This is a genomic window from Bradyrhizobium sp. S3.3.6 (assembly GCF_040546905.1).
Lineage (GTDB): Bacteria > Pseudomonadota > Alphaproteobacteria > Rhizobiales > Xanthobacteraceae > Bradyrhizobium > Bradyrhizobium cytisi.
In genome coordinates this window covers 226792-282226 of sequence record NZ_JBEPOT010000004.1, presented here as the reverse complement: position 1 = coordinate 282226, position 55435 = coordinate 226792, and the positions used below count along the sequence as shown (strand labels likewise).

Sequence of the window (55435 nt, the reverse complement as noted above, 5' to 3'; positions counted from 1 at the left end):
GTCGAACAGCTCAATGGGGTCTTCAAGGCCACGAGCGTCGCGGTCGTTGCCCAATATTCCGGCCTGACCGTTGCCCAGATGCAGAAGCTGCGGACGCAGATGAAGCAGGCTGGCGCCTCGGTGAAGGTCTCGAAGAACCGTCTCGCCAAAATTGCTCTTGAAGGCACTGATGTCGTTGCCATCGGCCCCATGCTGAAGGGACCGACCGTGATCGCCACTTCGGACGATCCGGTAGCGGCGCCAAAGGTCGCTATCGAATTCGCCAAGACGAACGAAAAGTTCGTCATCATCGGCGGCTCGATGGGAAAGACCGTCCTGAATGTCGACGGCGTGAAGGCGCTTGCCTCGCTGCCGTCGCTTGACGAACTGCGTGCAAAGATCGTCGGCCTGCTTGTGGCCCCGGCGACCAAGATCGCACAGCTCGCCAACGCGCCCGCGGGCAAGCTCGCGCGCGTCATCCAGGCTCATGCCTCAAAGAGCGAAGCGGCCTGACGCCCTTCGCAAAACTCAAACCCGAACCAGACTTACATTCAAGGAAACTGAACAATGGCTGACTTGCAGAAGATCGTTGACGACCTCTCGAGCCTCACCGTGCTCGAAGCTGCCGAACTCGCGAAGCTCCTCGAAGAAAAGTGGGGCGTGTCCGCCGCTGCGGCAGTGGCCGTTGCCGGTCCCGCCGCCGCTGCCGCCGCTCCGGCGGAAGAGAAGACCGAGTTCACGGTCGTTCTGGCCGCCGCCGGCGAGAAGAAGATCGAGGTCATCAAGGAAGTCCGCGCCATCACCGGCCTGGGCCTGAAGGAAGCAAAGGACCTCGTCGAGGGCGCGCCGAAGCCTGTCAAGGAAGGCGTGAACAAGGACGAGGCCGAGAAGCTCAAGGTCCAGCTCGAGAAGGCTGGCGCGAAGGTCGAGCTCAAGTAAGCGACGCTTACTGGCGGGGTCCCGGGCCAAGGCTCGGGACCTTGGCCCGTCCCTCAAAAGGGTGGGCCTGATGCAAAAGGCGTGCGACGGATCGTCCCGACGCAGGCCGAACACGAAAATGTGTGGGGATTTGAGGGTATACCCCTCGAATCTCCACTATTGTCGCCCCATATCGGGTCGGCAGCACGAAAGCGCGGTGGGCAGGGTGCCGGATTTCCCTGTAAGCCGTTGGGAGAGCACGCTATTTCGGGCTTTTGCAGTCCGTGAAGACGATCGTTGAGACGGGCGGGCGTGCCTATGCGCCCCGCGCGTCGTTTTGCGTTTTGAAGGTCTGAAGAACAGATTCAGGACATGACGGCCTGAAACTGGATTTTCGGTCCCCAAAGCGGGTTCGAAAAATTCAACCCGGGGAGCGGCGGCAGCCGAGTCCTGGACGGCGCGCCCAGAGCGGGCGACGAAATGAGAGGCCACGATGGCGCAGCAGACATTCACCGGTCGCAAACGCGTTCGCAAGTTCTTCGGACACATCAAGGAAGTCGCCGAGATGCCGAACCTCATCGAGGTTCAGAAGGCGTCCTATGACCAGTTCCTGATGGTCGATGAACCCGCGGGCGGTCGCCTTGACGAGGGCCTGCAGGCCGTATTCCGCTCGGTGTTCCCGATCTCGGACTTCTCGGGCACCTCGATGCTGGAGTTCGTCCGCTACGAGTTCGAGCAGCCCAAGTACGACGTCGACGAGTGCCGCCAGCGCGGCATGACCTTCGCGGCTCCCCTCAAGGTGACGCTGCGCCTCATCGTGTTCGATATCGACGAGGAAACCGGTGCGAAGTCGGTCAAGGACATCAAGGAGCAGGACGTCTACATGGGCGACATTCCGCTCATGACGATGAACGGCACCTTTATCGTGAACGGCACCGAGCGCGTCATCGTCTCGCAGATGCACCGTTCGCCGGGCGTGTTCTTCGACCACGACAAGGGCAAGACCCATTCTTCGGGCAAGCTGCTGTTCGCCGCCCGCGTGATCCCGTATCGCGGCTCCTGGCTCGACATCGAGTTCGACGCCAAGGACATCGTCTATGCGCGTATCGACCGTCGCCGCAAGATTCCGGTGACGTCGCTGATGTTCGCCCTCGGCCTCGACGGCGAGGCGATCCTGTCCACGTTCTACAAGAAGATCCTCTACAAGCGGACCAAGGAAGGCTGGCGCGTTCCGTTCGACGCCAACCGTTTCCGCGGTTACTCGACCATCAACGACCTGATCGACGCCGACACCGGCAAGGTCGTGCTCGAGGCCGGCAAGAAGCTCACCGTCCGCGGTGCGCGTCAGATGCAGGAGAAGGGACTGAAGGCGTTGCGCCTGTCGGATGAGGAGCTCGTCGGCAACTACCTCGCCGAGGACCTCGTCAACCCGAAGACGGGTGAGATCCACGCCGAAGCCGGCGAGGAAATCACCGACAAGTCGATGAAGGCCCTCAACGAGCACGGCTACAAGGAACTGCCGCTGCTCGACATCGACCACGTCAATGTCGGCGCCTACATCCGCAACACGCTCTCGGCCGACAAGAACATGACGCGTGAAGACGCGCTGTTCGACATCTACCGCGTGATGCGTCCGGGCGAGCCGCCGACGCTGGATTCGGCGCAGGCGATGTTCCAGTCGCTGTTCTTCGACTCAGAGCGTTACGACCTCTCCGCGGTCGGCCGCGTCAAGATGAACATGCGCCTCGATCTCGATGCGCCCGACACCCAGCGCACGCTGCGCAAGGAAGACATCCTTTCCGTCATCAAGACTCTGGTGGATCTGCGCGACGGCAAGGGCGAGATCGACGACATTGACCATCTCGGCAACCGCCGTGTGCGTTCGGTCGGCGAGCTCATGGAGAACCAGTACCGCATCGGCCTCCTGCGCATGGAGCGCGCGATCAAGGAGCGCATGTCCTCGGTCGACATCGACACGGTCATGCCGCAGGACCTGATCAACGCGAAGCCGGCGGCTGCCGCCGTGCGCGAGTTCTTCGGCTCCTCGCAGCTCTCGCAGTTCATGGACCAGACCAACCCGCTGTCGGAGATCACCCACAAGCGCCGCCTGTCGGCACTTGGACCGGGCGGTCTGACCCGCGAGCGCGCCGGCTTCGAGGTGCGCGACGTGCATCCGACGCATTACGGCCGCATCTGCCCGATCGAGACGCCGGAAGGTCCGAACATCGGTCTGATCAACTCGCTCGCCACCTTCGCGCGCGTGAACAAGTACGGCTTCGTCGAGACGCCTTATCGCAAGGTGAAGGACGGCCGCGTCACCGACGAGGTCGTGTACCTCTCCGCGATGGAAGAGGGCCGCTACACCGTCGCGCAGGCCAACGTGCCGCTCGACCCGAAGGGCCGCTTCACCGAAGACCTCGTGGTCTGCCGTCACGCCGGCGAAGTCTTGCCGGTGACGCCGGACAAGGTCGACTACATGGACGTGTCGCCGAAGCAACTCGTTTCGGTCGCCGCAGCCCTGATCCCGTTCCTCGAGAACGACGACGCCAACCGCGCGCTGATGGGCTCGAACATGCAGCGCCAGGCGGTGCCGCTGGTTCGCGCCGAGGCGCCGTTCGTCGGCACCGGCATGGAAGGCGTGGTTGCGCGTGACTCGGGTGCTGCGATCGCGGCGCGCCGTTCGGGCGTGATCGACCAGATCGACGCGACCCGCGTCGTTATCCGCGCCACCGAAGATCTCGATCCGACCAAGTCGGGCGTCGATATCTACCGGCTGATGAAGTACCAGCGCTCCAACCAGTCGACCTGCATCAACCAGCGTCCGCTGGTGAAGGTGGGCGACATCGTCAAGAAGGGCGACATCATCGCTGACGGTCCGTCGACCGATCTCGGCGAGCTCGCGCTCGGCCGTAACGTGCTCGTCGCGTTCATGCCGTGGAACGGCTACAACTTCGAAGACTCGATCCTGCTCTCCGAGCGGATCGTGAAGGAAGACGTGTTTACCTCAATTCATATCGAAGAATTCGAGGTGATGGCCCGCGACACCAAGCTCGGGCCTGAGGAAATCACCCGCGACATTCCGAACGTTTCGGAAGAAGCGCTGAAGAACCTCGACGAAGCCGGTATCGTCTACATCGGTGCGGAAGTGCGCGCCGGCGACATCCTGGTCGGCAAGATCACCCCGAAGGGCGAGAGCCCGATGACGCCGGAAGAAAAGCTTCTGCGCGCCATCTTCGGTGAAAAGGCCTCCGACGTTCGCGACACCTCGCTGCGCGTTCCTCCGGGCGTGCAGGGCACGATCGTGGAAGTCCGCGTGTTCAACCGTCACGGCGTCGACAAGGACGAGCGTGCGCTGGCGATCGAGCGGGAAGAGATCGAGCGTCTGGCCAAGGACCGCGACGACGAGCAGGCGATCCTGGACCGCAACGTCTACAACCGTCTTGCCGAGCTCCTCGAGGGACGGCAGGGCATTGCGGGCCCGAAGGGCTTCAAGAAGGACACCAAGATCACCCGCGCGGTGCTCGAGGAGTACCCGAAGTCGCAGTGGTGGCTGTTCGCTTCGCCGAACGACAAGCTGATGGCCGAGATCGAGGCCATGCGGAAGCAGTACGACGAGTCGAAGAAGGGGCTTGAACAGCGCTTCCTCGACAAGGTCGAGAAGCTCCAGCGCGGTGACGAATTGCCGCCCGGCGTGATGAAGATGGTCAAGGTCTTCGTCGCGGTGAAGCGCAAGATCCAGCCCGGCGACAAGATGGCCGGCCGCCACGGCAACAAGGGCGTGGTGTCGAAGATCGTGCCGATCGAGGACATGCCGTTCCTCGAGGACGGTACGCATGCCGACATCGTGCTCAATCCGCTCGGCGTGCCTTCGCGCATGAACGTCGGACAGATCCTCGAGACGCATCTCGGCTGGGCCTGCGCCGGCCTCGGCAAGCGTATCGGCCAGACGGTCGATGCCTACCTGTCGAAGCAGGACATCAAGCCGCTGAAGGATACCTTGAAGAAGGTCTACGGCGAGGACGAGACGATCAAGACGCTCAACGACAACGAGCTGCTTGAACTCGGCCATAACCTCAGCCGCGGCGTGCCGATCGCGACGCCGGTGTTCGACGGTGCCAAGGAAGCCGACATCGAGGAGATGCTGAAGCTTGCCGGTCTCGACGCTTCGGGTCAGTCGACCGTCTATGACGGCCGCACCGGCGATGCCTTCGATCGCAAGGTGACGGTGGGCTACATCTACATGCTCAAGCTGCACCATCTCGTCGACGACAAGATCCATGCGCGTTCGATCGGTCCGTACTCGCTCGTTACCCAGCAGCCGCTGGGCGGCAAGGCGCAGTTCGGTGGCCAGCGCTTCGGCGAAATGGAGGTGTGGGCGCTCGAGGCTTACGGCGCGGCCTACACGCTCCAGGAAATGCTGACCGTGAAGTCGGACGACGTCGCCGGCCGTACCAAGGTGTACGAGGCGATCGTGCGTGGCGACGACACCTTCGAGGCCGGTATTCCGGAATCGTTCAACGTGCTGGTCAAGGAAATGCGCTCGCTCGGCCTCAACGTCGACCTGCACAATTCCAAGGTGGGACCGGCGTCGACGTCGGAAGCAGCCGAGTAATACGACCTTTCATGCCCGGCCTTCGCGGCCGGGCATTGGCGCCCCTCCCGATGCCTTGAGGGCAGGGCGCCCCGCTCGAGTGATTTTCGAATTTGCGGCCGGAGGCGACCGGCACGCGAGGAGAAGACGATGAACCAAGAAATTATGAATCTCTTTAACCCGACGACGCCGGCTCAGGTCTTCGACCAGATCCGCATCTCGATCGCGTCCCCGGAGAAGATTCTGTCCTGGTCCTACGGCGAGATCAAGAAGCCGGAGACCATCAACTACCGTACCTTCAAGCCAGAGCGCGACGGCCTGTTCTGCGCGCGCATCTTCGGGCCGATCAAGGATTACGAGTGCTTGTGCGGCAAGTACAAGCGCATGAAGTACAAGGGCATCATCTGCGAGAAGTGCTCGGTCGAGGTCACGCTGTCGCGCGTCCGGCGCGAGCGCATGGGCCATATCGAGCTCGCAGCTCCCGTCGCCCACATCTGGTTCCTGAAGTCGCTGCCGTCGCGCATCGGCCTGCTGCTCGACATGACGCTGAAGGATCTCGAGCGGATCCTCTACTTCGAATATTACGTCGTGCTTGAGCCGGGCCTCACCGCGCTGAAGGACCGTCAGCTGCTGTCGGAAGACGAGTATCTGAAGGCGCAGGACGAGTACGGCCAGGATTCCTTCACCGCCATGATCGGCGCGGAAGCGATCCGCGAGCTGCTCAAGGGCATGGACCTCGAGAAGCTCGAGCTGACCCTGCGCGCGGAGATGCACGAGACCGACTCCGACATCAAGCACAAGAAGCTCGCCAAGCGCCTGAAGATCGTCGAGGCCTTCCGCCACTCCGGCAACAAGCCGGAATGGATGATCCTGACTGTCGTTCCGGTGATCCCGCCGGACCTGCGTCCGCTGGTGCCGCTGGACGGCGGCCGCTTCGCGACCTCGGACCTCAACGACCTCTACCGCCGCGTCATCAACCGCAACAACCGCTTGAAGCGGCTGATGGAGCTGCGCGCGCCCGACATCATCATCCGCAACGAGAAGCGCATGCTTCAGGAAGCGGTCGATGCGCTGTTCGACAACGGCCGCCGCGGCCGCGTCATCACGGGTGCCAACAAGCGCCCGCTGAAGTCGCTCGCCGACATGCTGAAGGGCAAGCAGGGCCGTTTCCGCCAGAACCTGCTCGGCAAGCGCGTCGACTATTCGGGCCGTTCGGTGATCGTGGTCGGTCCCGAGCTGCGCCTGCATCAGTGCGGCCTGCCGAAGAAGATGGCGCTCGAGCTGTTCAAGCCGTTCATCTATTCGCGGCTTGACGCCAAGGGCCTGTCCACCACGGTGAAGCAGGCGAAGAAGCTGGTCGAGAAGGAGCGGCCCGAGGTCTGGGACATCCTGGACGAGGTGATCCGCGAGCATCCGGTGTTGCTCAACCGCGCGCCGACGCTGCATCGCCTGGGCATCCAGGCGTTCGAGCCGGTGCTGATCGAGGGCAAGGCGATCCAGCTTCATCCGCTGGTCTGCTCCGCGTTCAACGCCGACTTCGACGGCGACCAGATGGCCGTGCACGTTCCGCTGTCGCTTGAAGCGCAGCTGGAAGCGCGCGTGCTGATGATGTCGACCAACAACATCCTGCATCCGGCGAACGGCCAGCCGATCATCGTGCCGTCGCAGGACATCGTGCTCGGTCTCTACTACGTCTCGATCATGCGCGAAGGCCTGCCCGGCGAGGGCAAGCTGTTCGGCGACATGGCCGAGCTCGAGCACGCCCTGCACGCGAAGGTCATCCACCTCCACACCAAGATCAAGTATCGGTGGGAAGGCATGGACGAGACCGGCAAGATCTCCAAGCGCTGGATCGAGACCACCGCCGGCCGCGTCATGCTGGGCAATCTGCTGCCGAGGAACCCGCGGATTTCGTACGAGATCATCAACAAGCTGATGACCAAGCGCGAGATCTCGGGCGTCATCGACCAGGTCTACCGTCACTGCGGCCAGAAGGAGACTGTGATCTTCTGCGATCGCATCATGGCGCTCGGCTTCTACAATGCGTTCAAGGCCGGCATCTCGTTCGGCAAGGACGACATGGTCGTGCCGCACTCCAAGTGGAAGATCGTCGACACCACCCGTACGCTGGCGAAGGATTTCGAGCAGCAGTACAACGACGGCCTGATCACGCACGGCGAGAAGTACAACAAGGTCGTCGACGCCTGGTCGAAGGCCACGGAAGAAATCGCCAAGGCGATGATGAAGGAGATCTCCTCCACCAAGAAGACGGCGAGCGGAGCCGATGCCGACATCAACTCGATCTACATGATGGCTCATTCCGGCGCCCGCGGCTCGCCGGCCCAGATGCGCCAGCTCGCCGGCATGCGCGGCCTGATGGCCAAGCCGTCGGGTGAGATCATCGAGACGCCGATCATCTCGAACTTCAAGGAAGGCCTCTCGGTTCTCGAGTACTTCAACTCGACCCACGGCGCCCGTAAGGGCCTCGCGGACACCGCGTTGAAGACCGCGAACTCGGGCTACCTGACCCGTCGTCTGGTCGACGTCGCGCAGGACTGCATCATCACGCAGTCCGATTGCGGCACCAAGCTCGGTATCAAGATGCGCGCCATCGTCGATGCCGGCACCGTGGTCGCTTCGCTCGGTTCGCGCATCCTCGGACGCACGGCCTGCGAAGATATCCGTGACAGCTCCGGCAAGGTGATCATCAAGCGCGATACGCTGATGGAAGAGAGCCATCTGGACGCCATCCAGCAGGGTGGCGTGCAGGAGGTGAAGATCCGCTCCGCGCTGACCTGCGAACTCGTCAACGGCATCTGCGGCAAGTGCTACGGCCGCGACCTCGCCCGCGGCACGCCGGTCAACCACGGTGAAGCGGTCGGCGTCATCGCGGCGCAGTCGATCGGCGAGCCGGGCACCCAGCTCACCATGCGCACCTTCCACATCGGTGGTGCGGCGCAGCTCAACGAGCAGTCGTTCGTCGAAGCCAATTTCGACGGCAAGATCGTGATCAGGAACAAGGCCATCGCCCGCAACAGCGAAGGTCACCTGGTCGCGATGGTGCGCAACATGGTGGTGGCGATCGTCGATGCCGATGGCACCGAGCGTGCGACGCACCGTATCCAGTACGGTGCGCGCCTGCACATCGACGAGGGCGACACGGTCAAGCGTGGCCAGCGTATCGTCGAGTGGGATCCCTACACCCGTCCGCTGCTCACTGAAGTCGAAGGAACCATCGGCTTCGAGGATCTGGTCGAAGGGCAGTCGATCACGGAAACGCTGGACGAGGCCACCGGTATCGCCAAGCGCGTGGTCATCGACTGGCGCTCGACCCGCGGCGGCGCGGACCTGCGTCCGGCCATCGTGGTCAAGGGCAAGGACGGCAAGGTGCTCAAGCTCGCCCGTGGCGGCGATGCCCGCTACATGCTGTCGGTCGACGGCATTCTGTCGGTCGACGTCGGTGCCAAGGTTCAGACGGGCGACATCCTCGCCCGTGTCTCGACCGAAAGCGCCAAGACGCGTGACATCACCGGCGGTCTGCCGCGGGTGGCGGAATTGTTCGAGGCACGGCGTCCGAAGGATGCGGCGATCATCGCCGAAATCGCGGGCACCATCCGGTTCGGGCGCGACTACAAGAACAAGCGTCGCATCTCGATCGAGCCGATGGACAAGACCGACGAGGCACGCGAGTACCTGATCCCGAAGGGCAAGCACATCCACCTTCAGGACGGCGACGTCGTCGAAAAGGGCGACTTCATCGTGGAAGGCAACCCGGCGCCGCATGACATCCTTGCGGTCAAGGGCATCGAGGAGCTCGCGGCCTATCTGGTCAACGAAATCCAGGAAGTCTACCGGCTCCAGGGCGTGCTCATCAACGACAAGCACATCGAGGTGATTGTCCGTCAGATGCTCCAGAAGGTGGAAGTCACCGACCAGGGCGACACGGACATGATCTCCGGCGAGCAGGTCGACAAGATCGAGTTCGACGCGCTGAACGAGAAGGCCAAGGAAGAGGGCAAGAAGATCGCCACGGGGACGCCGGTTCTGCTCGGCATCACCAAGGCGAGCCTCCAGACCCGTTCGTTCTTCTCGGCGGCCTCGTTCCAGGAGACCACCCGCGTCCTCACGGAAGCGGCGGTCAACGGCAAGGTCGATCCGCTCGAAGGCCTCAAGGAGAACGTCATCGTCGGCCGGCTGATCCCGGCGGGCACCGGCGCCTCCATGGCCAAGATCCGCGAAGTCGCCGTGAAGCGCGACAAGATGATCCTGGACGAGCGCGAGAAGCAGGCGGCCGTCGTGTCGCCTGCGCCAGAAGCGGAGCTTCCTGCGCTGCCGCCCGCGGAATGATGGTTCATCCGTAGGAATACCGAGGACAATGAAAGGGCCGGCGAAAGCCGGCCTTTTTGCTGCTTTGTTTGCCTGTTGCGGTGCAGGATCAACCTTTGTTCATCTTTCCTTCAGTCAGAAAAGCGCTTCTGCTAGGGGAGCTTAGACCGGTGGTCCCGTGACGGGGGCAGGGCCGGAGACCACGGAACTGATATGCTTGATCTCGCAATCGTAGGCGGCGGCCCCGGCGGGCTGATGAGCGCCTGGTACCTGAAGCGTAAGCTCGGCGACCTCTGCCGCATCACCATCTATGAAGCCTCCGACCGGCTCGGCGGCAAGATCGTCACGCGCAAATTCGATTCCGCGCCGGCGATGTACGAGGCCGGCGTCGCCGAGATCTACGACTACTCGATGACGGGTCCCGATCCGCTGCGCGAGCTGATCCAGCATTTCGGCCTGCAGACCATTCCGATGGATGCCGAGCAGGTGCAGTTCGGCGGCGAGCTGCTCAATGACGTCGCCGGCATGCGCCGCAAATACGGCGCCAAGACTGCGGCTGCGATCGAGTCGTTTCGCAAGCGCTGTGCCGACGCGATGTCGCCGATCGAATATTACGAGGGCGTCGGCGCGCACGACAACGAGAACCCCTGGGCCTACAAGACCGCCGAGCAGGTGCTCGACGAGGAGGTCGAGGACGAGATCGCAAAGCGCTTCTTCAAGGTGATGGCGCGCTCCGATCTCGCGACCGAAAGCCACAACACCAACGGCCTCAACGCACTCAAGAACTATCTGATGGATGTCGACGGCTATATCGGCCTCTATTCCATCCAGAACGGCAACGAGCAGCTGATCGAATGCCTGCAGTCGGAGGTCAACGCCGACATCCAGCTCAATCACCGCGTGCTTACCGTCGGCAAGGCGACGACCGGCCGCTATCAGCTCAAGATGATGAACGGGAAGGGACCGGAGACGCGCGACTTCGATCTTGTGGTGGTCTGCCTGCCGCATTCCTGGCTCTCCACTGTCGGCTGGGAAGGCGAGCAACTGCGCAAGTCGATGGTCAAGCACGTCTCCTATTTCGACCGTCCCGCGCATTACCTGCGCGTCTCGATCCTGTTCGATTCCCCGTTCTGGGGAGACAAGATTCCCGGCGCCTGGTTCATGTCGGAAGCCTTCGGCGGCTGCTGCGTCTACAATGAAGGCGCGCGCCACGACGTCGGCAAGCACGGCGTCCTGAACTGGCTCATTCCGGGTTCCGATGCGCTGGCGTTCGCCAATCTGTCGGATCAGGAGCTGATCGACGCCGCGCTGAAATCGCTGCCGGCTTCGCTCGGCGATGCGCGTGCTTATTTCATGGAAGGCAAGATCCACCGCTGGCTGTCGTCCGTGAACGCGATCCCGGGCGGTCTGCCCGTGCGCGACGTCATGACCAATCACCGGCCCGAGCCGAAGGATCATCCCGGCATCGTCGTGGTCGGCGATTATCTGTTCGACTCCACGCTGAACGGCCTGCTCGACTCATCGGACGCGGCGACCGACATCATCCTGACCGAGATGATGCGGCTGCGCCGCGAGCATGCCCAGGATAGCAAGCCAGTCTCGGACAAGATCGACCGCGATTATTTCGAGAACTATCGCGGCGTCGGCCCTTATAGCGAAGCGTGGCGGCAGTTCACCGATCCCGACTACCTTGCAGAGCTGATCGGCATCGTCTGGGGCACGGCGAAGGGCGCAAAACTCCTGGTCGCGGGCTCCGCCAGCGGCGAGCTGGTCGGCGCGCTGCGCGAGCGAGGCATCGACGCCTGGGGCATCGAGAACAACCGCGCCATTCATGCCAAGACGCCGAAGGCGCTGAAGAAGTACAACAAGCTGGGATCGATCCGGGACATGCCGTTCAAGGACGGCGCGTTCGACTACGTGTTCGAGACCAGTCTCTGCCACGTTGCCCCGAAGCAGGTGGTCCGCGCGATCCGCGAGTTGAACCGCGTGGTCAAGACCGGCCTCGTGTTCGGCTCGATCACCTCGGACATGGCCTCAGTCGTGATCGACCGCTACGACCTGCTGCGCGGGGTCAAGAAGCTCGGCACCTGGTGGGAATGGTCCGAACTGTTCTTCGGCAACGGCTTCGATCTGTCGATGCACCGCAAGGACTGCACCGACGCGCTCTGGTCGGCGACGCTTGCCGCCAACAAAGGGCCGGGGCAGTGGTATGCCGACGCCGACTCCTTGCGTTATTCCTTCTTCGACAAGGTCGAGGACGAAGACAACGACGACTAGCATCACAGGGCGGATGGATTCGCCAATTGTTTTGCTGAATTCATCCTGATCGCATAGAATCGGTGGCAGTAGCGGCGCTCCGCTATTTCCCTGCTTTCTCTGCGGTCATGCCGGCCGTCAGCATCGGTTGGTTTCATGGCGTCCAAGCCTCTCTCTCCCGACAAACAGAAGCTCGCCGCACAAGAGGCGGCCGAGCTCGAGGACAAGCTCGACACCGGTCACGAGCCGGAGCTGGAAGACGACAACGAAGACGAGGACGACGACGAGCTTGGACTCGACGACGAGGATGACGAGGACCTCGTCGTCTTTACCGCCCGCGAAGCCGCCGGCGCGCTCGCGACCATCCTGGGCTTCGTCAAGCCGTTCCTGTCCAATTACAAGCGCATCCTGGGCTATGTAGCGTTCGGCGTTCTGGTCGAGACGCTGTTCAACGTCATCATGCCGCTCAGTCTGAAGTTCCTGATCGACGACGCGCTCGGCGAGGAGGATTTCCAGGCGCTGTACAAGATCCTCGGCGTGCTCGCGGTCGCCGGCATCTTCACCTCGATCGTCGCGGTCTGGTACGAGCGCTGGGACGCGCGGCTAGCCGCCTGCATCATCTCCGATGTCCGCAAGCGCCTGTTCGAGCACGTCCAGGACCTGCCGGCGGCCTATTTCGGCCGCACCAAGCGCGGCGAGATCCTGTCGCGCTTCTCGGTCGACCAGGCTGCCTTCGAGGGCTCGGTCAAGACCTTCGCCAACAGCGCGGCGCTGCCGTTCCTGGAGTTGATCGCCGGCATCATCCTGATGTTCTTCTTGAACTGGCAGCTCGCCGTGGTCGCGCTGCTGGTGTTCCCGATCACGCTGATCGGGCCGCGCATGCTCACCCCGAAAGCGGTGCAAGCCAATTACGAGCAGAAGCTCAACGAAAGCGCGCTGCTCGGAATGGTGCAGGAGAACGTGGCGGCGCAAGCGGTGATCAAGGCTTTCAGCCTGCAACGCAGGATGTTCGGCTTCTTCAGCTTCCGCAACGACGAGACCCGCAACAGGATTGCGTCCGCCGCGTTCCTGTCGACCATGGTGGAACGGACCGTCACCATCTCGGTGCTGCTGCTGCACCTCGTCGTGCTCGCGATCGGCGCGTATCTGGCGACCAAGGGCCAGATCACCATCGGCACCTTCGTCACCTTCGAGAGCGCCTTCTGGGAGGTCTCCTACAACATCGCCCATGTGATGCACTTCATCCCCGTGTCGATCTCGTCGGCCGCCGCGATCCGCCACATCCAGGAGCTGCTGGACGAGCCCACACGCGGCGCCGATCGTCCCGGCGCGCCCGATCTGCCGCGCATCACCCACGACATCACCTTCGACCACGTGACGTTCCAGTACGAGGGCGGCCAGACGCCGGTGCTGGACAATCTCAGCCTCAAGCTCAACGTCGGCAAGAGCATCGCCATCGTCGGTCCTTCCGGATCCGGCAAGAGCACGCTGCTCAATCTGATCCTGCGGCTTTACGTGCCGGACGAGGGGCGGGTCACCATCGACGGTGTCGACGTGCGCAAGGTGACGCTGAATTCGCTGCGCCGGAGCATGGCCGTAGTGTTCCAGGAGAACATGCTGTTCAACATGTCGATCCGGGAGAACATCCGGCTCGGCAAGGAAGGCGCGACCGACGAGGAGGTGGAGGACGCCGCCAGGAAGGCCGAGATCCATCGCTACATCATGAGCCTGCCGCAGCGCTACGAGACCCCGGTCGGCGAGCGCGGCGACACGCTGTCGGGCGGCCAGCGCCAGCGCATCGCGATCGCGCGCGCCATCATCCGCAATCCCTCGGTGCTGCTGCTCGACGAAGCCACCTCGGCGCTCGACCAGACCACGGAGGCCGCAATCAACCGCACATTGCTGAAGGTCGCCAAGGGCCGCACCATGATCTGGTCGACTCACCGCCTCTCCTCGGTGGTCGAGATGGACGAGATCATCGTGATTTCAGGAGGCAGGGCGATCGAGCGCGGTTCCCATGCCGAGCTGCTCGCCAGGAACGGCACCTACCGCAAGCTGTGGAATGACCAGACCCATCAGCCGCATAGCGCGGCGGCTCAAGCCGACGACGACAGCGACGATGACGACCTCGACGAGGATGATGAGGACGAGGACGACGAGGAGGAATGACCGAGGAAGTTCGGCTCCAGATGGAACGCCCCTCCCAGCCGCCGCAGTAGTCCCTGGCTCGACCACGCCATGAAGCGCGCCCAGCGCTGCGCGGTCCAGTACGGGCTCGTTGCAATCGACACCGAGCGGAAGTCGAAGGCTTTCGCCGCCGACCATTCATCACAGGCCCGCTTGACCGGGTCGGCGTAGAAGGCGGCGATCTTGTCCGCATCCATCCCGTCGGACGCCAGCCATTGCGGGATGTGGACGTTGCAGAGCCGCTCGACGTCGGTGAACACCTTGTCGCAACCGGTACCTGCGACCGGGCAGGAGGTCGCGAAGGCATCGCCCACCAGCACTACGCCGGGCTGATGGCTGGCATCGTTCACATAGAGATCGACCGGGCGGATCTTCAACTCGCCTTGGATGTCGAGGGCACCGGTGATGCGCTTGAGCCGCGGCAGGGCGGCGTCCAGCGTTGCGGCCGGCGCGCGGCGCAGCTCGCGCAGCCAGGGATCGTCGAAGCCACGGTACACGAACAGATTGGCACGCATCCGCGTGCCGATCGGAAACAGCGTGATGTAGGGGATACGGTCGTTCGGCCGCTCCGAGAAATAGGTCAGCGCCGGGAAGTCGAACGAATTCCGCCCGGCCGGCACCACGTCGAACCCGATCGAGATCGAATGGCAGGCGCTGATGATGTTTCGCGTGATGCCGAGCTGGTGGCGCAGGCCGACATTCAGGCCGTTGGCGAGCACGACCAGGCGGGCTGAGATCGTCTCGGCATTGGCGAGCGAGATTCTCTGCCGTTCCGGGCTGGTCTCGACCGACACCGCCTTGGTCCAGATTCGCTCGACGGTTTCGGGAATCTCGTCGCGGATCGCGTTGACCAGGGAATCGTAAAGGATGTTGAACTGCCGGCTCGGCGCCTTGTCGAGGAGATGCCCGAACCGTGCGATCCAGTTCTCGCCGGAGAAGGTTGCCTGGCGCAGCACTGAGTCGGCGATTCCCGTCCGCTGGAATCGCTCGACCTGACCGTGACCGCTGAGTTTTTCGACGCGAAAGTCGGCCGGATAGGTCTCATGCGGGTCGATCAGCACCGCCGAAATGCCGGCGCGCCCGAGCATCGCGGCGACGGTCGAGCCGGCAAGTCCCCCGCCGATGATGGTAATGTCGGTGTACCGCATGGCGTTTGTCTCTGCCGAAGAGGGCAGATTGACGCATCAAGAGGAAAAAAAGCCTTAGCGCGGGTCATAAAAGTATATTTCTCCCGGGTATAATTTGCCGTCGGGCTGGCGGAACCGGCACTTCGACCCCATATCGGGGGAGGCGTGGGGAAGAAGGCGAACAGGCTTTTTCTACAGGCGCGATAAGCGCTTTCTGACGGTCATTTCACCTTGACTTGATCGATTCTCACTTATAGAAAGCGCCTCACTTAACGACAGGCGGTGAGCATCGCCAGCGTCGGTACGGAGCACCTGCCTGATCCCGTTGGGGTCGCTTGGCAGGCACCAACCTCGACGAATGCCGCTCAAACGCTGTCGCTTATAGCTAGGCAATGCCAGGCGAATTTAGGTCTCTTGAGCACGTTCTCTTGAGATCGAACTCGGATGCATGACCTCGGTGCGCGGGCTGCGGCGTTTTCGCCGACTGGCCCGAAGACTGCGGTCCTCTGTGCGTCGAAACGCTTTCCGCTCAGTGATGGAGCGGTTGGCGCAATTTCGCTTTGTGCGGATTGTTCCGTGCGAGGCGGGCCTCGTCGGGCGGGTAGCTCGAAAGAATTTGCGGTCCCGGCAACGGGCCGCGGCAAGACAGCGGGCCCGCAAGGGGCCGCGATAACAAAGGGTAAGGCCAGGATGCCGACGATCAACCAGCTGATCGCTCAACCGCGTGAAGTGCAGAAGTCGCGCAAGAAGGTGCCGGCGCTGCAGCAGTCGCCGCAGAAGCGTGGTGTTTGCACCCGCGTCTACACCACGACCCCGAAGAAGCCGAACTCGGCGCTTCGTAAGGTCGCCAAGGTGCGCCTGACCAACGGCTTCGAGGTGATCGGCTACATCCCGGGTGAGGGTCATAACCTCCAGGAGCACTCGGTGGTCATGATCCGCGGCGGTCGCGTCAAGGATTTGCCCGGCGTGCGCTACCACATCCTCCGCGGCGTTCTGGATACCCAGGGCGTCAAGAACCGTAAGCAGCGTCGTTCGAAGTACGGCGCCAAGCGTCCGAAGTAAGCGGGAACCAGCTCAATGTCTCGTCGCCACTCAGCGGAAAAGCGCGAAGTTCTTCCCGATCCGAAGTTCGGGAACATCATCGTCACGAAGTTCATGAACTCGGTGATGTACGCCGGCAAGAAGTCGGTCGCCGAAGGCATCGTCTACGGTGCGTTCGGTCTCATCGAATCCAAGACCAAGCAGAACCCGCTCGGCGTGTTCGAGCAGGCACTCGAAAACGTCATGCCGACGATCGAAGTGCGCTCCCGCCGCGTCGGTGGTGCGACCTATCAGGTTCCGGTCGAGGTTCGCTCGGTGCGCCGTCAGGCGCTGGGCATTCGCTGGCTGATCTCGGCTGCGCGCGAGCGCAACGAAAAGACGATGACCGAGCGGCTCTCGGCGGAGCTTCTGGACGCATCGAACAACCGCGGGAACGCCGTCAAGAAGCGCGAAGACGTGCACCGGATGGCGGAAGCCAACCGCGCCTTCTCGCACTATCGCTGGTAACGGCGACACACTCGGACTCGCAAGGAACGACCCATGCCCCGCCTACATGCCATCGAGGACTACCGTAACTTCGGTATCATGGCGCATATTGACGCCGGCAAGACCACGACGACCGAGCGCATCCTCTATTACACCGGCAAGAGCCACAAGATCGGCGAAGTGCACGAAGGTGCCGCGACGATGGACTGGATGGAGCAGGAGCAGGAGCGTGGCATCACGATCACCTCGGCTGCGACCACCGCGTTCTGGGCCGGAAAGCGTCTGAACATCATCGACACCCCCGGCCACGTCGACTTCACCATTGAGGTCGAGCGTTCGCTGCGCGTGCTCGACGGCGCCGTCTGCGTGCTCGACTCGAACCAGGGCGTTGAGCCCCAGACCGAGACCGTCTGGCGCCAGGGCGACAAGTACAAGGTTCCGCGCATCGTCTTCGCCAACAAGATGGACAAGACCGGCGCCGACTTCTTCAAGTGCCTGGCCGACATCGTTGACCGCCTCGGTGCCAAGCCGATCGCGATCCAGCTTCCGATCGGTGCCGAGAACAACTTCAAGGGTCTCGTCGACCTCGTGAAGATGAAGGGCATCGTCTGGAACGACGAGTCGCTCGGCGCGAAGTTCGACTATGTCGACATTCCGGAAGATCTCGTCGACCAGGCCAAGGAATACCGCGAGAAGATGGTGGAAGCCGCCGTCGAGCTCGACGACGATGCGCTCGCCGCTTTCCTCGACGGCAACGAGCCGGACGAAGCGACGCTGAAGCGGCTGATCCGCAAGGCGGTGCTGACCGGCGCGTTCTATCCCGTGCTGTGCGGCTCGGCCTTCAAGAACAAGGGCGTGCAGCCGCTGCTCGACGCCGTCGTCGACTATCTGCCGTCGCCGATCGACGTGCCTGCGATCAAGGGCACCGACGATCGCGGCAACGAGGTCGTGCGTAAGGCGGACGACAAGGAGCCGCTCGCGCTGCTCGCGTTCAAGATCATGGACGACCCGTTCGTCGGCACCATCACCTTCTGCCGCATCTATTCCGGCGTTCTCCAGAGCGGCACCGGCGTCGTGAACTCGACCCGCGAGAAGAAGGAGCGCATCGGGCGCATGCTGCTGATGCATGCGAACAACCGCGAGGACATCAAGGAAGCCTATGCCGGCGACATCGTCGCGCTGGCCGGCCTGAAGGAAGCGCGCACCGGTGACACGCTGTGCGATCCCGACAAGCAGGTGATCCTGGAAAAGATGGAATTCCCCGAGCCGGTCATCGAGATCGCGATCGAGCCGAAGTCCAAGGCCGACCAGGAAAAGCTGGGCGTGGCGCTGGCGAAGCTCGCTGCGGAGGATCCGTCCTTCCGCGTGTCGACCGATCAGGAGTCCGGCCAGACCATCCTCAAGGGCATGGGCGAACTTCACCTCGACATCAAGGTCGACATCCTCCGTCGCACCTACAAGGTCGACGCCAACATCGGCGCGCCGCAGGTGGCGTTCCGTGAGCGCGTGACCAAGAAGGCCGAGGTCAAGTACACCCACAAGAAGCAGACCGGCGGTACCGGTCAGTTCGCGGAAGTGTCGATCGTGGTCGAGCCGAACGAGCCCGGCAAGGGCTACGAGTTCGAGTCCAAGATCGTCGGCGGCGCGGTTCCGAAGGAATACATCCCCGGCGTCGAAAAGGGCCTCAACAGCGTGATGGGCTCCGGCGTGGTCGCGGGCTTCCCCGTGGTCGACGTCAAGGTTCAGCTCGTCGACGGCAAGTATCACGACGTCGACTCGTCGGCGCTCGCCTTCGAAATCGCATCGCGCGCGGCGTTCCGCGAAGCGCTGCAGAAGGGCAAGTCCGTCCTGCTCGAGCCGATCATGAAGGTCGAGGTGGTGACCCCGGAAGACTACACCGGCTCGGTCATCGGCGATCTGAATTCCCGGCGCGGTCAGATCCAGGGGCAGGACATGCGCGGCAACGCCAACGTCATCAACGCGATGGTGCCGCTCATGAACATGTTCGGTTACGTGAATAACCTGCGCTCGATGAGCCAGGGTCGCGCGACCTTCACCATGCAGTTCGACCACTACGCAGAAGCGCCGGCCAACGTGTCGGCAGAAGTCCAGAAGAAGTTTGCCTGATTGTCGTCGGTCCAGAGCTGACGATTGAACGGAGAGTCAAATGGCCAAAGCAAAGTTTGAACGTAACAAGCCGCACTGCAACATCGGCACCATCGGTCACGTCGACCATGGCAAGACGTCGCTGACCGCGGCGATCACCAAGGTTCTCGCCGAAGCCGGCGGCGCAACGTTCACCGCGTACGACCAGATCGACAAGGCGCCGGAAGAGAAGGCGCGCGGCATCACCATCTCGACCGCGCACGTCGAGTATGAGACCAAGAACCGCCACTACGCCCACGTCGACTGCCCCGGCCACGCCGACTACGTGAAGAACATGATCACCGGCGCCGCGCAGATGGACGGCGCGATCCTGGTCGTGTCGGCTGCTGACGGCCCGATGCCGCAGACCCGCGAGCACATCCTGCTCGCCCGCCAGGTCGGCGTGCCCGCACTCGTCGTGTTCCTGAACAAGTGCGACATGGTCGACGATCCGGAACTGCTCGAGCTCGTCGAGCTCGAAGTCCGCGAGCTGCTCTCGAAGTACGACTTCCCGGGCGACAAGATCCCGATCATCAAGGGTTCGGCGCTCGCCGCTCTCGAAGACTCCGACAAGAAGCTTGGCCACGAAGCCATCCTCGAGCTGATGAAGAGCGTCGACGAGTACATCCCGCAGCCGGAGCGTCCGATCGACCAGCCGTTCCTGATGCCGGTTGAAGACGTGTTCTCGATCTCGGGCCGCGGCACCGTCGTGACCGGCCGTGTCGAGCGCGGCATCGTCAAGGTCGGCGAGGAAATCGAGATCGTCGGTCTCCGTGCGACCCAGAAGACCACCGTCACCGGCGTCGAAATGTTCCGCAAGCTGCTCGACCAGGGCCAGGCCGGCGACAACATCGGTGCGCTGCTCCGCGGCACCAAGCGCGAAGACGTCGAGCGCGGCCAGGTGCTGTGCAAGCCGGGTTCGGTCAAGCCGCACACCAAGTTCAAGGCCGAGGCTTACATCCTCACCAAGGAAGAGGGCGGTCGCCACACCCCGTTCTTCACCAACTACCGTCCGCAGTTCTACTTCCGCACCACCGACGTGACCGGTGTCGTGCATCTGCCGGAAGGTACCGAGATGGTGATGCCGGGCGACAACATCGCGATGGAAGTGCACCTGATCGTGCCGATCGCGATGGAGGAGAAGCTCCGCTTCGCGATCCGCGAAGGTGGCCGCACCGTCGGCGCCGGCGTCGTCGCTTCGATCATCGAGTAAGCAAGCGAATAGGGAATGGCGAGTAGCGAGTGGGCCAGAACCACCTGCTATTCGCTACTCGCCACTCACCCAAGAAAGACACGGCAATGAACGGCCAAAATATTCGTATCCGTCTCAAGGCGTTCGACCATCGTATCCTCGATACGTCGACCCGCGAGATCGTGAACACGGCGAAGCGCACCGGTGCGCAGGTCCGCGGACCCATTCCGCTGCCCACCCGCATCGAGAAGTTCACCGTCAACCGTTCGCCCCACGTCGACAAGAAGAGCCGTGAACAGTTCGAGATGCGCACCCACAAGCGCCTGCTCGACATCGTCGATCCGACCCCGCAGACCGTCGATGCTTTGATGAAGCTCGACCTGGCCGCCGGTGTCGACGTCGAGATCAAGCTCTAAGATTTTTGGATCACGTTCGCCACTAGCGGACAGAAAGAACAGGAAGCACGCCGATGCGCTCCGGAGTGATCGCACAAAAGGTCGGGATGACGCGGGTCTTTACAGAGACCGGCGAACATATCCCCGTGACCGTGCTGAAGCTCGGCAATTGCCAAGTCGTAGCCCACCGCACTGAAGAGAAGAACGGCTACGTCGCCCTCCAGCTCGGGTCGGGCAGCCGCAAGACCTTGTATCTGCCCAAGGCAGAGCGCGGCCAGTTCGCGGTCGCCAAGGTCGAGCCGAAGCGTCAGGTCGAGGAGTTCCGCGTCTCCGCGGATGCCATGATCCCGGTTGGAGCCGAGATCCTCGCCGACCACTTCGTCGTCGGCCAGTTCGTCGATGTTACCGGCACCTCGGTCGGTAAGGGTTTTGCCGGCGGCATGAAGCGCTGGAACTTCGGCGGTCTGCGCGCCACCCACGGCGTGTCGGTTTCGCATCGCTCGATCGGTTCGACCGGCGGTCGTCAGGACCCCGGCAAGACCTGGAAGAACAAGAAGATGCCCGGCCACATGGGTGTCGACCGCATCACTACGCTCAACCTCCGGGTCGTTCAGCTCGACGTCGAGCGTGGCTTGATCCTCGTCGAAGGTGCCGTTCCCGGCTCCAAGGGCGGCTGGATCCGCGTGCGCGACGCCGTCAAGAAGCCGTTGCCGAAGGAAGCTCCGAAGCCTGGCAAGTTCAAGGTTGCGGGCGGCGAAGCGGAAGCCTCGGCCCAGCAAGAGGGTGCGTGAGATGGAATTGAAGGTCACCACCCTCGAGGGCAAGGAAGCGGGCTCCGTCCAGCTCTCCGACGCCATTTTCGGCCTCGAGCCGCGCCAGGACATCATTGCGCGTTGCGTGCAGTGGCAGCTCAACAAGCGCCAGGCCGGTACCCACAAGGCCAAGGGCCGCGCCGAGATCTGGCGCACCGGCAAGAAGATGTACAAGCAGAAGGGCACCGGCGGTGCTCGTCACGGCTCGGCCCGCGTGCCGCAGTTCCGCGGCGGCGGTCGTGCCTTCGGTCCGGTGGTGCGTTCGCATGCCACCGACCTGCCGAAGAAGGTCCGTGCGCTCGCCCTCAAGCATGCGCTCTCGGCCAAGGCCAAGGACGGCGATCTCCTCGTGATCGACAAGGCCGCGCTGGAAGCCGCCAAGACCAAGGCGCTGCTCGGTCACTTCTCGGGTCTGGGCCTCACCAACGCGCTGATCATCGACGGCGCCGAGCTCAACAACGGCTTTGCCGCTGCGGCCCGCAACATTCCGAACATGGACGTGCTGCCGATCCAGGGCATCAACGTCTATGACATCCTGCGCCGTCAGAAGCTTGTTCTGACCAAGGCCGCCATCGATGCGCTGGAGGCGCGCTTCAAATGACGAAGAACATCGAGGCTCGCCATTACGACGTGATCGTCGCCCCGGTCGTCACCGAAAAGGCGACGCTGGCGTCCGAGCACAACAAGGTCCTGTTCAAGGTGGCCGCCAAGGCGACCAAGCCGCAGATCAAGGAAGCGATCGAGAAGCTATTTGACGTCAAGGTCAAGAGCGTCAACACGCTGGTCCGCAAGGGCAAGACCAAGGTCTTCCGCGGCAATCTCGGCTCGCAGTCGAACACCAAGCGCGCGATCGTGACCCTCGAAGAGGGTCATCGGATCGACGTGACCACCGGTCTGTAAGGTCGCACGACGATGGCACTGAAGAAATTCAATCCCACGACACCGGGCCAGCGCCAGCTGGTCATGGTCGATCGTTCAGCCCTCTACAAGGGCAAGCCGGTCAAGGCGCTCACCGAAGGCAAGCACTCCTCGGGCGGTCGCAACAACACCGGTCGCATCACCGTGCGCTTCCGTGGCGGCGGTCACAAGCAGACGCTGCGCATCGTCGACTTCAAGCGCGACAAGGTCGATGCGCCCGCGACTGTCGAGCGGCTGGAATACGATCCGAACCGCACCGCGTTCATCGCGCTGGTCAAGTACGAAGACGGCACCCAGGCCTATATCCTGGCGCCGCAGCGCCTGGCGGTCGGCGATTCCGTGGTGGCCGGCAACTATGTCGACGTGAAGCCGGGCAACGTCATGCCGCTCGGCAACATGCCGGTCGGGACGATCATCCACAACATCGAGGTCAAGATCGGCAAGGGCGGCCAGCTCGCCCGTTCCGCCGGCACCTACGCCCAGCTCGTCGGCCGCGACCAGGATTACGTCATCATCCGCCTGAACTCGGGCGAGCAGCGTCTCGTGCACGGCCGTTGCCGCGGCACGATCGGCGCGGTGTCGAACCCGGATCACATGAACACCTCGATCGGCAAGGCCGGCCGCAACCGTTGGCTGGGCCGCAAGCCGCATAACCGCGGCGTTTCGATGAACCCGATCGACCATCCGCACGGCGGTGGTGAAGGTCGGACCTCGGGCGGCCGCCACCCGGTCACCCCGTGGGGCAAGCCGACCAAGGGCAAGAAGACCCGCAGCAACAAGTCGACCAACAAATTCATTCTCCTAAGCCGCCACAAGCGGAAGAAGTAAGGAACGCCGGACATGGTTCGTTCAGTCTGGAAAGGCCCGTTCGTCGAGGGTTCTCTGCTCAAGAAGGCAGATGCCGCGCGCGCGTCCGGCCGTCACGACGTCATCAAGATCTGGAGCCGTCGCTCGACGATCCTGCCGCAGTTCGTCGGCCTGACCTTCGGCGTCTACAACGGCCAGAAGCACGTGCCGGTGGCCGTCAACGAGGAAATGGTCGGTCACAAGTTTGGTGAGTTTTCGCCGACCCGGACCTTCCATGGCCACTCGGGCGACAAGAAAGCCAAGAAGGCTTGAGGATTAAACGATGAGCAAACCTAAGCGCGAACGGAGCCTCGCCGAGAACGAGGCCAAGGCGGTCGCCCGGATGCTGCGGGTGAGCCCGCAGAAGCTCAACCTGGTCGCCCAGCTCATTCGCGGCCGGAAGGCTTCCGCTGCGCTCGCCGACCTGCAGTTTTCGCGCAAGCGGATCGCGGTTGACGTGAAGAAGTGCCTGGAATCGGCTATCGCCAATGCCGAGAATAACCACGACCTCGACGTCGACGATCTCGTCGTGGCGCAGGCCTTCGTCGGCAACGGCCTCGTGATGAAGCGCTTTGCAGCCCGCGGCCGTGGCCGCTCGGGCCGTGTCTACAAACCATTTTCGCAGCTGACGATCATTGTTCGTCAGGTCGAAGCCGAAGCAGCAGCGGCTTAAGGGTCGCAGGAGAAAACGATGGGTCAAAAGATCAATCCGATCGGTCTGCGTCTCGGCATCAACCGGACCTGGGATTCCCGCTGGTTCGCCGGCAAGCAGGAATACGGCAAGCTGCTGCACGAGGACGTCAAGATCCGCGAGATCCTGCACAAGGAGCTCAAGCAGGCGGCCGTCGCCCGCATTGTGATCGAGCGTCCGCACAAGAAGTGCCGCGTCACCATTCACTCGGCCCGTCCGGGCGTGGTGATCGGCAAGAAGGGCGCCGACATCGACAAGCTTCGCAAGAAGGTCGCGGACATCACCTCGTCCGACGTCGTCATCAACATCGTCGAAATCCGCAAGCCGGAGCTCGATGCGACGCTGGTGGCCGAGTCGATCGCGCAGCAGCTCGAGCGCCGCGTGGCGTTCCGCCGCGCCATGAAGCGCGCCGTTCAGTCGGCGATGCGTCTCGGCGCGGAGGGCATCCGCATCAACTGCTCGGGTCGTCTGGGCGGTGCGGAAATCGCGCGCATGGAGTGGTACCGCGAAGGTCGCGTGCCGCTGCACACGCTGCGTGCCGACATCGACTACGGCGTTGCGACCGCGTTCACGACCTTCGGCACCTGCGGCGTCAAGGTCTGGATCTTCAAGGGCGAGATCCTCGAGCACGATCCGATGGCCCAGGACAAGAGAATGGCCGAAGGCGAGACGGGCGGCGGTGGTGATCGTGGCGGCCGTCAGCGCCGTGACCACGCTGCGGCCTGACGCCAGCACAGAGAATTTGAGGGCTTGAAGCCATGATGCAACCTAAGAAAACGAAGTTCCGGAAGGCGCATAAGGGCCGCATTCACGGCGTTGCGACTTCGGGCGCGACGTTGGCGTTCGGCCAGTTCGGCCTGAAGGCGACCGAGCCTGAGCGCGTCACCGCGCGTCAGATTGAAGCCGCCCGCCGCGCGCTGACCCGCCACATGAAGCGTGCCGGTCGGGTCTGGATCCGGGTGTTCCCCGACGTTCCGGTGTCGAAGAAGCCCGCCGAAGTCCGCATGGGCTCCGGCAAAGGTGCGCCGGAATTGTGGGTCGCGCGTGTCAAGCCGGGCCGGGTGCTGTTCGAGATCGACGGCGTCAACACCCAGACGGCGCGTGAGGCGCTGACGCTGGCGGCCGCCAAGCTGCCGATCAAGACGCGCTTCGTCGAGCGCATTGCGGAGTAATGGCCATGGCCCAGATGAAGATCGAAGACATCCGCGCGATGAGCCCCGACCAGCAGGACGACGCCGTCCTGAACCTGAAGAAGGAGCGCTTCAACCTGCGCTTCCAGCGTGCCACCGGGCAGCTCGAGAACACCTCGCGCCTGCGCGAGGCCCGTCGTGACATCGCCCGGATCAAGACCGTCGCCGCGCAGCGCGCGAAGAAGAAGTAAGGGGCTAACGGATATGCCGAAACGTACTTTGCAAGGCGTGGTCGTCAGCGACAAGACTGCCAAGACCGTCGTGGTGCGCGTCGATCGCCGCTTCACGCACCCGATCTACAAGAAGACGATCCGCCGTTCGAAGAACTACCACGCGCACGACGAGAACAACGAGTTCAAGCCGGGCGATATGGTTTGGATCGAGGAATCGAAGCCGATCTCGAAGTTGAAGTCCTGGATCGTGATCCGGGGCGAGCACAAGAAAAGCGCCTGATCTGTTGGCCTTGGCCGACTGACTTCAGGGAAATGTTGAGCGCCGGCTAGGCTGGCGCAAAGAGAAGAGGACGAGGTGCATCAATGATTCAGATGCAGACCAACCTCGACGTGGCCGATAATTCTGGCGCACGCCGTGTCATGTGTATCAAGGTGCTCGGGGGCTCGAAGCGCCGCTACGCCACGATCGGCGACATCATTGTCGTCTCGATCAAGGAAGCGATTCCGCGTGGCAAGGTGAAGAAGGGCGACGTGATGAAGGCCGTCGTGGTGCGTGTCCGCAAGGACATCCGCCGCGCCGACGGCTCGGTCATCCGCTTCGACCGCAACGCCGCCGTCCTGATCAACAACCAGTCCGAGCCGATCGGCACCCGCATCTTCGGGCCCGTGCCGCGCGAGCTGCGTGGCAAGAACCACATGAAGATCATCTCGCTCGCGCCGGAGGTGCTGTGATGGCTGCGAAGATCCGCAAGGGCGACAAGGTCGTCATGCTGACCGGCCGCGACAAGGGTCGCACCGGCGAAGTGTTCGAGGTGCGTCCCGACGCCGGCACCGCGCTGGTGCGCGGCATCAACATGGTCAAGCGTCACCAGAAGCAGACGCAGGCCCAGGAGGGCGGCATCATCTCAAAAGAGGCGCCGGTCCAACTGTCCAACATCGCGTATGTCGGCAAGGATGGAAAGCCGACCCGCGTCGGATTCAAGATTCTGGCGGACGGCAAGAAAGTCCGCATCGCCAAGCGCTCGGGAGCTGAGATCGATGGCTGAGGCCGCTTACACGCCGCGCCTGCGCGCGGAATACGATGCGAAGATCCGCACGGAGATGACCGAGAAGTTCGGTTATGAGAACGTGATGCAGGTTCCGCGTCTGGACAAGATCGTGCTGAACATGGGCGTTGGCGATTCCGTCAACGACCGCAAGAAGGCCGAGACCGCCGCTGCCGAGCTGACCCAGATCGCCGGCCAGAAGGCGATCGTGACCTACTCGCGTATCGCGATCGCGACCTTCAAGCTGCGTGAGAACCAGCCGATCGGCTGCAAGGTCACGCTGCGCAAGGCTCGCATGTACGAGTTCATCGATCGCCTAGTGACGGTCGCGCTGCCGCGCGTCCGCGACTTCCGCGGCCTGAACCCGAAGAGCTTTGACGGTCGCGGCAACTACTCGCTCGGCATCAAGGAGCACATCATTTTCCCCGAGATCGACTTCGACAAGGTCTCGGAAGCCCGCGGTATGGACATCACCGTCTGCACCACGGCCAAGACCGACGAGGAGGCGAGGGCCTTGTTGACCGCTTTCAATTTCCCGTTCCGGCAGTGAGACGCTGACCTAAAGCCTCTCAAACGCGGATACCCAGGAGCCAAGCATGGCAAAGAAGAGTTCAGTCGAGAAGAACAACCGGCGCAAGCGGATGGTGAAGAACGCCGCCCCGAAGCGCGAGCGGTTGAAGGCGATCATCGCCGACAAGACGCTGCCGATGGAAGAGCGGTTCGCCGCGACCCTGAAGCTGGCGGAAATGCCGCGCAATTCGTCGGCCACCCGCATCCGTCTGCGTTGCGAGCTGTCGGGCCGCCCGCGCTCGAACTACCGCAAGAACAAGCTGTCCCGTATCGCGCTGCGCGACCTTGGCTCCAAGGGCATGGTCCCGGGCCTCGTGAAGTCGAGCTGGTAAGGAGGGTCGTTTAGATGTCTACGCACGATCCAATCAGCGATCTGATCACCCGCATCCGCAACGCGCAGATGCGTGCCAAGAGCAAGGTCTCCACGCCCGGCTCGAAGATGCGCGAGAACGTCCTCGAAGTGCTCAAGAGCGAGGGCTACATCCGCGGTTACGCCACGCTCGAGCACTCCTCGGGCCGCAGCGAGATCGAGATCGAGCTGAAGTATTTCGACGGCGAGCCCGTCATCCGCGAGATCGAACGTGTCTCCAAGCCCGGGCGTCGTGTTTACGCCTCGGTGAAGAACCTGCCGCGGGTCAATAACGGACTCGGTATTTCGGTGTTGTCGACGCCGAAGGGGATCATGGCCGACCACAGTGCGCGTGAAGCGAACGTGGGCGGTGAAGTCCTCTTCACGGTGTTCTGAGAAGGATTTTTGATCCATGTCACGTGTTGGCAAAAGGCCTGTTGCGGTGCCGTCCGGTGTGACCGCGACCGTGGACGGGCAGACCGTCAAGATGAAGGGGCCGAAGGGCCAGCTTCAGTTCGTCGTCCATGACGACGTCGAGGTGAAGCTCGAGAGCGGCCAGATCAAGGTGAACCCGCGGGTCGAGACCAATCGCGCGCGCGCCTTGTATGGCACCGCTCGCGCCCAGGTCGCGAATCTGGTCGAAGGCGTCACCAAGGGCTTCGAGAAGAAGCTCGAAATCACCGGCGTCGGTTATCGCGCCGCGATGCAGGGCAAGAACCTGCAGCTCGCGCTCGGTTACAGCCACGACGTGGTCTATGCGATCCCGGAAGGGATCACGATCACCGTGCCGAAGCCGACCGAGATCACGGTGACGGGCAGCGACATCCAGCGCGTCGGCCAGGTCGCCGCCGAGATCCGCTCTTATCGTCCGCCGGAGCCCTACAAGGGTAAGGGCGTGAAGTATGTTGGCGAATTCATCTTCCGCAAGGAAGGCAAGAAGAAGTAACGGAGCCGGTCATGTCCAAAGCCAAGGTTACAAATGCCCGGCGCAAGCGGAGTGTGCGGCTGAAGCTGCGCCGCTCCGGTGCTGGCCGCCCGCGTCTGTCGGTGTTCCGCTCGTCCAAGCACATCTATGCCCAGGTCATCGACGACCTGAAGGGCGAGACGCTGGCCTCTGCCTCGTCGCTCGAGAAGTCGATGCGCGACGGCGGCAAGACCGGCGCCGACATCGATGCGGCGAAGGCGGTCGGCAAGTTGCTGGCCGAGCGCGCCGCCGAGAAGGGCGTCAAGGAAGTCGTGTTCGATCGCGGCAGCTATCTCTACCACGGGCGCGTCAAGGCATTGGCCGACGCTGCGCGTGAGAGTGGGCTGAGCTTCTAACAGAATTTGAGGATTGAGGCGTAAGCCTCTGAAGGATTGGAAAAATGGCAGAACGCGAACAACGTGGTGGACGCGATCAACGCGGCGGACGTGACCGTCAGCAGCGCGAGGAGCGCGACAGCGAGTTCGTCGACAAGCTCGTCCACATCAACCGCGTGGCCAAGGTCGTCAAGGGCGGCAAGCGCTTCGGTTTCGCCGCGCTGGTCGTGATCGGCGACCAGAAGGGCCGTGCCGGCTTCGGTCACGGCAAGGCGCGCGAAGTGCCTGAGGCGATCCGCAAGGCAACGGAATCCGCCAAGCGCAACCTGACCCGCGTGTCGCTGCGCGAGGGCCGTACGCTGCATCACGACATCGCCGGCCGTCATGGCGCGGGCCGTGTCTATCTGCGTGCTGCTCCGGCCGGTACCGGCATCATCGCCGGCGGTCCGATGCGCGCCGTGTTCGAGACGCTCGGCGTCCAGGACGTGGTGGCGAAGTCGATCGGATCGTCGAACCCGTACAACATGGTTCGCGCGACCTTCGATGCGCTGAAGCACCAGGACAGCCCGCGTTCGGTCGCGGCGCGCCGCAACATCAAGGTGTCCACCCTCCAGGGTCGTCGCGTCGGCGGCGATGCCGAGGCGGCTGCGGACTAACGAACGCTTTTCGGAGTAGACCACGATGGCCAAGGCCGCAAAGACGATCAAAGTTGAGCAGACCGGCAGCGCGATCCGCCGCCATCACTCGCAGCGTTCGACGCTGATCGGGCTCAAGCTCAACAAGATCGGCCGCACCAGCGAACTGCCGGATACCCCGGCGATCCGCGGCATGATCGAAAAGGTTCACCATCTCGTTCGCATCGTCGACGAGAAGTAAAATTGCGCGCATGATCCCGAAAAGTGGATACCGGTTTTCGGGCCAGATCATGCGCAAAACACAAGGAGCAGGGCGATGAAGCTCAGCGATATCGCCGACAATGCCGGCTCGCGCAAGAAGCGTATGCGCGTCGGCCGTGGCATCGGTTCGGGCAAGGGCAAGCAGTCCGGCCGCGGCGGCAAAGGCCAGACCGCGCGTTCGGGCGTGCGCATCAAAGGTTTCGAAGGCGGCCAGATGCCGATGCATCGCCGTCTGCCCAAGCGCGGCTTCAACAACATCTTCCGCGTCGAGTACGCCGAGATCAATCTCGACCGGCTCCAGGATGCGGTCGATGCCAAGAAGCTCGACACCGGTAGCGTCGTGAACGTCGAGGCCCTGGTGAAGGCCGGCGTGCTGCGCCGCGCCAAGGGCGGCCTGCGGCTGCTCGGCCGCGGCGAGCTCAAGGCCAAGCTGAACATCGAAGTGCATGGCGCCTCGAAGACCGCGATTGAAGCGGTCGAGAAGGCCGGCGGTTCGGTGAAGATCCTGGCTCCTGCCAAGGAAGAGGGCGAGGCGGCGTAACAACTGCGTCATTGGCCTGCGCCTCGCGGGCCTTTGCGCATGCGGAACGATGGACTTATCGAAGCCGAAGCCCCAGATAATGTCCGGCGTCCGCTAAAATAGCCCGGCCGCGGGTATGACGGCGCAAAAGGCGGCGGGAGAAAGTCCAATATGGCCTCAGCAGCGGAACAACTGGCAGCCAACCTCAATTTCGGCGCGTTTGCCAAGGCCGACGAGCTGAAGAAGCGCATCTGGTTCACCCTGGGTGCGCTGCTCGTTTATCGGCTCGGGACCTACATCCCGCTGCCCGGCATCGATCCCAACATCTGGGAGCAGGTGTTCAAGTCGCAAGCCGGCGGCATCCTCGGCATGTTCAACATGTTCGCCGGCGGCGGCATCCACCGCATGGCGATCTTCGCGCTGAACATCATGCCGTACATCTCGGCCTCGATCATCATCCAGCTTCTGACCACCGTTTCGCCGCAGCTCGAGGCGCTGAAGAAGGAAGGTGAGTCCGGCCGCAAACTGCTGAACCAGTACACCCGCTATCTGACCGTGATCCTGGCCGCGTTCCAGTCCTATGGCATTGCGGTCGGCCTCGAGGGTGCCGGCAATGTCGTCAGCGATCCCGGCATGTTCTTCCGTCTGTCCACCGCGATCACGCTGACCGGTGGCACCATGTTCCTGATGTGGCTGGGGGAGCAGATCACCTCGCGCGGCATCGGTAACGGCATTTCGCTGATCATCCTCGCCGGCATCGTCGCCGAACTGCCCTCGGCGCTCGCCAACATGCTCGAGCTCGGCCGTCAGGGCGCGATGTCGACCGGCCTGATCCTGGTCGTGATCGTGATGGCGGTCGCCGTGATCGCCTTCATCGTGTTCATGGAGCGCGCCCAGCGCCGGCTTCTGATCCAGTATCCGAAGCGCCAGGTCGGCAACAAGATGTTCGAGGGGCAGTCCTCGCATCTGCCGCTCAAGCTCAACACCTCCGGCGTGATCCCGCCGATCTTCGCGTCCTCGCTGCTGTTGCTGCCGACCACGGTTGCGAACTTCAACGCGGGCAGTGGGCCGGAATGGTTCCAGTGGATCACGACCCAGCTCGGCCACGGCCGTCCGCTGTTCCTGATTCTCTATCTCGCGCTGATCGTGTTCTTCGCCTTCTTCTACACCGCTATCGTGTTCAACCCGACCGAGACCGCGGACAATCTGAAGAAGCATGGCGGCTTCATCCCGGGCATCCGTCCGGGCGAGCGCACCGCGGAATATATCGACTATGTGCTGTCGCGCGTCACGGTGCTCGGTGCGATCTATCTGGCGATCGTCTGCTTGATCCCGGAAATCCTGATCTCCTACGCCTCGGTGCCGTTCTACTTCGGCGGCACCTCGCTGCTGATCGTCGTCAGTGTCACCATGGACACGGTTGCGCAGGTGCAGGGCTATCTGCTGGCTCATCAGTATGAGGGCCTGATCCGCAAGTCGAAGCTCCGGGGTCGCCGCCGCTAAGCCGCGTCCTCTCGAGGCAGCACGCCTGTGCTGCCGATTCGCCGCGCGAGTCACGCGCGGCGCCCGCCGAGGTGATCAGCCAGTCATTCGGTCGCATCGGCAGAGCTGCTCTCACTGCAGCGCAATCACTGATTTCAAAGGCGTTCTTGGCGTCCGGGCATTTGCTCCCCTATGATATGGGTAGCGGTGCGGCGCCGATTATGGTTTGCACTGTTGTCAAACTTCAAACACAGGTGCGCGACGTATCGCTCACCAATCGGGGGGGCGTACGCCGATGAGAATTATCCTGCTGGGACCGCCGGGATCGGGCAAGGGGACCCAGGCGCAACTGCTGGTGCAGCGCTATGGCATCGTCCAGCTCTCGACCGGTGAGATGTTGCGTGCAGCCGTTGCAGCCGGAACGCCTGTCGGACTGAAGGCCAAGGAGATCATGGCCAGCGGCGGGCTCGTGCCCGACGATGTCGTGGTTGGAATAATCTCCGACCGCATCGATCAGCCGGACGCGAGGCACGGTTTCATCCTCGATGGTTTCCCGCGCACCGTGCCGCAGGCCGAGGCGCTGGACGAGCTTCTCAAGCACAAGCACATGAAGCTTGATGCGGTGATCGAGCTCCGCGTCAACGAGAGCGCGCTGCTGAGCCGCGTCGAGACCCGCGTCGCCCAGATGCGGGAGCGCGGGGAGGAGGTCCGGGTCGACGACACCCCGGAGGTGCTGACCAAACGGTTAGCGAGCTACCGCAGCCAGACGGAACCGCTGATTCACTACTATTCCGAGCGTCGGAAGCTCTCCACCATCGACGGCATGATGGCCATCGACGAGGTCACCCGCGCCATCCACCGCCAGCTCCTGGCGCTCGGCGCGGTCGAACCCAAATCCCATGGCAAGAGCTATGCGCGCAGCGCGGCCAAGGCGGCACCCGCCAAGACGGGGGCGAAGAAGGCCAAGGTAGCCAAGAAAGCAGCCCAAAAGCCGACGAAAACCGGCAAAAAGGCTGCCAAATCGGCTAAATCCGCCGAGAAGGCCGTGAAGGGCGCCAAGAAGGCGGCCAAGAAGACAGCCAAGAAAACGGTCAAAAAGGCCGCCAAAAAGGCCGTCAAGAAAGGTTCGAAGAAGAGTCCAAAAAAGGTCACGAAAAAGCGAGCCAAACGCTAGCGGCAGTTGACGAAAGCCCCCTGAATCCCTTAATAAGCCCCGCATCCAAGTCGGATAGTTTCAAACGATGCCGGGCCCCAGGAAGACTAGGGGTGGGCGTCGTGTTCGCGTTTGTGAACACCTGCCCGAGAAACACAAGCACTTAAAGCCCGATTCCTGACGAGGGATCGGCAACAGGAGAAGGCCGTGGCCCGTATTGCCGGCGTGAACATTCCGACCAACAAGCGCGTGCTGATCGCGCTTCAGTACATCCATGGCATCGGCGAGAAGATCGCTGGCGAGATCGTGGAGAAGGTGAAGATCCCCGCGGATCGTCGTGTCAATCAGCTCAGCGACGCTGAAGTGCTCCAGATCCGCGAAGTGATCGACCGCGACTATCTCGTCGAGGGCGATCTGCGTCGTGAGGTCGGCATCAACATCAAGCGTCTGATGGACCTCGGCTGCTATCGCGGCCTGCGTCATCGTCGCGGTCTGCCGGTGCGCGGTCAGCGGACCCACACCAATGCGCGTACGCGCAAGGGTCCGGCCAAGGCCATCGCCGGCAAGAAGAAGTAAACTGGCGAATAGGGTTTGGCGAATGGCGAGTGGGGAGGGTCCCTATTCGCCATTCGCTACTCACCATTCGCCTCCACAGGTGTAGCCGCTGGCATTACGGCGGCGTTTGAGATCTCCAGGAAAGGTAGTCTATGGGCAAGGAAGCCACCCGCGTTCGTCGTCGTGAGCGCAAGAACATCGCCTCCGGCGTCGCGCACGTGAACTCGTCGTTCAACAACACGACCATCACCATCACCGACGCACAGGGCAACACGATTGCCTGGTCTTCCGCCGGCACCATGGGCTTCAAGGGCTCGCGCAAGTCGACCCCGTATGCCGCGCAGGTTGCCGCCGAAGACGTGTCGAAGAAGGCGCAGGAACACGGCATGCGCACGCTGGAAGTCGAAGTCGCCGGTCCCGGTTCGGGCCGTGAGTCGGCGCTCCGCGCGCTGCAGGCTGCTGGCTTCACCGTCACCTCGATCCGCGACGTGACCACGATCCCGCACAACGGCTGCCGTCCGCGCAAGCGTCGGCGCGTCTGATACGAAGTTGCGGGCGCATCGTCGCCCGCGATGCTTTTTTTAAGAAGCCGCGGGTTTGATCTGCGGCCTTTCTCCAACGCCAGTATTTGAATTTTCAAATCGACTGGCCTGTATGGGTGAAACAGTGACGATCCAGAAAAATTGGCAAGAACTGATTCGGCCGAACAAGCTCCAGATTCAGCCCGGCAGCGATTCCTCCCGTTTCGCGACCATCGTCGCCGAGCCGCTCGAGCGCGGTTTCGGCCAGACGCTCGGCAACGCGCTGCGCCGCATCCTGCTCTCCTCGCTCCAGGGCGCGGCGGTGCAGTCGGTGCACATCGACGGCGTGCTGCACGAGTTCTCCTCGATCGCCGGCGTCCGCGAGGACGTCACCGACATCGTGCTGAACATCAAGGATATCGCGATCAGGATGCAGGGCGAAGGCCCCAAGCGCATGGTCGTGAAGAAGCAGGGCCCGGGCGCTGTCACTGCCGGTGACATCCAGACCGTCGGCGACGTCGTCGTGCTCAATCCCGACTTGCAGATCTGCACGCTCGACGAGGGCGCCGAGATCCGCATGGAGTTCACGGTTGCCACCGGCAAGGGCTACGTGCCCGCCGAGCGCAACCGTCCCGAGGATGCTCCGATCGGCCTGATTCCGGTCGACAGCCTGTACTCGCCGGTCCGCAAGGTCTCCTACAAGGTCGAGAATACCCGTGAGGGCCAGATCCTCGACTACGACAAGCTGACCATGACGATCGAGACCAACGGCGCGCTGACGCCGGATGACTCGGTGGCTTACGCCGCCCGCATCCTGCAGGATCAGCTCAACGTGTTCGTCAACTTCGAGGAGCCGCGCAAGGAAGTCGCCCAGGAGATCATCCCGGACCTCGCCTTCAACCCGGCCTTCCTCAAGAAGGTGGACGAGCTCGAGCTGTCGGTGCGTTCGGCCAACTGCTTGAAGAACGACAACATCGTCTACATCGGCGACCTCGTGCAGAAGTCGGAAGCGGAGATGCTCCGTACCCCGAATTTCGGCCGCAAGTCGCTGAACGAGATCAAGGAAGTGCTGGCCCAGATGGGTCTGCACCTCGGCATGGAAGTGCCGGGCTGGCCGCCGGAGAACATCGACGAGCTCGCCAAGCGCTTCGAGGATCACTACTAGGCGAATAGGGAATGGCGAATTGCGAATGGAAACAATTCGCTACTCGCCATTCGCTACTCACCACCACGGGCGAACGCAGGCAGCCCACCTGAGCAACATGTCCGACGAACCGTCGCGGCAGTTCATACGTTAAGGAATAGACATATGCGTCACGGCAAGGTTCATCGGAAGCTCAACCGCACCGCCGAGCATCGCCGCGCGATGTTCGCGAACATGTGCGCCGCGCTGATCAAGCACGAGCAGATCGTCACCACGCTGCCCAAGGCCAAGGAGCTTCGTCCGATCGTCGAGAAGCTCGTCACACTCGGCAAGAAGGGCGGGCTGTCGCTGCGCCGCCAGGCCATCTCCGAGATGCGCGACAAGGACCAGGTCAGGAAGCTGTTCGACGTGCTGGCGCCCCGCTACAAGGATCGCCAGGGCGGCTATACCCGCATCATCAAGGCGGGCTTCCGCTATGGCGACAACGCGCCGATGGCCGTGATCGAGTTCGTCGACCGCGACGTCGATGCCAAGGGCCAGGACTCCGGTCCGGTGCAGGCGAAGGAAGCCGAGGCGGCGTAAGCCGGCCGGTACTGAGTTTCGAGACAGCGGCGCCTTCGGGCGCCGCTTTTTTATGACGTGAGCGGTAGGGTGGGCAAAGGTGCGCTCTTCGCGCGCCGTGCCCACCATTCCATCCGCACGCCGTGCTGACATGGTGGGCACGCTACGCATTGCCCACCCTACAAGCGCGTCCTTGCGGCGATAGATCCTCACGCATCGGTGAGCGGCGATTGCACCCGCCAGAGCAGCGCACGATATCCGCTCCAACATCAACGGAGACGACGCATGAACATCGACCTTTCCGGAAAGACCGCCCTCGTGACCGGCTCGACCGCCGGCATCGGCCATGCCATCGCCAAGGGCCTCGCCGGCTCGGGCGCGAGCGTGGTGATCAACGGGCGCGGCCAGGACAAGGTCGATGCGGCCGTGCGCAAGCTGGAAGGGACGGGTGCCAAGGTGCGCGGCATCGCCGCTGACGTCTCGACCGCTTCGGGCTGCAAGGCGCTTGTGGCGGCACTGCCCGAGGTCGACATTCTCGTCAACAATGCCGGCATCTTCGAGCCAAAGGACTTTTTCGAGATTCCGGACGAGGACTGGAGCCGCTTCTTCGAGGTCAACGTCATGAGCGGCATTCGCCTGTCGCGCGCTTACCTGAAGGGAATGCTTAAGCGCAACTGGGGCCGCATCGTCTTCATCTCCTCGGAATCCGGGCTCAACATTCCCGTCGAGATGATCCACTACGGCACGACCAAGACCGCGCAGCTCTCGGTCGCGCGGGGTCTCGCGCAGCTCACCCGCGGCACCGGCGTCACCGTCAATTCCGTGCTGCCGGGTCCGACCATGTCGGAAGGCGTCGCGACCTTCGTGAAGGATCTCGCCAAGCAGAACGGTCAGTCGGTCGACGAAGCCGCGGCCAATTTCGTCAAGCAGCATCGCCCGAGCTCGCTGCTCCAGCGCTTCGCCAGCGTCGACGAGATCGCCAACATGGTGGTCTATGTCGCCTCGAAGGAGGCATCCGCAACCAATGGCGCGGCGCTGCGCGCGGAAGGCGGCATCGTCAACACCATCGCGTGAGGCCCGCCTGTGTCGGCCTATGTGATCTCCGAGGTGGAGGTACGCGATCAGGCTGCTATGGAGGTCTATCGCACGCTCGCGGCCCAAACCATCGCGCAATATGGCGGGTGCTATCTCGTCCGCGGCGGTCCGGCCGAAGTGCTGGAGGGCGGCCCGCCGCCCAAGACCATCATCATCGTGGAGTTTCCCTCGATGGCCCGCGCGCGCGAATGGTACGCCTCGCCGGAATATGCCGCGGCGCTGAAGCTGCGGCAGACGGCGCTGGAGCGGCGACTGTTGTTCGTCGAGGGCGTGATCCCGGCCTAGCTGGTCTGCCCACTTGCCGCTTCAATTCGGAGCGCGACCGGCTAAAACGGGGTTACATGCTCTGGCCCCTCTCGACCCGCCACAAACGCCTGTTCAGGCTGACATCCGCGCGATGGCAGCGGCGGGCGATCTTTCTGCTTGGCGGGATCGCCGTCGGCGCTGCGGCGGTGGCGCTGGCGCAGCTTGCCGATCTCGCCCAGCACGCCTTTGTGCTCCTTCTGGCCAAGTCGCGCTATGCCGTACTGGCGGTGACGCCGCTTGGCTTTATGCTATCGGCCTATCTGACCATCCGTCTATTCCCGAACGCGCAGGGCAGCGGCATTCCGCAGGCGATCGCCGCGCGGCATCTGACCGATCAGGCGGCGCGCGAGAGCCTGGTCTCGATCCGGATCGCGATCGGCAAGATGATCCTCACCCTGTTCGGGCTCCTGTGCGGCGGCTCCGTGGGGCGGGAAGGGCCGACCGTTCAGGTCGGCGCTTCCATCATGTTCGCGCTCGGCCGGGTCTCGCCACGCCGCCAGCCCGGGCTGATTCTGGCGGGTGCCGCCGCCGGCGTGGCCGCGGCCTTCAACACGCCGCTTGCGGGAATCGTCTTCGGCATCGAGGAGATGAGCCGCGCTTTTGAGACCCGTACATCCAGCCTCATCATTGCAGCCGTCATCGCGGCCGGCCTGACGTCGCTCGCTCTATCAGGTAATTACGCCTATTTCGGCAGCAGCGCGATGTCGCTGGCGCGTGGCGCCGACTGGCTGGCCGTTCCGCTTTGCGGCGTGGTCGGCGGCCTCGCGGGCGGCCTGTTCAGCCGCGTTGTCATCGCCATGGCGCGCGGTTTCAAGAACCCGCTCGGACGCGCGATCAAGGGCCACCCGCTCTGGTTTGCATTTGCTTGCGGCCTCGCTGTCGCGATTTGCGGCCTGATGTCGGGCGACACGATCTATGGCACGGGTTATGTGCAGGTGAGGGAGGCGCTGGATCACGGCACGCCGCTGCCGCGAGACTTTGGGGTTCTCAAGCTCCTGGCCACCACCTTTGCCGCGATCAGCGGTATACCGGGCGGCATCTTTTCGCCGTCGCTCGCCGTCGGCGCCGGGATCGGCAGCAATATCGCCGCGTTGTTCCACGACGCGCCGCTCGGTGCGATCATGCTGCTCGGCATGGTCTCGTATTTCGCCGGCGTCGTGCAGGCGCCGATCACCGCCTTCGTGATCGTGACCGAGATGACGGACAATCACGGCATGGTCGTGCCGTTGATGGCGGCCGCGCTGATCGCGCATTTCGTCTCGCGGATGATCTGCGAGGAGGGTATCTATCACGCGCTCGCCAAAGGCTTCGTCGTGCGGGCGACGCGTCCGCGTGAGGGGGAAGCAAGATGAGCCGTTTCTGGAGCAGCTTGACGCATGATTTGAAGCCCTACGTGCCGGGCGAACAGCCTCGCATCGCGGACCTGGTCAAGCTGAACACCAATGAAAACCCGCTCGGTCCCTCTCCGCGTGCGCTGGAGGCGATCCGCGACTCGGCAGCCGATACCCTGCGTCTTTATCCGGACCCGCAGGCGACCGCGCTGCGGGCCGCCCTGGCCACCTATCATGGTGTGAGACCCGAGCAGGTGTTCGTCGGCAACGGCTCGGACGAGGTGCTGGCCCATGCCTTCGTCGCCCTGCTGAAGCATGATGCCCCGCTGCTGTTTCCCGAGATCACCTACAGTTTCTACCCGGTCTACTGCCGGCTGTTCGGCATCGCCTACGAGACCGTGCCGCTCGACCAGGCCATGCAGATCCGCATCGCAGATTACCGTCGGCCGGCCGGCGCGATCATCGTCCCAAATCCGAACGCGCCGACGGGGATCGCGCTGCCTCGCGCCGAGATCGAGACACTGCTGGAGCAGCATCCGGATGTGCCTGTCGTCGTCGACGAGGCCTATGTCGATTTCGGCGCCGAGACCGCGATTCCGCTGGTTGCGTCCCATCGGAATCTCCTGGTCGTGCAGACCATGTCCAAGTCGCGCGCGCTGGCAGGGCTTCGGGTGGGATATGCGATCGGCGATGCCGATCTGATCGATGGGCTGACACGCGTGAAGGACAGCTTCAATTCCTATCCGCTCGGCCGGCCCGCTCAGGCCGGCGCCATCGCCTCGCTGGAGGACGAAGCCTATTTCCAGCAGGGCCGCGTTCGCGTGATCGAGGGCAGGGAGCGGCTGACCCGCGGACTGAAGCGAGCTGGCTTCGAGGTGCTGCCGTCCCTGGCCAACTTCGTCTTCGCGCGCCATCCCGCCCATGAGGGTGCCGTGCTCGCGGCAGCGCTGCGGGAGCGGGCGGTGATCGTTCGCCACTTTACAGCTCCCCGCATCTCGGATTTTTTGCGGATCACCGTCGGCACGGATGAGCAGATCGACCGGCTGTTGTCGGCCTTGTCGCGGATAGTGGCCTGACCGTGAAATCGTAGGGTGGCAAAGCGACTTGTTGCCCACCCTACGCACCGACGTCGTGGTTGCTTACCACCCCTCCAGCACGATCTTGCCGCGCGACTTGCCGCTCTCGAGCAGCGCATGCGCGCGCTTGAGGTTGGCCGCGTTGATCGTGCCAAAGGTCTGGTCGAGCGTGGTGCGCAAGACGCCCTTGTCGATGAGGTCGGCGACGTCGTTGAGCAGATGATGCTGCGCGATCATGTCAGGCGTCTGGAATGAGGAGCGCGTGAACATCGATTCCCAGTGCACCGAGATCGCCTTGCCTTTGAATGCGCTCACGGTGAACTCCGCGGGATCGTCGATCAGGCCAAACTTGCCCTGCGGCGCCATGAATTCGGCGATCGATTTGTAGTGCTGCTCGGTGAAGGTGAGGCTCGCCACTAGAGCGACCGGCGGCAGCTTCAGCTTCTCGATCTGCTCCTTCATCGGCTTGCCGTGGTCGATCACCGCATGTGCGCCAAGATCGAGGCACCATTTCTGCGACTCCGGCCGTGTTGCGGTCGCAACCACGGTGAGGCCGGTGAGGCGGGCGAGCTGGACAAGGATCGAGCCGACACCGCCGGCGCCGCCGGTGATCAGCAGCGTGCGCGGATCGACGCTCTTGCCGGGCACGGCGCCGAGGCGGTCGAACAGCAATTCCCAGGCGGTGATGGAGGTGAGGGGAAGGGCGGCGGCCTGCGCGAACGAGAGCGACTTCGGCTTGTTGCCGACAATGCGCTCGTCGACCAGATGGAATTCGGAGTTGGTGCCCTGGCGCTGGATCGAGCCCGCGTAAAACACCTCGTCGCCCGGCTTGAACAGCGTGACGTCGGGCCCGACGGCATCGACCACGCCCGCCGCGTCGAAGCCCAAAATCTTGGTCTCGCCCTCGGGCGGGGCGGCGCGTTTGCGCACCTTGTAGTCGACCGGATTAGCCGAGATCGCCTTCACCGTGACGCGGATGTCGCGCCCCTTCGGTTCCGGTTTGGTGGTCTCGAAATCGATCAGCGCGTCCTGATCCTCGATCGGAAGCGATTTCTTGTAGCCGACGGCCTTCATGGCTTGTCTCCATCAGATGGCGTATTCGCCTGCCGCTCTAACTGTCGCCCTGGCTCCCATTTGGCAAGTACTGTAAATTCGGGGATATAGTCCCTGTATGGATACTATTGGGAAAGCACGCATGAAACGACGAGATTTTACCCGTCGTCCCGGCTGCTCGGTCGAGGCGACGCTGGATCTGATCGACGGCAAGTGGAAGGGCGTGATCCTCTATCACCTCCAGAACGGTACCCAGCGCTTTGGCGAACTGCGTCGCAGGATGCCCGGCATCACCCAGCGCATGCTGACAAAACAGCTTCGCGCGCTGGAGGAGGACAAGCTTGTCATCCGCAAGGTCTATGCCGAAGTGCCGCCGCGGGTGGAATACACGCTGTCTGAGCTCGGCGAAAGCTTGCGCCCAGTGATCGACACTCTGAAAGCGTGGGGTGAGGGCCATCAGGAGCGGCTGTCCTGCGCGCCGGCGGCTAAGGTCGAGCCCGTCGTCAAGAAGCCGAAGCGCGCTGCTTAACTTCCGGGAGCGGCCACGCCGCCCCCGGAATTGATCGCGTCAGAAGGCGAACTGCGTGCGCATTGCCACGGCGTCGAAGTTCGAGCCCGTATTCGCGAATGCAGTCGGCGGCAGCGTCTGTTTGGAGACGGTGCCATGCAGGTAATCGAGCATGAAGCGGATGTTACCGTTGACGTACCAGTTGAGCGCAAGCGTGTAGACGTTCTGGCGCCCACCCGCGACGCCGTTGGCGCTCGCAAGCTGATCATTGAGGTCGATCGTCGAGAAGCGTCCCGCGATTTCCCACGCGCCCCAGCCGCCGCCGTCGAGCGAGAACGGATGCGCCGGCTTGACGCCGTTATAAGCGGCGTTGGCAGCGTTGTAGGTGTGAGTCTCGCCCGTCAGCACGTAGCCGGCCTGCGCGTAACCGCCCTGGAATTTCAGGCTCGGCGCGCCGACCAGTGGCACACCGGTATTGGCGGTGCGGTCGACATTGTACCAGAAATACTCGCCCTGGAGGATCAGCGGTCCGTAGGTCGCGGCCGCCTCTACGCTGTAGACCTGAGCGCCCGAGACATTGGCAATCGCACCGGTCGACACCAGCGTCGTCGGGTCGAGACGCAATTCCGGACGGTCGCTGAGCGTGACTGTCTGCGTGTTGGCAATGAGATTGCGCGGCGGCTGGATCAGCCATTGCGCGTCGGCGCCGATATGCACCGAGTAGTCCTTGCCGCTGATCGGGTTGCCGGCAATACGCGCCACCGCGCCATATTGCTCGCTCGTTCCCGCCGGTGCCGCGCTCGAGGCGGAATGAATCGCGCCGGTCGACGGTCCCGTGACATAGCCGCCGATCCAGAGCTGGTCGTTGAACCAGCGCGCGCCCGCCGCGGAGCGGAAGTCGCCTGCAGCGATGTTGGTCGCGACCACGCCGGGCGAGGCGCGCTCCATGAACATGATGTCGTTGGAGCTCGTGGCTTCGTCCAACGTGTACGGCAGGTCCATGATGCCGGCCTCGATGGCCATCCGGCCGCCGAACGGCTTCAGGCCGGTGTAGCTGAGATAGGCATTCTCCAGGCCGGAGACGCCGCCGCCCGGCAGCGAGCCGGGCGCTGCGCCGCCAAAACCGTCGGACGAGCCGCCGAAGTCGTAGACCAGCGCGAAATTCCAGTCGTTGAAGAATTTGCCGGCGAGGCCAATGCGTGCGCGACGGACATTCTCGCCGCTGTCGAGCTTCTGCGGGACGGTTGACGCCGTGTTGGGACGATAGTCGTAGCCGCCGACATCCCAGTGGACGCGGCCGGTGATGGCAACGCAGTTCGCCCCGTCGGATGTGCAGATGGTCGGCCGGTTGTTCGGCATCGTCACGATCACGCCGGCTGTCGGCGGCGCGCCCTTGACCGGAAACGCCGCATTGGCATTGGCCACGACGGCCTTCGCCTCGGAGCGTGCTTCGGCTTTCGCTTCAGCCTTCGCCTCCGCTCTGGCTTTCGCGGCGGCCGCCGTGTTCGCGGCAGTCTGGTTCTGGAGCTTGTCGAGCTTCTGCTCCAGCATCTTCAGCTGCTGCTTCAGGAGCGCGATCTCCTGATCGCTGTTGCTTGCCGATTGGGCCTGGGCCTGCGAGCCCGCCAGCGCACCGGCGAGACCAATCGCCGCGGCTGTTATTCTTGTCCTGCTCACGTCATGCCTCCATCGTTTGACGATCTTCCCCAAGTCGTAACGGGAGAGCCTAAGAACGATCGATGACTGCCCCGCGACGCTACGCTCCGGTTGCGTGGTTCCCACTGGTGCAAATTCGTCGCAACCGAATCCACCGCGGCATAGAATGCTGGATGATGCGCGTCATGCCAATCTGTCGCGCCAGACGGTTTGCGATTTTGCACGAAGGCTTGCAGGCCGGACACACCGGGACAGGGCCGAATATTGCCGCCCGGCGCCCTTCTATTGGGGGGCGAACGCGCCTATATTCCGGCGTCTTTTCCAAGAGGTAGGAATGTTTCGAGCGAACCGGACCGCCGTCGTGACGGCATTGTGCATAGCCTTTTCGGCCCACTTCTATCCGGCTGCGGCGCAGGACCGTCGTGTCCCGTCGTCGCCGGCCGAGTTGCGGCTGTCCTATGCGCCGATCGTGCAGCGGGTGCAGCCGGCGGTCGTCAACGTCTATGCTGCCAAGGTGGTGCAGAACCGCAATCCGCTGCTGGACGACCCGATCTTCCGCCGCTTCTTCGGCGTGCCGGGCCAGCAGCAGGAGCAGGTGCAGCGGTCGCTGGGTTCGGGCGTGATCGTCGATTCCTCCGGACTCGTCGTCACCAACGTCCACGTCATCGAGGGCGCCGACCAGGTGAGGGTGTCGCTGTCGGACAAGCGCGAGTTCGAGGCGGAGATCGTGCTGAAGGACTCCCGCAGCGATCTCGCGGTGCTGCGTCTGAAGGATAGCAAGGAAAAGTTTCCAGCGCTCGAATTCACCAACTCGGATGAGCTGATGGTCGGCGACGTCGTCATGGCGATCGGCAACCCCTTCGGCGTCGGCCAGACCGTGACCCACGGCATCATCTCGGCGCTCGCGCGCACGCAGGTCGGTATCACCGACTACCAGTTCTTCATCCAGACCGACGCCGCGATCAATCCTGGCAATTCCGGCGGCGCGCTGGTCGACATGAACGGCCGGCTTGCCGGCATCAACACCGCGATCTACTCGCGCTCCGGCGGCTCGCAAGGCATCGGCTTTGCGATCCCCGCCAATATGGTGCGCGTCGTCGTCGCCTCCGCCAAGAGCGGCGGCACGGCGGTGAAGCGGCCATGGCTCGGTGCGAAGCTGCAGGCGGTGACGCCGGAGATTGCCGAGAGCCTCGGCTTACGCTCGCCGACCGGCGCGCTGGTCGCAAGCGTCGTTCCCAACGGTCCTGCAGCCAAGGCGGGGTTGAAATCCTCCGACCTTATCACCGGGATCGACGGCCAGGCCGTGGACGATCCCAACGCGTTTGACTACCGCTTTGCCACCCGTCCGCTCGGCGGCACGGCGCAGATCGACGTGCAGCGCGGCGGCAAGCCGCTCAAGCTGGCGATCGCGCTCGAGACTGCGCCGGATATCGGCCGCAACGAACTCGTTCTCACCGCGCGCTCGCCGTTCCAGGGCGCCAAGGTCTCGACCATCACGCCGGCGCTTGCCGATGAGCTGCATCTCGACGCCGACACCGAAGGTGTCGTGATCACCGATCTCGGCGGCGACAGCGCGGCGGCGAGTGTCGGCTTCCAGAAGGGCGACATCATCCTGGCCGTCAACAACCAGAAGATCGGCAAGACCGGCGATCTCGAGAAGGCGGCGGCCGTAAGCCAGCGGCTCTGGCGCATCACGCTGGTGCGCGGCGGTCAGCAGATCAACGTCACGCTGGGCGGATGAGTCCGAAGCGACCACAGGAGACGCCAACTCTCTTTGCCGCGGCGGGGCTCGATCACGACGCCCCGCATCCGCTGCCGGACCGGCTGCGGCCGCGTGCGCTGTCGGAGGTCGTCGGCCAGGATCACATCCTCGGCCCCGACGGCGCGCTGACGCGCATGCTCGAGACGCGCACGCTCGGTTCGCTGGTGTTTTGGGGGCCGCCCGGCACCGGCAAGACCACGGTGGCGCGGCTGTTGGCGGATGCGACCGATCTGCATTTCGAGCAGATCTCGGCTGTGTTCTCCGGCGTCGCGGACTTGAAGAAAGCATTCGACGCCGCGCGTGCCCGTCGCGAGATGGGCAAGGGTACGCTCTTGTTCGTCGACGAGGTGCATCGCTTCAACCGCGCACAGCAGGATTCGTTTCTGCCGGTGATGGAGGACGGCACAGTCGTCATGGTCGGCGCTACCACCGAAAACCCGTCATTCGAGCTCAATGCGGCGCTTCTGTCCCGCGCGCGCGTGCTGGTGTTCCGCTCGCTCGATGCCGCCGCGGTCGAAAAACTGTTCGCGCATGCCGAGGAGGTCGAGGGTCGCAAGCTGCCGCTCGATGAAGAGGCGCGCGCCGTGCTGGTGCGCATGGCCGATGGTGACGGCCGCGCGGCGCTGACGCTCGCCGAAGAGGTCTGGCGCTCGGCGCGGGCGGACGAGATTTTCAATGCCGTGCAGTTGCAGGACATCCTGCAACGCCGCGCGCCGATCTACGACAAGTCGGCCGACGGCCATTACAATCTGATCTCGGCGCTGCATAAATCGGTGCGCGGCTCCGATCCCGATGCCGCACTCTACTATCTCGCGCGGATGTTAGACGCCGGCGAGGATCCGCTGTTCCTGGCGCGTCGCGTGGTGCGCATGGCGGTCGAGGACATCGGCCTTGCCGATCCGCAGGCGCTCGTCATCGCCAATGCCGCCAAGGACGCCTTCGATTTCCTCGGCCATCCCGAGGGCGAGCTCGCGATCGCGCAGGCCGTGGTCTATCTCGCCACCGCGCCGAAATCGAACGCGGTCTATACCGCTTTCGGCACGGCGATGCAGGTCGCCAAACAGGCCGGCTCGCTGCTGCCGCCCAAGCACATCCTGAACTCGCCGACCAAGCTGATGAAGTCGGAGGGCTACGGCGCAGCTTACGAATACGACCACGACGCCCCCGACGCCTTCTCCGGCCAGGACTACTTCCCGGAAGCCTTGGGCCGCCAGATCTTCTACGACCCGCCCGAGCGCGGTTTCGAGCGGGAGATCCGCAAGCGGCTGGATTATTGGGCCAAGCTGCGCAAGGAGCGGGGCGGCTCGCGCTAGAATCGGCCATTTCGCCGTGACGGGAGCCGGCTTTTAGGGTACGCAGGCAACCATGAGCCGCCGTATCAAGAGAACCAATCAAGAGCCCCGCTCGCGCGACGAGCGCAAGGAATCGCGTCCGTTCAAGGCGCGTAGCGCGAACAAGGCTGGGCCGCGTCCAGGCAGGAAGCTTGGCGCCAAGCCGCCGCGCTTTGCGGGCGAGCGCGCCGAGCGGCGTCCGCCCAAAACGGAGCTGGAGCAGGCCGCGCCGGTAAAGCCGGTCGAGGTGCTGCTGCCGACCAAGGTTCAGACCGTCAAGGTGACGGCCGATGAGAACAACATGCGCGTCGATCGCTTTCTCGAAGCGCGCTTTCCCGGCCTGTCGTTCTCCCACATCCAGCGCGTCGTCCGCAAAGGCGAGCTGCGCGTCGACGGCAAGCGCGTCGACAGCAAGGACCGGCTTGAGGAGGGACAGAGCGTCCGCATTCCGCCGCTGAAGCTCGATACGCCGAAGGCGGTGGGCGAGTTGTCGGAGGCTGCGCAAAAGACCCTTGCCGCGCTGAAGGAGATGACGATCTACGAGGATGACGACGTCCTCGTGCTGAACAAGCCCGCTGGCCTCGCCGTGCAGGGCGGCTCGGGCATGACGCGGCACATCGACCAGATGCTGGAGGTGATGCGCGATTCGAAGGGCCAGAAGCCGCGGCTCGTGCACCGTATCGATAGGGAAACGTCGGGCTGTCTTTTGATCGCCAAGACGCGTTTTGCCGCCTCGCATCTGACCGGCGCGTTCCGCTCGCGCTCGGCACGGAAGACCTATTGGGCGCTGGTGCCGGGCCTGCCGAAGCCGAAGCAGGGCCGCATCTCGACTTTCCTTGCGAAGGAGGAGAGCGAGGACGACACCATCATGCGCATCGCCCAGCATGGCGACGAGGGCGCGAGCCACGCGGTGACGTACTACGCGGTGGTCGAGACCGCCGGCAACAAGCTGACCTGGGTGTCGCTGAAGCCGGTGACGGGGCGCACCCACCAGCTCCGCGCCCACATGGAGCATATCGGCCATCCCATCGTCGGCGATCCCAAATATTTCAACATCGAGAACTGGCAGCTGCCGGGTGGCCTGCAAAACCGGCTGCACCTGCTTGCGCGCCGGATCGTCATCCCGCACCCGCGCGGCGGCGTCATCGATGCCACCGCGCCGCTGCCGCCGCACATGCAGCAGTCGTGGAATCTGCTTGGGCTGGACGCGAGCCGGTTCGATCCGATCGAGAACGCACCGGAGGAGTAGGGAGCGCTGCTAGCCACAGTCATCGCCCGCGAAGAAGGCGGGCGATCCAGTATTCCAGAGGCCGGCCTTAGCGAGCTCGCTCTCATCACATCCGCCGCGGAGTACTGGATGCCCCGCCTGCGCGGCGCATGACAGCGGTGATTGTGGTTGCGACCGAAAGCCAGCCTCTCAATTCCGAAACTGCTCCAAAAACGTCCGCCACAATGCCCGCAAGTTCCCTCATGCCCGCTCGCTTTATCGGCCGCCGATCTTACCTTAAAAGCCGATCTTACTTCAAAAGCCTGCATTCAGCGGCGGAGACCGAAAACTCACATGCGCGAATTGTTCGAAGAAGCAGCCGGCCAACCCCCGCCGGATCCGCGGGAATCGGCGCGTGCGTCCGCGCGGACGCCGCGGCGCAAGCGCTTCTACAAGGATGTGGGCATCGCCGAGGTCGAGGGCGGGTTCGCTATCACGCTCGACGGCAAGCCGATCCGGACGCCGTCTGCCCGCCAGGTGGTGATCCCCGCGCGGGGGCTGGCCGATGCCGTGGCCGCGGAATGGGCCGCGCAGGGCGAGGCGATCGATCCCGTGACCATGCCGCTGACGCGGATCGCCAACAGCGTGGTCGAGGGCGTGGTCGATCGCGTCGAGCTTGTCATCGATGACCTCGCAAAATATTTCGAGACCGATCTGCTGTTCTATCGCGCCGGCCACCCCGAGGGGCTGGTCGCCCGCGAGGCCGCGCATTGGGACCCCGTGCTGTTCTGGGCGGCGGAGGCGCTGGGGGCGCATTTCATCCTGTCCGAGGGGATCGTGCACGTGAGGCAGCCGGACGAGGCGCTCCGGGCCGCCCGCGCCGCGCTGCCGGGGGATGCCTGGTCGGTCGCCGCCCTCCACATCGTGACGACCCTGACCGGCTCGGCGCTGCTGGCGCTGGCGCTGGCCCATGGCGTGCGTGACGCCGGCCAGGTCTGGGCCGCCGCCCATGTCGACGAGGACTGGAACACCGACCAGTGGGGCGCGGACGAGGAGGCGGCCGCCCGCCGGGCTACCCGCCTCAGGGATTTCAACGCCGCCGTGGCGGTGCTGGCGGCCGTGAACCCGCCGGCGGCCAAAGGTCCTTAACGAGAGGTTTACGAGGGGACCTTAGGGTGGGAGCAGCACTCCCTGGACCCCTGAGATGCCGACGCCGATAAGCTCGATCGTTCCCGTCAGTGCCGCCAGCGCCGTGGCTGATGCGGCGACGCCCGATCTTGTGCTGCAGGCCGGCAGCGTCGTCGATGCCAGGGTCATCAGCGTGCTCGCCGACAATCTGGTGCGGATCGCGATCGCCAATCTGTCGATGGACGTGATGTCCGAGGTGTCGCTGACCCCAGGGCAAAATCTTCAGCTCGCGGTGTCGCAGAACGACGGCACGATTCGTCTCGCTGTGGTCAACGGAGCAGGCGAGGCAAGCGCCGATCAGGTCACGCTGACGCCGACGGCCGCCACGCTGGTCGACAGCCCGTCGCTTGCGCCATCCGCGACCGCGGCTCGCAATCCCCTGACGCCGACCGAGCAGGTCGCCGTCACCGCAGCATCGGCCGAGGCCGTGACCAAGCAGGGCAGCCAGGCACCGCTGTTCGCCAATCTCGCCTCGGTCGTGACCGGTAGCGATCTGCCTGATGGCCTGAAGCAGGCCATGCTGGACGTACTGGCGCAACAGACGCCGCTCAACACCGTGCTCGGTGGCGACGATATCGAATCCGCCTTCCAGAAGTCCGGCCTGTTTCTCGAGGCCTCGCTTGCCGCAGGCACGATGCCGCCGTCAGGCGCGGTGCCCGACCTGAAGGCAGCGCTGCTGGTGCTGCGCCAGACGCTGGCCGCAACATCAGGCACGCTCGAGACCAGCGCGCCACCGACACAGGCCGTTGCTGTTGCGACGAACGCCGTCACTACTCCGCAGGCCGAAAGCTCGCCGCCTCAAGCTGCAGGCGAGGCCGTGCAAGCGCCGCTGCCTGACGCAGAGATAGCCCAATCGCTGCAAATGCAGCGCAACGCCAATGTTGCGGCCGCCGTGCTTGCCGACATGATCGACACACCGCAGGCAGCGTTGCCGCGGACGATCTCCGCAGGCCTTGCCGCGAGCCTGCTGCAAGAGGTCACGCAAAACCTGCCGCGTCTGATCGGGAATGTGCCGGGCGCCATCAAGGTCGTACCTGACGGCCACGTCTTCGAAGCGGCCGCGCGTATGACCACGCCACCGCCGTTCCGCGGCGCGTTGCCGTCGCCGCAAGCGGTCGCCTCGCCATCGCTCGCGCCGAATGCGCCGCTCGCCGCGACCGTGCGTCGCCTGCTCGACGACACCGATGCCGCGATCGCGCGGCAGACGCTGCTGCAGGTCGCCTCGCTGCCCGACCGCGTCGATGCCAGCGGCCATCGCATCGATCCGGCCGTGCCGCAATGGAATTTCGAGATTCCGTTTGCGACGGCGCAGGGCACCGCGATGGCGCAGTTCGAGATCTCGCGTGATGGCGGCAACGAGCAGGCCGATTCCGCCAAGCGCGCCTGGCGCGCACGCTTCACGCTCAATGTCGAGCCGAGCGGACCCGTGCACGCGCTGATCACGCTCAACGGTGACAAGACTTTCGTGCGGATGTGGGCCGAGCGGCCGGCGACGGCGCAGCAACTCCGCGCCGGGATCGGCGAGCTCAATCAGGCGCTGACCAAAGCCGAGCTCAAGCCCGGCGATATCGTCGTGCGCGACGGCACGCCGCCGCAAGCACCGCCGGCGCGTGCCGGGCATTTCCTGGATCGCGCCACATGAGCGAGGAGTCCAAGCTTGCAATCGCGCTGCACTACGAGAAGGGCAGCGGCGCGCCTGTTGTCGTCGCCAAGGGCAAGGGCACGATCGGCGCCAAGATCGTCGAGATCGCAAAAGCCCACGACATCCCGATCGAGGAGAACGAGATCCTGGCCGGCGCGCTCTCCAAGATCGAGCTCGGCGAGGAGATTCCGCCTGATCTTTATAAGGCCGTGGCTGAGGTTCTCGTATTCGTGCTGCGGCTGTCGGGGCGGGTGCGCTAGCGCATGAAGCTGGCGCGCATCTCTCCGCGCGTCATTGCGAGCGCAGCGAAGCAATCCAGAGTCCCTCCGCGGAAAGATTCTGGATTGCTTCGCTGCGCTCGCAATGACGGAGCATGTGGCCTCTATCCCAGCTTGAACAGAAGTGGGGTGCGCAAAGGCGCGTAGCGCTGTGCCCACCATGCCGCTGACGCAAGCGTGCCTTGCCGATATCGGCGCGATCTAGCTTAGCGGCGGCAGCGCTGGGCTAACGCCGTTCCAGCGCCAACGAAACGTTCGTGACGTTGGTGCCCTGCGGACGGATCGATACGGTTTGCCGTCCGCCGCGCGTTGTCAGGGACAGATTGGCGGAGAAGTTATCGCCCCGTGCGGCCGCGTCGACATGATCGCCGCTCGCACGGCCCGAGATCGTGCCGGATGCGTTGCGGGTGGCTTCGCGCCACGACCCGGAAACGGCGCCGCCCTGATACTCGACGTCACCGGCGAGATCGAAATTGTAGCTCTCGCTCGCGCATCTCAGATTGAGGCCAAGCTGGGCGCTGCCGTTGGCGACATTGTAGGTTGCGCGGCAGCGCAGCCGCTCCTGCCCGCCGTCCGTCGTGCTCAATACTCCACTGCCAGACCATGAGCCGGCCATGGCGGCGAAGGGGGATGCGGCGCTGGCCGTACCAAAGGGGAGGCACAACGTCACCACAACTAACCCTGCTCGTGCGATAGTTGACCCAGACATCGCAGGATCTCCTGTCTCGATTGATGATCGTTTCAACGCGCGGAACCCGAAGCGGTTTCTCGGAGTTCCACGGAAGTCCGGCTGGATGGCGAGACGATTTGACCGCGCGGTCGATGCCCGGCTTCCCCCTGCGTACGTCGGAAGACCGGCGTCCGGCTACCCCAGCTTGAACAGCGCCTGGAGGAAATCGACCACCGCCTTGCGGGCCTCGGCAGCGGTCGCGGGGTTGCCGCCGACATGCGGGTTGAGCTCGACGCAAGTGTCCTTGTAGCTGAAGGGCGCATTCGTATCGCCGTTCATCAGCACGCCGCTGTCGCCTTCCCTGATGTGGCAGTTGCGCACGGTCTGCGCGTTGGCCGACACCGTAACCGCGTTGACGCCGAGCAGGCCGCTGTCAAAGCCGTGCGCGCTGTCGGGGTATTCCGTGAGCACGACATCGTGCCCGGCGGCCTTGAGCCGCTCGACGAAGGCCTTGCAGCTCTTCACGGGATTATAATCGTCCGGTGTGCCGTGGAAGATGCGGATCGGGCGCGCCGCGACCTCGGTGTCGGTCTGATAGGTCGTCGAGCAATCCGGATAGAACGGAATGTAGGCCGCGAACTGCACGCCGGACTTGTTCCAGAGCTTGTTGAAGCGGTCGAGGCTCGCATACAGAGCCGCCTGTCCTCCGCGTGAAAAACCCATCAGCACGATGCGGTCAGGATCGACGCGGGGATGCTTCGCCAAAATCTCCAGCGAGTGGTAGATGTCGATGATCAGATTGAGCCGGCCGAGCAGGGCCTGGTTCGGCCCCGTCACCGTCAACCCGCGGCCGGTAAAACCGTCGATCACGAAGGTCGAGATGCCCATGGCGTTGAATTGGTGCACCCAGGCTTCGGTGGTGGCGCCGACGCCGCTCGAGCCGTGCATCAGCACCACGACCGGCATCTTGCCTGACCCTTGCGCGACGCGAAATTCGCCCGCAACCGTCACCGGCTTGCCGGCCGCGGCATCGCCGCTGAGGAATTGCTGGTCGGAGAGGGTGAGGGACGGGATCGGGAATATCTCGGTTCGGGCCGGAGCTTCCTTGGGAAGCGATTGAGCGCTGGCGAGCGCGGTGGAAGCGCAGAGCGCAATGATCGCCGCAGCGACGCGGAATGCCGTCGGCATCGGATACTCCCCTATGATCCTTTGGGAAGTAGATCAACGGGAGTGCGCGCTGTCAATTTGCGCGCGGGCGCCTCAGGCCTTGTCGGCCGTCTTCTCTGCGGTCAGCGCCTGGTCGATGGCGAAGCCGCCGATCTCGCTCATTGCGTGCGAGATCACGTCGCCCTTCCGCGCAAAACCGCTGGAGAGATAGTCGAACTGGGTGCGCGCCAGCCGCAGCACCTCGATCGGCACGGAAACGACGGTCTCGTTGAAGCTGTCGACGGAGGCGCGCAGCGTGTCGAGCTCGGTCGAGAGCTTGCCAATATGGCTTTCCGCATTTTGCATCAGGCCGATCAGCTTGCCGCGCTCGGCGTCGAACGCGGCCCGCTCGGCGGCTGCGGCCGAGGTCACCTCGGCAAGCTGCGCCCGCAGTGCGGCGATCTGGCTGACCATGGCGTCGGAGGCGAGCTCGGCGGCCTCGCGCAGCTCGGCATGGCGCGTGTTCTCCTCCTGCTGTCGGTGATAGAGCCGCTCGGCCGTCATCGCCCGCTGCGCCAGCGACTCGATCAGGCTTGCCGCGCGCAGCAGCATCTCGCCGTTCCGCCCCGACACCATGCTGGCCATCCGCCGCAGGAAACCGGTGGTCTCGGACGCGCTGTTCGGAAGCAGGGGAACGACCGTGGCGGACATGAGGTGATGCTTGCAGCCGGACATGATGACCGCCGCCGTACCGACTGAGCTCACGCAACATTCGGCGCCTGATCGTAACGAGAGCAAGCCTGAATCGGCAGGCCCGGTCAACCGGCCAGCGGCGACAAAATGGCCGCCATCCCGCCGCTAAAGCGCGCAAGCCTCAGGCGTCTTTCTGCCGGCCGATCCGCCCGAGATGAGTGAAGCCGAAGCCGGCCGAATATTTCAGGCCATAGCCCAGCGCCCGGTCGATGCCGATATGGGCGAGCCAGATCAAGGCGATGGACAAGGTGAGGGGCGAGGCGAAGCCGAAGCCCAGCGTCATCAGCGTCACCGGCGCCATGTAGCTGTGGGCGGCGTTGTAGACCAGCGCGCCAAATCTGGCGTCGGACAGATAGGCCAGGAAGCTCAGATCTGGCACGAAAAACAGCAGGGCAAAGACCAGCCAGGAGCCGCCCCAGACCGCGTAAAGCATCACCATCCCTACGAACAGGGTCAGCCCCTCCACGCGGAGCAGGATGTTGACGCCGCCTGTCGCAGCCCCGGTCTCGGCAGCTTGCTCGTCCATGGTCGCCTCCCAGGCAAAACTTTGTAATTCCTTGCGCTTTCACGCTGCGGCAAGGCAGCCCTGCGGCGCCGAAAGCCGCTTTCCGGCTTACAAAATGCCGTGTTAGAACCCCCGGCAATCGCATTTAGGCTAAGAACTGGCGGGAGCAAATGAAGAATATCCTGGACGCCCTTGAAGACCGTCGTGCCGGCGCAAAGCTCGGCGGCGGCGAGAAGCGCATCGAGGCGCAGCATGCCCGCGGCAAGCTGACCGCGCGCGAGCGCATCGAGCTCTTGCTCGACAAGGGATCGTTCGAGGAATTCGACATGTTCGTCGAGCATCGCTCCATCGAGTTCGGCATGGAGAAGAACAAGATCCCCGGCGACGGTGTCGTCACCGGCTGGGGCACCGTCAACGGCCGCAAGACTTTTGTGTTCGCGAAAGACTTCACCGTATTCGGCGGCTCGCTGTCCGAAACCCATGCGCTGAAGATCACGAAACTCCAGGACATGGCGATGAAGGCGCGGGCGCCCATCATCGGTCTCTATGACGCGGGTGGCGCGCGCATCCAGGAAGGCGTCGCCGCGCTTGCCGGCTATTCCTACGTGTTCCGCCGCAACGTGCTCGCCTCGGGCGTGATCCCGCAGATCTCCGTCATCATGGGCCCCTGCGCTGGCGGCGACGTCTATTCGCCGGCGATGACCGACTTCATCTTCATGGTGAAGAACACCAGCTACATGTTCGTCACCGGCCCCGACGTGGTGAAGACCGTGACCAACGAGGTCGTCACCGCCGAAGAGCTCGGCGGCGCCTCGGTGCACGCCACGCGCTCCTCGATCGCGGACGGCGCGTTCGAGAACGATGTCGAGACGCTGCTGCAGATGCGTCGCCTGATCGACTTCCTGCCGTCGAACAACACCGACGGCGTGCCGGAATGGCCGAGCTTTGACGACACCGCCCGTATCGACATGTCGCTCGATACGCTGATCCCGGACAATCCGAACAAGCCCTATGACATGAAGGAATTGATCCTGAAGGTCGTGGACGAGGGCGACTTCTTCGAGATCGCGGAGAGCTTCGCCAAGAACATCGTCACCGGCTTCGGCCGCATCGCGGGCCGCACCGTCGGCTTCGTCGCCAACCAGCCGATGGTGCTGGCCGGTGTGCTCGACAGCGATGCCTCAAGGAAGGCCGCGCGCTTCGTGCGCTTTTGTGACGCCTTCAACATCCCGATCGTCACCTTCGTCGACGTGCCGGGCTTCCTGCCGGGTACGAGCCAGGAATATGGCGGCCTGATCAAGCACGGCGCAAAGTTGCTGTTCGCCTATTCGCAATGCACCGTACCGCTCGTCACCATCATCACCCGCAAGGCCTATGGCGGCGCCTTCGACGTCATGGCCTCCAAGGAGATCGGCGCCGACATGAACTACGCCTGGCCGACCGCCCAGATCGCGGTGATGGGCGCCAAGGGCGCGGTCGAGATCATCTTCCGCTCAGACATCGGCGACCCCGACAAGATCGCCGCGCGCACCAAGGAATACGAAGACCGCTTCCTGTCCCCCTTCATCGCCGCCGAGCGCGGCTACATCGACGACGTCATCATGCCGCACTCGACCCGGAAGCGGATCGCGCGGGCGCTGGCGATGCTCAGGGATAAGAAGGTGGAGACGCCGGCGAAGAAGCACGACAATTTGCCGTTGTGAGGGGAGCGTAGGGCGAGTTAGCGAAGTGTAACCCGCCAACTTATCTGAATGAGGCGGATTACGGCTGCGCCTAATCCGCCCTACCATTGGCATGCTCGATCCAATGACCGAAGACGATCCGACCGACGAAATCTCCGACATCGAAGCGCGGATCGAGGCACTCGCCGAGATCGCCGAGCGCTGCCGGAAATACATCCTGGCGTCCAGGATCGCCATCGCCAGCGGTGCGGCTCTGCTGTTGATCACGATCCTAGGGGTGTTTGGATTTGGTCAAACCGCGGCGCTCGGCTCGATCGCCTTGATCCTCGGCGGCATCGTCTCGCTCGGCTCGAACGTCAGCACGTTGCGGCAGACGGATGACGCACTCCACGCCGCGGAAGCGCTTCGTGCGCAATTGATCGCCAGGATCGACCTTCACGTGGTCGAAGACGCGCCGCTCAAGCTGATGTGAGGCGCCGCTGCGCGCCAGCCGCGATCGTTTCACCTCGGACGGCCAATCGCCGGTTCGTGATGAAATGGGCTAACCGGGCACTATATTTCGTCTGCCGCAGCGAAATGCGCCATCTGATCCGCATGGGCCTTCGCGAAAGCGGGGCGGCCCGTTGCTCGCGCCACGTACGCGCGGCAGGCGGGGCTGTCCGCGAGCCCGTCGAAGCGATCGACGAGGCGCAGCACGTCCGACATCAGGATGTCGGCGACGGAGAAGGACCCCGCCAGCCACTCGCGGCCCGCAAGCACCGGCTCGAGGTGCTTGAGCCGGTGGGCCCTCAGGAAGTCGTCGAAGAACTTCACGGCAGGCGAACCATCGTCGTTGCCGGTGAACTTGAAAAGCGACCAGGGCAGGCTTGCCATCTCC

58 protein-coding genes (2 of these 58 running past the window's edge) are annotated in these 55435 nt (G+C 63.7%); 50 read left to right on the top strand and 8 right to left on the bottom strand.

Annotation, left to right across the window (positions count from 1 at the left end; genetic code table 11):
* The 6 genes from rplJ to ABID59_RS13980 form a co-directional block, all read left to right on the top strand.
* Window positions 1-492, top strand: partial view of a 50S ribosomal protein L10 gene (gene rplJ, locus ABID59_RS14005; protein ID WP_148750325.1) — the 3' portion only. 27 nt of this gene lie to the left of the window's left edge; 492 of the gene's 519 nt are visible here — the last part of the coding sequence; its start codon lies beyond the left edge, outside the window; the stop codon is at window positions 490-492.
* A gap of 54 nt (window positions 493-546) precedes the next feature.
* Window positions 547-918 (top strand): 50S ribosomal protein L7/L12, encoded by a 372-nt coding sequence (gene rplL, locus ABID59_RS14000; RefSeq protein ID WP_148750326.1) that lies wholly within the window; start codon window positions 547-549, stop codon window positions 916-918.
* 472 nt (window positions 919-1390) lie between these two features.
* On the top strand, window positions 1391-5509 hold the full coding sequence (gene rpoB, locus ABID59_RS13995; RefSeq protein ID WP_148750327.1) for a DNA-directed RNA polymerase subunit beta: 4119 nt from the start codon (window positions 1391-1393) through the stop codon (window positions 5507-5509).
* Window positions 5510-5638: 129 nt separating this feature from the next.
* The gene (gene rpoC / locus ABID59_RS13990; protein ID WP_148750328.1) at window positions 5639-9835 is read left to right on the top strand and encodes a DNA-directed RNA polymerase subunit beta'; all 4197 of its coding nucleotides are present in this window, start codon (window positions 5639-5641) and stop codon (window positions 9833-9835) included.
* A 192-nt stretch (window positions 9836-10027) separates the two neighbouring features.
* On the top strand, window positions 10028-12091 hold the full coding sequence (locus ABID59_RS13985; RefSeq protein WP_354083755.1) for an FAD-dependent oxidoreductase: 2064 nt from the start codon (window positions 10028-10030) through the stop codon (window positions 12089-12091).
* A gap of 135 nt (window positions 12092-12226) precedes the next feature.
* Window positions 12227-14239, top strand: a complete 2013-nt coding sequence (locus ABID59_RS13980) for an ABC transporter ATP-binding protein (RefSeq protein WP_354083754.1) — start codon at window positions 12227-12229, stop codon at window positions 14237-14239.
* Here ABID59_RS13980 and ABID59_RS13975 read toward each other — a convergent pair.
* A complete protein-coding gene (locus ABID59_RS13975) occupies window positions 14167-15405 on the bottom strand; it encodes an FAD-dependent oxidoreductase (protein ID WP_354083753.1) in 1239 nt (412 codons plus the stop codon). The genes ABID59_RS13980 and ABID59_RS13975 overlap by 73 nt on opposite strands.
* 669 nt (window positions 15406-16074) lie before the next feature.
* Between ABID59_RS13975 and rpsL the strand changes: the two genes are divergently transcribed.
* The 35 genes from rpsL to hisC all read left to right on the top strand — a co-directional run bounded on the left by rpsL (window position 16075) and on the right by hisC (window position 39177).
* A complete protein-coding gene (rpsL, locus tag ABID59_RS13970; RefSeq protein ID WP_007603006.1) occupies window positions 16075-16446 on the top strand; it encodes a 30S ribosomal protein S12 in 372 nt (123 codons plus the stop codon).
* A 15-nt stretch (window positions 16447-16461) separates the two neighbouring features.
* The gene (rpsG, locus tag ABID59_RS13965) at window positions 16462-16932 is read left to right on the top strand and encodes a 30S ribosomal protein S7 (protein WP_148750332.1); all 471 of its coding nucleotides are present in this window, start codon (window positions 16462-16464) and stop codon (window positions 16930-16932) included.
* A 33-nt stretch (window positions 16933-16965) separates the two neighbouring features.
* The gene (gene fusA, locus ABID59_RS13960; RefSeq protein WP_354036650.1) at window positions 16966-19038 is read left to right on the top strand and encodes an elongation factor G; all 2073 of its coding nucleotides are present in this window, start codon (window positions 16966-16968) and stop codon (window positions 19036-19038) included.
* 40 nt (window positions 19039-19078) lie between these two features.
* Window positions 19079-20269: an elongation factor Tu gene (tuf, locus tag ABID59_RS13955; RefSeq protein ID WP_148750334.1), complete on the top strand. Its 1191-nt coding sequence runs from the start codon at window positions 19079-19081 to the stop codon at window positions 20267-20269.
* Between the two features lie 86 nt (window positions 20270-20355).
* Window positions 20356-20664 carry a 30S ribosomal protein S10 gene (gene rpsJ / locus ABID59_RS13950; RefSeq protein ID WP_002712302.1) on the top strand — a complete coding sequence of 103 codons (309 nt, stop codon included), beginning with the start codon at window positions 20356-20358 and terminating at the stop codon, window positions 20662-20664.
* A gap of 53 nt (window positions 20665-20717) precedes the next feature.
* On the top strand, window positions 20718-21434 hold the full coding sequence (rplC, locus tag ABID59_RS13945; protein ID WP_354083752.1) for a 50S ribosomal protein L3: 717 nt from the start codon (window positions 20718-20720) through the stop codon (window positions 21432-21434).
* 1 nt (window position 21435) lies between these two features.
* Window positions 21436-22056: a 50S ribosomal protein L4 gene (gene rplD / locus ABID59_RS13940; protein ID WP_011088150.1), complete on the top strand. Its 621-nt coding sequence runs from the start codon at window positions 21436-21438 to the stop codon at window positions 22054-22056.
* Window positions 22053-22355 carry a 50S ribosomal protein L23 gene (locus tag ABID59_RS13935; RefSeq protein WP_027535292.1) on the top strand — a complete coding sequence of 101 codons (303 nt, stop codon included), beginning with the start codon at window positions 22053-22055 and terminating at the stop codon, window positions 22353-22355. The genes rplD and ABID59_RS13935 overlap by 4 nt, the downstream gene beginning before the upstream one ends.
* A 12-nt stretch (window positions 22356-22367) precedes the next feature.
* Window positions 22368-23201: a 50S ribosomal protein L2 gene (gene rplB / locus ABID59_RS13930; RefSeq protein WP_128951222.1), complete on the top strand. Its 834-nt coding sequence runs from the start codon at window positions 22368-22370 to the stop codon at window positions 23199-23201.
* A gap of 12 nt (window positions 23202-23213) precedes the next feature.
* Window positions 23214-23492: a 30S ribosomal protein S19 gene (gene rpsS / locus ABID59_RS13925; protein ID WP_008136357.1), complete on the top strand. Its 279-nt coding sequence runs from the start codon at window positions 23214-23216 to the stop codon at window positions 23490-23492.
* A 10-nt stretch (window positions 23493-23502) separates the two neighbouring features.
* Window positions 23503-23892, top strand: a complete 390-nt coding sequence (gene rplV, locus ABID59_RS13920; RefSeq protein ID WP_057745488.1) for a 50S ribosomal protein L22 — start codon at window positions 23503-23505, stop codon at window positions 23890-23892.
* Between the two features lie 18 nt (window positions 23893-23910).
* Entirely contained in the window at window positions 23911-24636 is a 726-nt protein-coding gene (rpsC, locus tag ABID59_RS13915; RefSeq protein WP_148750336.1) for a 30S ribosomal protein S3, read from the top strand.
* A gap of 32 nt (window positions 24637-24668) precedes the next feature.
* Window positions 24669-25082, top strand: coding sequence for a 50S ribosomal protein L16 (gene rplP / locus ABID59_RS13910; protein WP_148750337.1), 414 nt, complete (start codon window positions 24669-24671; stop codon window positions 25080-25082).
* A 5-nt stretch (window positions 25083-25087) separates the two neighbouring features.
* Window positions 25088-25291, top strand: a complete 204-nt coding sequence (gene rpmC / locus ABID59_RS13905) for a 50S ribosomal protein L29 (RefSeq protein WP_354083751.1) — start codon at window positions 25088-25090, stop codon at window positions 25289-25291.
* 13 nt (window positions 25292-25304) lie between these two features.
* Window positions 25305-25553, top strand: a complete 249-nt coding sequence (rpsQ, locus tag ABID59_RS13900) for a 30S ribosomal protein S17 (RefSeq protein ID WP_027535298.1) — start codon at window positions 25305-25307, stop codon at window positions 25551-25553.
* Between the two features lie 83 nt (window positions 25554-25636).
* Window positions 25637-26005, top strand: coding sequence for a 50S ribosomal protein L14 (gene rplN / locus ABID59_RS13895; protein WP_027535299.1), 369 nt, complete (start codon window positions 25637-25639; stop codon window positions 26003-26005).
* Window positions 26005-26319, top strand: coding sequence for a 50S ribosomal protein L24 (gene rplX / locus ABID59_RS13890; RefSeq protein ID WP_027535300.1), 315 nt, complete (start codon window positions 26005-26007; stop codon window positions 26317-26319). Before rplN ends, rplX begins: the two co-directional genes overlap by 1 nt.
* Window positions 26312-26869 carry a 50S ribosomal protein L5 gene (gene rplE, locus ABID59_RS13885; protein WP_148750338.1) on the top strand — a complete coding sequence of 186 codons (558 nt, stop codon included), beginning with the start codon at window positions 26312-26314 and terminating at the stop codon, window positions 26867-26869. The genes rplX and rplE overlap by 8 nt, the downstream gene beginning before the upstream one ends.
* Window positions 26870-26915: 46 nt before the next feature.
* Window positions 26916-27221: a 30S ribosomal protein S14 gene (rpsN, locus tag ABID59_RS13880; RefSeq protein ID WP_057745473.1), complete on the top strand. Its 306-nt coding sequence runs from the start codon at window positions 26916-26918 to the stop codon at window positions 27219-27221.
* Window positions 27222-27235: 14 nt separating this feature from the next.
* Window positions 27236-27634, top strand: a complete 399-nt coding sequence (rpsH, locus tag ABID59_RS13875; RefSeq protein ID WP_027535303.1) for a 30S ribosomal protein S8 — start codon at window positions 27236-27238, stop codon at window positions 27632-27634.
* A 16-nt stretch (window positions 27635-27650) separates the two neighbouring features.
* Window positions 27651-28184 carry a 50S ribosomal protein L6 gene (gene rplF, locus ABID59_RS13870; protein WP_148750339.1) on the top strand — a complete coding sequence of 178 codons (534 nt, stop codon included), beginning with the start codon at window positions 27651-27653 and terminating at the stop codon, window positions 28182-28184.
* An 11-nt stretch (window positions 28185-28195) separates the two neighbouring features.
* On the top strand, window positions 28196-28558 hold the full coding sequence (rplR, locus tag ABID59_RS13865; RefSeq protein ID WP_027535305.1) for a 50S ribosomal protein L18: 363 nt from the start codon (window positions 28196-28198) through the stop codon (window positions 28556-28558).
* Window positions 28559-28602: 44 nt separating this feature from the next.
* The gene (gene rpsE, locus ABID59_RS13860) at window positions 28603-29193 is read left to right on the top strand and encodes a 30S ribosomal protein S5 (RefSeq protein ID WP_148750340.1); all 591 of its coding nucleotides are present in this window, start codon (window positions 28603-28605) and stop codon (window positions 29191-29193) included.
* A 25-nt stretch (window positions 29194-29218) separates the two neighbouring features.
* Window positions 29219-29413 carry a 50S ribosomal protein L30 gene (gene rpmD / locus ABID59_RS13855; RefSeq protein ID WP_148750341.1) on the top strand — a complete coding sequence of 65 codons (195 nt, stop codon included), beginning with the start codon at window positions 29219-29221 and terminating at the stop codon, window positions 29411-29413.
* Between the two features lie 75 nt (window positions 29414-29488).
* Entirely contained in the window at window positions 29489-29974 is a 486-nt protein-coding gene (rplO, locus tag ABID59_RS13850) for a 50S ribosomal protein L15 (protein ID WP_354036648.1), read from the top strand.
* Between the two features lie 150 nt (window positions 29975-30124).
* Entirely contained in the window at window positions 30125-31456 is a 1332-nt protein-coding gene (gene secY / locus ABID59_RS13845; RefSeq protein ID WP_148750343.1) for a preprotein translocase subunit SecY, read from the top strand.
* 274 nt (window positions 31457-31730) lie between these two features.
* Entirely contained in the window at window positions 31731-32609 is an 879-nt protein-coding gene (locus ABID59_RS13840) for an adenylate kinase (protein WP_354083750.1), read from the top strand.
* Window positions 32610-32795: 186 nt separating this feature from the next.
* Window positions 32796-33164 (top strand): 30S ribosomal protein S13, encoded by a 369-nt coding sequence (gene rpsM / locus ABID59_RS13835; RefSeq protein WP_148750346.1) that lies wholly within the window; start codon window positions 32796-32798, stop codon window positions 33162-33164.
* Between the two features lie 131 nt (window positions 33165-33295).
* Window positions 33296-33685 carry a 30S ribosomal protein S11 gene (rpsK, locus tag ABID59_RS13830; RefSeq protein ID WP_007603045.1) on the top strand — a complete coding sequence of 130 codons (390 nt, stop codon included), beginning with the start codon at window positions 33296-33298 and terminating at the stop codon, window positions 33683-33685.
* A gap of 112 nt (window positions 33686-33797) precedes the next feature.
* Window positions 33798-34829, top strand: coding sequence for a DNA-directed RNA polymerase subunit alpha (locus ABID59_RS13825; RefSeq protein ID WP_148750347.1), 1032 nt, complete (start codon window positions 33798-33800; stop codon window positions 34827-34829).
* 144 nt (window positions 34830-34973) lie between these two features.
* Window positions 34974-35390, top strand: a complete 417-nt coding sequence (rplQ, locus tag ABID59_RS13820; RefSeq protein ID WP_148750348.1) for a 50S ribosomal protein L17 — start codon at window positions 34974-34976, stop codon at window positions 35388-35390.
* A 264-nt stretch (window positions 35391-35654) separates the two neighbouring features.
* The gene (locus ABID59_RS13815) at window positions 35655-36443 is read left to right on the top strand and encodes an SDR family NAD(P)-dependent oxidoreductase (RefSeq protein ID WP_354083749.1); all 789 of its coding nucleotides are present in this window, start codon (window positions 35655-35657) and stop codon (window positions 36441-36443) included.
* A gap of 9 nt (window positions 36444-36452) precedes the next feature.
* Window positions 36453-36749 (top strand): DUF1330 domain-containing protein, encoded by a 297-nt coding sequence (locus ABID59_RS13810; RefSeq protein WP_354083748.1) that lies wholly within the window; start codon window positions 36453-36455, stop codon window positions 36747-36749.
* Window positions 36750-36805: 56 nt separating this feature from the next.
* The gene (locus ABID59_RS13805) at window positions 36806-38122 is read left to right on the top strand and encodes a chloride channel protein (protein WP_354083747.1); all 1317 of its coding nucleotides are present in this window, start codon (window positions 36806-36808) and stop codon (window positions 38120-38122) included.
* Entirely contained in the window at window positions 38119-39177 is a 1059-nt protein-coding gene (gene hisC, locus ABID59_RS13800) for a histidinol-phosphate transaminase (protein WP_354083746.1), read from the top strand. Before ABID59_RS13805 ends, hisC begins: the two co-directional genes overlap by 4 nt.
* Before the next feature lie 63 nt (window positions 39178-39240).
* Here the strand turns inward: hisC and ABID59_RS13795 are convergent, their stop codons facing one another.
* Entirely contained in the window at window positions 39241-40251 is a 1011-nt protein-coding gene (locus ABID59_RS13795) for a zinc-binding alcohol dehydrogenase family protein (protein WP_354083745.1), read from the bottom strand.
* 121 nt (window positions 40252-40372) lie between these two features.
* Here ABID59_RS13795 and ABID59_RS13790 point away from each other — a divergent pair, with 121 nt between their 5' ends.
* Window positions 40373-40759, top strand: coding sequence for a winged helix-turn-helix transcriptional regulator (locus tag ABID59_RS13790; RefSeq protein WP_354036638.1), 387 nt, complete (start codon window positions 40373-40375; stop codon window positions 40757-40759).
* Between the two features lie 39 nt (window positions 40760-40798).
* Here the strand turns inward: ABID59_RS13790 and ABID59_RS13785 are convergent, their stop codons facing one another.
* A complete protein-coding gene (locus tag ABID59_RS13785; protein WP_148750355.1) occupies window positions 40799-42415 on the bottom strand; it encodes an OprO/OprP family phosphate-selective porin in 1617 nt (538 codons plus the stop codon).
* 313 nt (window positions 42416-42728) lie between these two features.
* Between ABID59_RS13785 and ABID59_RS13780 the strand changes: the two genes are divergently transcribed.
* From ABID59_RS13780 to ABID59_RS13755, 6 genes are all read left to right on the top strand, one after another.
* Window positions 42729-44135 (top strand): DegQ family serine endoprotease, encoded by a 1407-nt coding sequence (locus ABID59_RS13780; RefSeq protein ID WP_354036634.1) that lies wholly within the window; start codon window positions 42729-42731, stop codon window positions 44133-44135.
* Window positions 44132-45469 carry a replication-associated recombination protein A gene (locus ABID59_RS13775; protein ID WP_354083744.1) on the top strand — a complete coding sequence of 446 codons (1338 nt, stop codon included), beginning with the start codon at window positions 44132-44134 and terminating at the stop codon, window positions 45467-45469. The genes ABID59_RS13780 and ABID59_RS13775 overlap by 4 nt, the downstream gene beginning before the upstream one ends.
* 52 nt (window positions 45470-45521) lie before the next feature.
* Window positions 45522-46736, top strand: a complete 1215-nt coding sequence (locus tag ABID59_RS13770; RefSeq protein WP_354083743.1) for an RluA family pseudouridine synthase — start codon at window positions 45522-45524, stop codon at window positions 46734-46736.
* A 312-nt stretch (window positions 46737-47048) separates the two neighbouring features.
* Window positions 47049-47843 (top strand): ATP12 family chaperone protein, encoded by a 795-nt coding sequence (locus ABID59_RS13765; protein WP_354083742.1) that lies wholly within the window; start codon window positions 47049-47051, stop codon window positions 47841-47843.
* A 55-nt stretch (window positions 47844-47898) separates the two neighbouring features.
* Complete coding sequence (gene fliK / locus ABID59_RS13760; protein WP_354083741.1) at window positions 47899-49524, top strand: flagellar hook-length control protein FliK; 1626 nt, start codon at window positions 47899-47901, stop codon at window positions 49522-49524.
* Window positions 49521-49784 carry an EscU/YscU/HrcU family type III secretion system export apparatus switch protein gene (locus tag ABID59_RS13755; protein WP_148750359.1) on the top strand — a complete coding sequence of 88 codons (264 nt, stop codon included), beginning with the start codon at window positions 49521-49523 and terminating at the stop codon, window positions 49782-49784. Before fliK ends, ABID59_RS13755 begins: the two co-directional genes overlap by 4 nt.
* A 244-nt stretch (window positions 49785-50028) precedes the next feature.
* Here ABID59_RS13755 and ABID59_RS13750 read toward each other — a convergent pair whose 3' ends face one another.
* The 4 genes from ABID59_RS13750 to ABID59_RS13735 all read right to left on the bottom strand — a co-directional run bounded on the left by ABID59_RS13750 (window position 50029) and on the right by ABID59_RS13735 (window position 52897).
* Window positions 50029-50388: a hypothetical protein gene (locus ABID59_RS13750; RefSeq protein ID WP_354083740.1), complete on the bottom strand. Its 360-nt coding sequence runs from the start codon at window positions 50386-50388 to the stop codon at window positions 50029-50031.
* A 279-nt stretch (window positions 50389-50667) separates the two neighbouring features.
* Window positions 50668-51660: a dienelactone hydrolase family protein gene (locus ABID59_RS13745; RefSeq protein WP_354083739.1), complete on the bottom strand. Its 993-nt coding sequence runs from the start codon at window positions 51658-51660 to the stop codon at window positions 50668-50670.
* Window positions 51661-51732: 72 nt separating this feature from the next.
* Window positions 51733-52329, bottom strand: coding sequence for a hypothetical protein (locus ABID59_RS13740; protein WP_354084053.1), 597 nt, complete (start codon window positions 52327-52329; stop codon window positions 51733-51735).
* Window positions 52330-52492: 163 nt separating this feature from the next.
* Window positions 52493-52897, bottom strand: coding sequence for a DUF4260 domain-containing protein (locus ABID59_RS13735; protein ID WP_148750363.1), 405 nt, complete (start codon window positions 52895-52897; stop codon window positions 52493-52495).
* Window positions 52898-53046: 149 nt separating this feature from the next.
* On the opposite strand from ABID59_RS13735, the gene ABID59_RS13730 reads away from it, so the two are divergent.
* Together ABID59_RS13730 and ABID59_RS13725 are read left to right on the top strand one after the other, a co-directional pair.
* Window positions 53047-54579: an acyl-CoA carboxylase subunit beta gene (locus ABID59_RS13730; protein WP_354083738.1), complete on the top strand. Its 1533-nt coding sequence runs from the start codon at window positions 53047-53049 to the stop codon at window positions 54577-54579.
* Between the two features lie 103 nt (window positions 54580-54682).
* Window positions 54683-55030, top strand: coding sequence for a hypothetical protein (locus ABID59_RS13725; protein ID WP_354036622.1), 348 nt, complete (start codon window positions 54683-54685; stop codon window positions 55028-55030).
* An 80-nt stretch (window positions 55031-55110) separates the two neighbouring features.
* Here the strand turns inward: ABID59_RS13725 and ABID59_RS13720 are convergent, their stop codons facing one another.
* On the bottom strand, window positions 55111-55435 hold the 3' portion of the coding sequence (locus ABID59_RS13720) for a glutathione S-transferase family protein (RefSeq protein ID WP_354083736.1). The gene runs 323 nt beyond the window's last position; 325 of the gene's 648 nt are visible here — the last part of the coding sequence; its start codon lies off the right edge, out of view; the stop codon is at window positions 55111-55113.

What these genes read in the sequence shown, in the direction of transcription:
- rplP (WP_148750337.1), top strand. Translation starts at nt 24,669, where the DNA reads ATGATGCAACCTAAGAAAACGAAGTTCCGGAAGGCGCATAAGGGCCGC.
- ABID59_RS13725 (WP_354036622.1), top strand. Translation starts at nt 54,683, where the DNA reads ATGACCGAAGACGATCCGACCGACGAAATCTCCGACATCGAAGCGCGG.
- secY (WP_148750343.1), top strand. Translation starts at nt 30,125, where the DNA reads ATGGCCTCAGCAGCGGAACAACTGGCAGCCAACCTCAATTTCGGCGCG.
- fusA (WP_354036650.1), top strand. Translation starts at nt 16,966, where the DNA reads ATGCCCCGCCTACATGCCATCGAGGACTACCGTAACTTCGGTATCATG.
- ABID59_RS13935 (WP_027535292.1), top strand. Translation starts at nt 22,053, where the DNA reads ATGACGAAGAACATCGAGGCTCGCCATTACGACGTGATCGTCGCCCCG.
- fliK (WP_354083741.1), top strand. Translation starts at nt 47,899, where the DNA reads ATGCCGACGCCGATAAGCTCGATCGTTCCCGTCAGTGCCGCCAGCGCC.
- ABID59_RS13975 (WP_354083753.1), bottom strand. Translation starts at nt 15,405, where the DNA reads ATGCGGTACACCGACATTACCATCATCGGCGGGGGACTTGCCGGCTCG.
- ABID59_RS13805 (WP_354083747.1), top strand. Translation starts at nt 36,806, where the DNA reads ATGCTCTGGCCCCTCTCGACCCGCCACAAACGCCTGTTCAGGCTGACA.
- ABID59_RS13815 (WP_354083749.1), top strand. Translation starts at nt 35,655, where the DNA reads ATGAACATCGACCTTTCCGGAAAGACCGCCCTCGTGACCGGCTCGACC.
- ABID59_RS13775 (WP_354083744.1), top strand. Translation starts at nt 44,132, where the DNA reads ATGAGTCCGAAGCGACCACAGGAGACGCCAACTCTCTTTGCCGCGGCG.
- ABID59_RS13780 (WP_354036634.1), top strand. Translation starts at nt 42,729, where the DNA reads ATGTTTCGAGCGAACCGGACCGCCGTCGTGACGGCATTGTGCATAGCC.
- rpoC (WP_148750328.1), top strand. Translation starts at nt 5,639, where the DNA reads ATGAACCAAGAAATTATGAATCTCTTTAACCCGACGACGCCGGCTCAG.
- rpsS (WP_008136357.1), top strand. Translation starts at nt 23,214, where the DNA reads ATGGTTCGTTCAGTCTGGAAAGGCCCGTTCGTCGAGGGTTCTCTGCTC.
- ABID59_RS13825 (WP_148750347.1), top strand. Translation starts at nt 33,798, where the DNA reads ATGGGTGAAACAGTGACGATCCAGAAAAATTGGCAAGAACTGATTCGG.
- rpsG (WP_148750332.1), top strand. Translation starts at nt 16,462, where the DNA reads ATGTCTCGTCGCCACTCAGCGGAAAAGCGCGAAGTTCTTCCCGATCCG.
- rpmC (WP_354083751.1), top strand. Translation starts at nt 25,088, where the DNA reads ATGGCCCAGATGAAGATCGAAGACATCCGCGCGATGAGCCCCGACCAG.
- ABID59_RS13745 (WP_354083739.1), bottom strand. Translation starts at nt 51,660, where the DNA reads ATGCCGACGGCATTCCGCGTCGCTGCGGCGATCATTGCGCTCTGCGCT.
- rplL (WP_148750326.1), top strand. Translation starts at nt 547, where the DNA reads ATGGCTGACTTGCAGAAGATCGTTGACGACCTCTCGAGCCTCACCGTG.
- rplV (WP_057745488.1), top strand. Translation starts at nt 23,503, where the DNA reads ATGAGCAAACCTAAGCGCGAACGGAGCCTCGCCGAGAACGAGGCCAAG.
- rplN (WP_027535299.1), top strand. Translation starts at nt 25,637, where the DNA reads ATGATTCAGATGCAGACCAACCTCGACGTGGCCGATAATTCTGGCGCA.
- rplE (WP_148750338.1), top strand. Translation starts at nt 26,312, where the DNA reads ATGGCTGAGGCCGCTTACACGCCGCGCCTGCGCGCGGAATACGATGCG.
- rplR (WP_027535305.1), top strand. Translation starts at nt 28,196, where the DNA reads ATGTCCAAAGCCAAGGTTACAAATGCCCGGCGCAAGCGGAGTGTGCGG.
- rpsJ (WP_002712302.1), top strand. Translation starts at nt 20,356, where the DNA reads ATGAACGGCCAAAATATTCGTATCCGTCTCAAGGCGTTCGACCATCGT.
- ABID59_RS13790 (WP_354036638.1), top strand. Translation starts at nt 40,373, where the DNA reads ATGAAACGACGAGATTTTACCCGTCGTCCCGGCTGCTCGGTCGAGGCG.
- ABID59_RS13985 (WP_354083755.1), top strand. Translation starts at nt 10,028, where the DNA reads ATGCTTGATCTCGCAATCGTAGGCGGCGGCCCCGGCGGGCTGATGAGC.
- ABID59_RS13770 (WP_354083743.1), top strand. Translation starts at nt 45,522, where the DNA reads ATGAGCCGCCGTATCAAGAGAACCAATCAAGAGCCCCGCTCGCGCGAC.
- rpsC (WP_148750336.1), top strand. Translation starts at nt 23,911, where the DNA reads ATGGGTCAAAAGATCAATCCGATCGGTCTGCGTCTCGGCATCAACCGG.
- tuf (WP_148750334.1), top strand. Translation starts at nt 19,079, where the DNA reads ATGGCCAAAGCAAAGTTTGAACGTAACAAGCCGCACTGCAACATCGGC.
- rplO (WP_354036648.1), top strand. Translation starts at nt 29,489, where the DNA reads ATGAAGCTCAGCGATATCGCCGACAATGCCGGCTCGCGCAAGAAGCGT.
- rpsK (WP_007603045.1), top strand. Translation starts at nt 33,296, where the DNA reads ATGGGCAAGGAAGCCACCCGCGTTCGTCGTCGTGAGCGCAAGAACATC.
- ABID59_RS13755 (WP_148750359.1), top strand. Translation starts at nt 49,521, where the DNA reads ATGAGCGAGGAGTCCAAGCTTGCAATCGCGCTGCACTACGAGAAGGGC.
- ABID59_RS13980 (WP_354083754.1), top strand. Translation starts at nt 12,227, where the DNA reads ATGGCGTCCAAGCCTCTCTCTCCCGACAAACAGAAGCTCGCCGCACAA.
- rpsE (WP_148750340.1), top strand. Translation starts at nt 28,603, where the DNA reads ATGGCAGAACGCGAACAACGTGGTGGACGCGATCAACGCGGCGGACGT.
- ABID59_RS13795 (WP_354083745.1), bottom strand. Translation starts at nt 40,251, where the DNA reads ATGAAGGCCGTCGGCTACAAGAAATCGCTTCCGATCGAGGATCAGGAC.
- rpsL (WP_007603006.1), top strand. Translation starts at nt 16,075, where the DNA reads ATGCCGACGATCAACCAGCTGATCGCTCAACCGCGTGAAGTGCAGAAG.
- rpoB (WP_148750327.1), top strand. Translation starts at nt 1,391, where the DNA reads ATGGCGCAGCAGACATTCACCGGTCGCAAACGCGTTCGCAAGTTCTTC.
- rpmD (WP_148750341.1), top strand. Translation starts at nt 29,219, where the DNA reads ATGGCCAAGGCCGCAAAGACGATCAAAGTTGAGCAGACCGGCAGCGCG.
- rplX (WP_027535300.1), top strand. Translation starts at nt 26,005, where the DNA reads ATGGCTGCGAAGATCCGCAAGGGCGACAAGGTCGTCATGCTGACCGGC.
- rpsH (WP_027535303.1), top strand. Translation starts at nt 27,236, where the DNA reads ATGTCTACGCACGATCCAATCAGCGATCTGATCACCCGCATCCGCAAC.
- ABID59_RS13730 (WP_354083738.1), top strand. Translation starts at nt 53,047, where the DNA reads ATGAAGAATATCCTGGACGCCCTTGAAGACCGTCGTGCCGGCGCAAAG.
- rplD (WP_011088150.1), top strand. Translation starts at nt 21,436, where the DNA reads ATGGAATTGAAGGTCACCACCCTCGAGGGCAAGGAAGCGGGCTCCGTC.
- ABID59_RS13735 (WP_148750363.1), bottom strand. Translation starts at nt 52,897, where the DNA reads ATGGACGAGCAAGCTGCCGAGACCGGGGCTGCGACAGGCGGCGTCAAC.
- ABID59_RS13765 (WP_354083742.1), top strand. Translation starts at nt 47,049, where the DNA reads ATGCGCGAATTGTTCGAAGAAGCAGCCGGCCAACCCCCGCCGGATCCG.
- rplF (WP_148750339.1), top strand. Translation starts at nt 27,651, where the DNA reads ATGTCACGTGTTGGCAAAAGGCCTGTTGCGGTGCCGTCCGGTGTGACC.
- rplQ (WP_148750348.1), top strand. Translation starts at nt 34,974, where the DNA reads ATGCGTCACGGCAAGGTTCATCGGAAGCTCAACCGCACCGCCGAGCAT.
- ABID59_RS13840 (WP_354083750.1), top strand. Translation starts at nt 31,731, where the DNA reads ATGAGAATTATCCTGCTGGGACCGCCGGGATCGGGCAAGGGGACCCAG.
- rpsN (WP_057745473.1), top strand. Translation starts at nt 26,916, where the DNA reads ATGGCAAAGAAGAGTTCAGTCGAGAAGAACAACCGGCGCAAGCGGATG.
- rpsQ (WP_027535298.1), top strand. Translation starts at nt 25,305, where the DNA reads ATGCCGAAACGTACTTTGCAAGGCGTGGTCGTCAGCGACAAGACTGCC.
- ABID59_RS13740 (WP_354084053.1), bottom strand. Translation starts at nt 52,329, where the DNA reads ATGTCCGCCACGGTCGTTCCCCTGCTTCCGAACAGCGCGTCCGAGACC.
- rplC (WP_354083752.1), top strand. Translation starts at nt 20,718, where the DNA reads ATGCGCTCCGGAGTGATCGCACAAAAGGTCGGGATGACGCGGGTCTTT.
- hisC (WP_354083746.1), top strand. Translation starts at nt 38,119, where the DNA reads ATGAGCCGTTTCTGGAGCAGCTTGACGCATGATTTGAAGCCCTACGTG.
- rplB (WP_128951222.1), top strand. Translation starts at nt 22,368, where the DNA reads ATGGCACTGAAGAAATTCAATCCCACGACACCGGGCCAGCGCCAGCTG.